This is a genomic window from Nonomuraea maheshkhaliensis (assembly GCF_039529435.1).
Lineage (GTDB): Bacteria > Actinomycetota > Actinomycetes > Streptosporangiales > Streptosporangiaceae > Nonomuraea > Nonomuraea maheshkhaliensis.
Genome location: NZ_BAAAMU010000040.1, coordinates 1 through 57443, shown reverse-complemented (window position 1 = coordinate 57443; position 57443 = coordinate 1). Strand labels below are relative to the sequence as shown.

The 57443-nt window shown below is 70.6% G+C and carries 55 protein-coding genes, 2 tRNA genes and 2 pseudogenes (1 of these 59 running past the window's edge); 38 read left to right on the top strand and 21 right to left on the bottom strand.

What is annotated here, in order from left to right; all coding sequences use genetic code 11:
* Positions 1-1130 carry the 3' portion of an ABC-F family ATP-binding cassette domain-containing protein gene (locus tag ABFX54_RS26030; protein WP_346108889.1) on the top strand. 739 nt of this gene lie to the left of the window's left edge, so only the last 1130 of its 1869 coding nucleotides appear in the window; its start codon lies beyond the left edge, outside the window; the stop codon is at positions 1128-1130.
* Between the two features lie 237 nt (positions 1131-1367).
* On the opposite strand, the gene ABFX54_RS26025 is transcribed toward ABFX54_RS26030, so the two are convergent.
* Positions 1368-1889 carry a MarR family winged helix-turn-helix transcriptional regulator gene (locus ABFX54_RS26025; protein ID WP_346108887.1) on the bottom strand — a complete coding sequence of 174 codons (522 nt, stop codon included), beginning with the start codon at positions 1887-1889 and terminating at the stop codon, positions 1368-1370.
* Positions 1890-1946: 57 nt separating this feature from the next.
* On the opposite strand from ABFX54_RS26025, the gene ABFX54_RS26020 reads away from it, so the two are divergent.
* Genes ABFX54_RS26020 through ABFX54_RS26010 form a run of 3 tightly spaced genes read left to right on the top strand, consistent with a single transcriptional unit; the run spans position 1947 to position 4622 of the window.
* A complete protein-coding gene (locus ABFX54_RS26020; protein ID WP_346108885.1) occupies positions 1947-2717 on the top strand; it encodes a trans-aconitate 2-methyltransferase in 771 nt (256 codons plus the stop codon).
* 25 nt (positions 2718-2742) lie between these two features.
* The gene (locus tag ABFX54_RS26015; RefSeq protein WP_346108884.1) at positions 2743-3090 is read left to right on the top strand and encodes a VOC family protein; all 348 of its coding nucleotides are present in this window, start codon (positions 2743-2745) and stop codon (positions 3088-3090) included.
* Between the two features lie 53 nt (positions 3091-3143).
* Positions 3144-4622, top strand: coding sequence for a CYTH and CHAD domain-containing protein (locus ABFX54_RS26010; RefSeq protein WP_346108882.1), 1479 nt, complete (start codon positions 3144-3146; stop codon positions 4620-4622).
* Positions 4623-4650: 28 nt separating this feature from the next.
* On the opposite strand, the gene ABFX54_RS26005 is transcribed toward ABFX54_RS26010, so the two are convergent.
* From ABFX54_RS26005 to ABFX54_RS25980, 6 genes are all read right to left on the bottom strand, one after another.
* The gene (locus ABFX54_RS26005; protein WP_346108880.1) at positions 4651-5058 is read right to left on the bottom strand and encodes an STAS domain-containing protein; all 408 of its coding nucleotides are present in this window, start codon (positions 5056-5058) and stop codon (positions 4651-4653) included.
* 141 nt (positions 5059-5199) lie between these two features.
* Positions 5200-5592 carry an ATP-binding protein gene (locus ABFX54_RS26000; RefSeq protein WP_346108878.1) on the bottom strand — a complete coding sequence of 131 codons (393 nt, stop codon included), beginning with the start codon at positions 5590-5592 and terminating at the stop codon, positions 5200-5202.
* A gap of 290 nt (positions 5593-5882) precedes the next feature.
* Positions 5883-6728 (bottom strand): NUDIX hydrolase, encoded by an 846-nt coding sequence (locus ABFX54_RS25995; protein ID WP_346108876.1) that lies wholly within the window; start codon positions 6726-6728, stop codon positions 5883-5885.
* A gap of 27 nt (positions 6729-6755) precedes the next feature.
* Entirely contained in the window at positions 6756-8816 is a 2061-nt protein-coding gene (locus tag ABFX54_RS25990; RefSeq protein ID WP_346108874.1) for an RNA degradosome polyphosphate kinase, read from the bottom strand.
* 118 nt (positions 8817-8934) lie between these two features.
* Positions 8935-9867 (bottom strand): TetR/AcrR family transcriptional regulator, encoded by a 933-nt coding sequence (locus tag ABFX54_RS25985; RefSeq protein WP_428834568.1) that lies wholly within the window; start codon positions 9865-9867, stop codon positions 8935-8937.
* 55 nt (positions 9868-9922) lie between these two features.
* Positions 9923-10861, bottom strand: coding sequence for an acyl-CoA desaturase (locus tag ABFX54_RS25980; RefSeq protein WP_346108870.1), 939 nt, complete (start codon positions 10859-10861; stop codon positions 9923-9925).
* 299 nt (positions 10862-11160) lie between these two features.
* Between ABFX54_RS25980 and ABFX54_RS25975 the strand changes: the two genes are divergently transcribed.
* The 12 genes and pseudogenes from ABFX54_RS25975 (at position 11161) to ABFX54_RS25920 (ending at position 22635) form a co-directional block, all read left to right on the top strand.
* A tRNA-Gln gene (locus ABFX54_RS25975) sits at positions 11161-11232 on the top strand.
* A 125-nt stretch (positions 11233-11357) separates the two neighbouring features.
* Positions 11358-12806 (top strand): bifunctional UDP-N-acetylglucosamine diphosphorylase/glucosamine-1-phosphate N-acetyltransferase GlmU, encoded by a 1449-nt coding sequence (gene glmU / locus ABFX54_RS25970; protein WP_346108868.1) that lies wholly within the window; start codon positions 11358-11360, stop codon positions 12804-12806.
* Positions 12803-13780 carry a ribose-phosphate diphosphokinase gene (locus ABFX54_RS25965; RefSeq protein ID WP_346108867.1) on the top strand — a complete coding sequence of 326 codons (978 nt, stop codon included), beginning with the start codon at positions 12803-12805 and terminating at the stop codon, positions 13778-13780. The genes glmU and ABFX54_RS25965 overlap by 4 nt, the downstream gene beginning before the upstream one ends.
* 97 nt (positions 13781-13877) lie before the next feature.
* A complete protein-coding gene (locus ABFX54_RS25960) occupies positions 13878-14492 on the top strand; it encodes a 50S ribosomal protein L25/general stress protein Ctc (protein ID WP_346108865.1) in 615 nt (204 codons plus the stop codon).
* Between the two features lie 67 nt (positions 14493-14559).
* Complete coding sequence (pth, locus tag ABFX54_RS25955; RefSeq protein ID WP_346108863.1) at positions 14560-15144, top strand: aminoacyl-tRNA hydrolase; 585 nt, start codon at positions 14560-14562, stop codon at positions 15142-15144.
* 112 nt (positions 15145-15256) lie between these two features.
* The gene (locus ABFX54_RS25950) at positions 15257-16696 is read left to right on the top strand and encodes a sugar transferase (RefSeq protein WP_428834571.1); all 1440 of its coding nucleotides are present in this window, start codon (positions 15257-15259) and stop codon (positions 16694-16696) included.
* Positions 16696-17481 carry a 3'(2'),5'-bisphosphate nucleotidase CysQ gene (locus tag ABFX54_RS25945; protein WP_346108861.1) on the top strand — a complete coding sequence of 262 codons (786 nt, stop codon included), beginning with the start codon at positions 16696-16698 and terminating at the stop codon, positions 17479-17481. Before ABFX54_RS25950 ends, ABFX54_RS25945 begins: the two co-directional genes overlap by 1 nt.
* 20 nt (positions 17482-17501) lie before the next feature.
* Positions 17502-18416, top strand: a complete 915-nt coding sequence (gene cysD / locus ABFX54_RS25940) for a sulfate adenylyltransferase subunit CysD (RefSeq protein WP_346108859.1) — start codon at positions 17502-17504, stop codon at positions 18414-18416.
* Positions 18364-19734, top strand: a pseudogene (gene cysN / locus ABFX54_RS25935) (sulfate adenylyltransferase subunit CysN); the annotation flags it as partial. The gene cysD and the pseudogene cysN, both read left to right, overlap by 53 nt.
* Positions 19735-19823: 89 nt before the next feature.
* Positions 19824-20717, top strand: coding sequence for a sulfotransferase (locus ABFX54_RS25930; protein ID WP_346108857.1), 894 nt, complete (start codon positions 19824-19826; stop codon positions 20715-20717).
* Entirely contained in the window at positions 20714-21742 is a 1029-nt protein-coding gene (locus ABFX54_RS25925; RefSeq protein WP_346108856.1) for a glycosyltransferase family 2 protein, read from the top strand. Before ABFX54_RS25930 ends, ABFX54_RS25925 begins: the two co-directional genes overlap by 4 nt.
* 89 nt (positions 21743-21831) lie before the next feature.
* Complete coding sequence (locus ABFX54_RS25920) at positions 21832-22635, top strand: WecB/TagA/CpsF family glycosyltransferase (RefSeq protein ID WP_346108854.1); 804 nt, start codon at positions 21832-21834, stop codon at positions 22633-22635.
* A 5-nt stretch (positions 22636-22640) separates the two neighbouring features.
* On the opposite strand, the gene ABFX54_RS25915 is transcribed toward ABFX54_RS25920, so the two are convergent.
* From ABFX54_RS25915 to ABFX54_RS25885, 7 genes and pseudogenes are all read right to left on the bottom strand, one after another.
* A complete protein-coding gene (locus ABFX54_RS25915; protein ID WP_346108852.1) occupies positions 22641-23534 on the bottom strand; it encodes a sulfotransferase in 894 nt (297 codons plus the stop codon).
* A pseudogene (locus ABFX54_RS25910) lies at positions 23531-24154 on the bottom strand (lipopolysaccharide biosynthesis protein); the annotation flags it as partial. The gene ABFX54_RS25915 and the pseudogene ABFX54_RS25910, both read right to left, overlap by 4 nt.
* 24 nt (positions 24155-24178) lie before the next feature.
* Positions 24179-24784, bottom strand: a complete 606-nt coding sequence (locus ABFX54_RS25905) for a hypothetical protein (protein WP_346108850.1) — start codon at positions 24782-24784, stop codon at positions 24179-24181.
* On the bottom strand, positions 24772-25617 hold the full coding sequence (locus ABFX54_RS25900; RefSeq protein WP_346108926.1) for a sulfotransferase domain-containing protein: 846 nt from the start codon (positions 25615-25617) through the stop codon (positions 24772-24774). The genes ABFX54_RS25905 and ABFX54_RS25900 overlap by 13 nt, the downstream gene beginning before the upstream one ends.
* Positions 25618-25622: 5 nt before the next feature.
* Positions 25623-26519, bottom strand: coding sequence for a hypothetical protein (locus ABFX54_RS25895; RefSeq protein WP_346108848.1), 897 nt, complete (start codon positions 26517-26519; stop codon positions 25623-25625).
* On the bottom strand, positions 26516-27781 hold the full coding sequence (locus tag ABFX54_RS25890; protein ID WP_346108846.1) for a hypothetical protein: 1266 nt from the start codon (positions 27779-27781) through the stop codon (positions 26516-26518). The genes ABFX54_RS25895 and ABFX54_RS25890 overlap by 4 nt, the downstream gene beginning before the upstream one ends.
* Positions 27778-29070: a Wzz/FepE/Etk N-terminal domain-containing protein gene (locus ABFX54_RS25885; RefSeq protein WP_346108844.1), complete on the bottom strand. Its 1293-nt coding sequence runs from the start codon at positions 29068-29070 to the stop codon at positions 27778-27780. Before ABFX54_RS25885 ends, ABFX54_RS25890 begins: the two co-directional genes overlap by 4 nt.
* 227 nt (positions 29071-29297) lie before the next feature.
* On the opposite strand from ABFX54_RS25885, the gene ABFX54_RS25880 reads away from it, so the two are divergent.
* Entirely contained in the window at positions 29298-30377 is a 1080-nt protein-coding gene (locus tag ABFX54_RS25880; protein WP_346108843.1) for a glycoside hydrolase family 26 protein, read from the top strand.
* On the opposite strand, the gene ABFX54_RS25875 is transcribed toward ABFX54_RS25880, so the two are convergent.
* The 3 genes from ABFX54_RS25875 to ABFX54_RS25865 form a co-directional block, all read right to left on the bottom strand.
* Positions 30322-31218: a sulfite exporter TauE/SafE family protein gene (locus ABFX54_RS25875; RefSeq protein WP_428834567.1), complete on the bottom strand. Its 897-nt coding sequence runs from the start codon at positions 31216-31218 to the stop codon at positions 30322-30324. The two genes, ABFX54_RS25880 and ABFX54_RS25875, sit on opposite strands and share 56 nt — an antisense overlap.
* Positions 31206-32420: an adenylyl-sulfate kinase gene (gene cysC / locus ABFX54_RS25870; protein WP_428834566.1), complete on the bottom strand. Its 1215-nt coding sequence runs from the start codon at positions 32418-32420 to the stop codon at positions 31206-31208. Before cysC ends, ABFX54_RS25875 begins: the two co-directional genes overlap by 13 nt.
* A gap of 70 nt (positions 32421-32490) precedes the next feature.
* Positions 32491-33210, bottom strand: coding sequence for a class I SAM-dependent methyltransferase (locus ABFX54_RS25865; protein WP_346108838.1), 720 nt, complete (start codon positions 33208-33210; stop codon positions 32491-32493).
* Positions 33211-33272: 62 nt separating this feature from the next.
* Between ABFX54_RS25865 and ABFX54_RS25860 the strand changes: the two genes are divergently transcribed.
* From ABFX54_RS25860 to ABFX54_RS25775, 19 genes are all read left to right on the top strand, one after another.
* Positions 33273-33659: a cupin domain-containing protein gene (locus ABFX54_RS25860; protein WP_346108836.1), complete on the top strand. Its 387-nt coding sequence runs from the start codon at positions 33273-33275 to the stop codon at positions 33657-33659.
* 94 nt (positions 33660-33753) lie between these two features.
* Positions 33754-37242 carry a transcription-repair coupling factor gene (gene mfd, locus ABFX54_RS25855; protein WP_346108834.1) on the top strand — a complete coding sequence of 1163 codons (3489 nt, stop codon included), beginning with the start codon at positions 33754-33756 and terminating at the stop codon, positions 37240-37242.
* Positions 37243-37272: 30 nt separating this feature from the next.
* A complete protein-coding gene (locus tag ABFX54_RS25850; RefSeq protein WP_346108832.1) occupies positions 37273-37878 on the top strand; it encodes a SurA N-terminal domain-containing protein in 606 nt (201 codons plus the stop codon).
* A 2-nt stretch (positions 37879-37880) separates the two neighbouring features.
* Positions 37881-38825: a nucleoside triphosphate pyrophosphohydrolase gene (locus ABFX54_RS25845; RefSeq protein WP_346108831.1), complete on the top strand. Its 945-nt coding sequence runs from the start codon at positions 37881-37883 to the stop codon at positions 38823-38825.
* Between the two features lie 126 nt (positions 38826-38951).
* Entirely contained in the window at positions 38952-40229 is a 1278-nt protein-coding gene (gene eno / locus ABFX54_RS25840) for a phosphopyruvate hydratase (protein WP_346108829.1), read from the top strand.
* Positions 40230-40295: 66 nt separating this feature from the next.
* On the top strand, positions 40296-40865 hold the full coding sequence (locus tag ABFX54_RS25835) for a septum formation initiator family protein (RefSeq protein WP_346108827.1): 570 nt from the start codon (positions 40296-40298) through the stop codon (positions 40863-40865).
* 88 nt (positions 40866-40953) lie between these two features.
* Positions 40954-41442, top strand: coding sequence for a DUF501 domain-containing protein (locus ABFX54_RS25830; protein WP_346108825.1), 489 nt, complete (start codon positions 40954-40956; stop codon positions 41440-41442).
* Complete coding sequence (locus ABFX54_RS25825) at positions 41433-42380, top strand: Ppx/GppA phosphatase family protein (protein WP_346108823.1); 948 nt, start codon at positions 41433-41435, stop codon at positions 42378-42380. Before ABFX54_RS25830 ends, ABFX54_RS25825 begins: the two co-directional genes overlap by 10 nt.
* Before the next feature lie 173 nt (positions 42381-42553).
* Complete coding sequence (locus ABFX54_RS25820) at positions 42554-43747, top strand: hypothetical protein (RefSeq protein ID WP_346108821.1); 1194 nt, start codon at positions 42554-42556, stop codon at positions 43745-43747.
* A gap of 176 nt (positions 43748-43923) precedes the next feature.
* Positions 43924-44250 carry a PadR family transcriptional regulator gene (locus tag ABFX54_RS25815; RefSeq protein WP_346108819.1) on the top strand — a complete coding sequence of 109 codons (327 nt, stop codon included), beginning with the start codon at positions 43924-43926 and terminating at the stop codon, positions 44248-44250.
* Positions 44247-45179: a hypothetical protein gene (locus ABFX54_RS25810; RefSeq protein ID WP_346108818.1), complete on the top strand. Its 933-nt coding sequence runs from the start codon at positions 44247-44249 to the stop codon at positions 45177-45179. The genes ABFX54_RS25815 and ABFX54_RS25810 overlap by 4 nt, the downstream gene beginning before the upstream one ends.
* An 18-nt stretch (positions 45180-45197) precedes the next feature.
* Complete coding sequence (locus ABFX54_RS25805; RefSeq protein WP_346108816.1) at positions 45198-45992, top strand: uracil-DNA glycosylase; 795 nt, start codon at positions 45198-45200, stop codon at positions 45990-45992.
* A 95-nt stretch (positions 45993-46087) separates the two neighbouring features.
* Positions 46088-47404, top strand: a complete 1317-nt coding sequence (locus ABFX54_RS25800; protein WP_346108814.1) for an NAD(P)/FAD-dependent oxidoreductase — start codon at positions 46088-46090, stop codon at positions 47402-47404.
* A 78-nt stretch (positions 47405-47482) separates the two neighbouring features.
* Positions 47483-47995, top strand: coding sequence for a glycine cleavage system transcriptional repressor (locus ABFX54_RS25795; protein WP_346108813.1), 513 nt, complete (start codon positions 47483-47485; stop codon positions 47993-47995).
* Positions 47992-48516, top strand: coding sequence for a peptide deformylase (locus ABFX54_RS57035; RefSeq protein ID WP_357855124.1), 525 nt, complete (start codon positions 47992-47994; stop codon positions 48514-48516). The genes ABFX54_RS25795 and ABFX54_RS57035 overlap by 4 nt, the downstream gene beginning before the upstream one ends.
* Before the next feature lie 49 nt (positions 48517-48565).
* Positions 48566-48638, top strand: a tRNA-Leu gene (locus tag ABFX54_RS25790).
* A 668-nt stretch (positions 48639-49306) separates the two neighbouring features.
* Positions 49307-50101 carry a Bax inhibitor-1/YccA family protein gene (locus tag ABFX54_RS25785; protein WP_346108811.1) on the top strand — a complete coding sequence of 265 codons (795 nt, stop codon included), beginning with the start codon at positions 49307-49309 and terminating at the stop codon, positions 50099-50101.
* Positions 50102-50268: 167 nt separating this feature from the next.
* Positions 50269-50502, top strand: a complete 234-nt coding sequence (locus ABFX54_RS25780; RefSeq protein ID WP_043628756.1) for a DUF4287 domain-containing protein — start codon at positions 50269-50271, stop codon at positions 50500-50502.
* Positions 50503-50555: 53 nt separating this feature from the next.
* On the top strand, positions 50556-50963 hold the full coding sequence (locus tag ABFX54_RS25775) for a PPOX class F420-dependent oxidoreductase (protein ID WP_346108809.1): 408 nt from the start codon (positions 50556-50558) through the stop codon (positions 50961-50963).
* A 146-nt stretch (positions 50964-51109) separates the two neighbouring features.
* Here ABFX54_RS25775 and ABFX54_RS25770 read toward each other — a convergent pair whose 3' ends face one another.
* The 3 genes from ABFX54_RS25770 to ABFX54_RS25760 all read right to left on the bottom strand — a co-directional run bounded on the left by ABFX54_RS25770 (position 51110) and on the right by ABFX54_RS25760 (position 54812).
* Positions 51110-52327, bottom strand: a complete 1218-nt coding sequence (locus ABFX54_RS25770) for an acetyl-CoA C-acetyltransferase (RefSeq protein WP_346108808.1) — start codon at positions 52325-52327, stop codon at positions 51110-51112.
* Between the two features lie 73 nt (positions 52328-52400).
* Positions 52401-53744, bottom strand: coding sequence for an outer membrane protein assembly factor BamB family protein (locus ABFX54_RS25765; protein WP_346108806.1), 1344 nt, complete (start codon positions 53742-53744; stop codon positions 52401-52403).
* A gap of 84 nt (positions 53745-53828) precedes the next feature.
* Positions 53829-54812 (bottom strand): SGNH/GDSL hydrolase family protein, encoded by a 984-nt coding sequence (locus ABFX54_RS25760; RefSeq protein ID WP_346108804.1) that lies wholly within the window; start codon positions 54810-54812, stop codon positions 53829-53831.
* A gap of 128 nt (positions 54813-54940) precedes the next feature.
* On the opposite strand from ABFX54_RS25760, the gene ABFX54_RS25755 reads away from it, so the two are divergent.
* Positions 54941-56311, top strand: a complete 1371-nt coding sequence (locus tag ABFX54_RS25755; RefSeq protein WP_346108802.1) for a cystathionine beta-synthase — start codon at positions 54941-54943, stop codon at positions 56309-56311.
* Here the strand turns inward: ABFX54_RS25755 and ABFX54_RS25750 are convergent.
* Positions 56308-57165, bottom strand: coding sequence for an NAD(P)-dependent oxidoreductase (locus ABFX54_RS25750; RefSeq protein WP_346108800.1), 858 nt, complete (start codon positions 57163-57165; stop codon positions 56308-56310). The two genes, ABFX54_RS25755 and ABFX54_RS25750, sit on opposite strands and share 4 nt — an antisense overlap.
* A 57-nt stretch (positions 57166-57222) precedes the next feature.
* Between ABFX54_RS25750 and ABFX54_RS25745 the strand changes: the two genes are divergently transcribed.
* A partial coding sequence (locus ABFX54_RS25745; RefSeq protein ID WP_428834565.1) for an AfsR/SARP family transcriptional regulator occupies positions 57223-57443 on the top strand: 221 nt, incomplete at its 3' end.

Here is a 57443-nt window from a genome sequence, read left to right as displayed (position 1 = left end):
AGTTCCGCATCGAGGCGGCACAGGCGCTGATCGCGAACGAGCCGCCGGCCCGCGAGACGGTGGAGCTGATGCGGTTCGCGGCGGCCAGGCTCGGCAAGACCGTCTACGACCTCGAAGACGTCACCCTGCACGCGGGCGGCCCCGGCAACGGGCCGCTGGTGCTCGACCACCTCACGTGGCAGTTCGGCCCGGGGGACCGGATCGGGCTGATCGGCGTCAACGGCTCCGGCAAGTCGTCCGTGCTGCGGCTGCTCGCCGACACGATCAAGCCCGACTCGGGCCGCGTGATCAGGGGCAGGACCGTGCGCCTGGCGCACCTGTCGCAGGAGCTGGCGGAGCTCGACCCGACGCGGCGCGTGCTGGAGTCGGTCGAGGAGGTTCGCAAGTACCTCCAGCTGGGCAAGCGCGAGTGGACCGCGTCGCAGCTGCTCGAACGGCTGGGTTTCAAGGGTGAGGCCCAGTGGAAGGTGGTCGGCGACCTCTCCGGCGGTGAGCGACGGCGGTTGCAACTGCTGCGGCTGCTCATGGACGACCCCAACGTGCTGCTGCTCGACGAGCCCACCAACGACCTCGACATCGAGACGCTCAACGAGCTCGAAGACCTGCTCGACGGCTGGCCCGGCACGCTGATCCTGGTGAGCCACGACCGCTACTTCCTGGAGCGGGTGACCGACCGCAGCGTGGCGCTGCTCGGTGATGGCAAGCTGTCGCTGCTGCCCGGCGGGGTGGACGAATACCTCGAACGACGCGCGGCGGGCACGGCCGTCACCGCGCGCCTGGGCGTCGCCGCCACGGCCGGCGCCTCGCCGTCCGGCCGCATCGGCGCCATCACCGAGGCTGCCTCGGCACCTTCCGGGCCGGCGGTCTCCGCTCCCGGTGCCGGGTCCGGACAGGCCAAGGACGGGCTCTCCGCCAAGGAGGAACGCGAGCTCCGCAAGGAACTCAACCGCCTGGAACGCCAGCTCGACAAGCTCGGCGACCAGGAGTCCCGCCTGCACGCCGCCATGGCGGACGCGGCCAGCGACTACGCCAAGCTCGGCTCGCTGGACGCGCAGCTGCGCGAGATCACGGCCCAGAAGGACACGGTCGAGGCCGAGTGGCTTGAGGTGGCCGACCGCCTGGGCGACTGACCGCCCAAGTTGCTGACCGCCTGGGCGACTGACCGCCTGGGTGACCGACTCGGAGCCGGCGCCTGTTGCGGGGGCGGGCCTGGCGCCGATCAGTGCTGGGGTTCGTCACGGCCGACGGCTCGTCCCAGTGGCGGTTGCCGGGCGAAGAGACCGTCGTCGATCGCCGTGCTCGTCGCCCCGCCCGGAAGGCGCGTCGTCGGTGGATGAGGGGTGAGCCCGTCCAGGACCCGGGGCGGGTCAGGGGCGGGGTGGGTCGGGTGGGGAGTCGAAGGGGGTGAGGAGGGTGCGGAGGAGTGCGGCGAGTGTGCGCTGGTCCTCGCCCCCCAACCCCGACAACAACTCCCGCTCCCTGCGCAGCAGATCGGCGAACGCGGCGTCCACCCGCCCCAGCCCGGTGTCCGTCAGCGACACCAGCACCCCACGCCGATCCTCGGGATCCGGCCGCCGCCGGACGAGGCCGGCCGCGGCGAGGCGGTCAATGCGGTTCGTCATCGTGCCGGAGGTCACCAAGGTGGCGCGCAGCAGGGCGCCGGGGCTGAGCTCGTAGGGTTTGCCGGCTCGGCGCAGCGCCGTCAGCACGTCGAACTCCCACGGCTCCAGATCGTGTTCGGCGAACGCCGCCCGCCGCGCCCGGTCGAGATGCCGGGCGAGTCGTGACACTCTGGAGAGCACCTGGAGCGGCTCGACGTCGAGGTCGGGGCGCTCGGCGCGCCAGGCCGCGACAAGGCGATCGACCTCGTCTCTAGCATCCTCCGTCATGACACAAGAGTGTACTGTCTTGACATCGAGATATCTCTCTCGATATCAATTATCTTCATGTCAAGAGATATCTGGGACCCGGTCACATACGCCGTCTTCGCGGACGAGCGGTCGCGACCGTTCATCGAGCTGATCTCCAGAGTGGGGGCCGTCGAGCCCGATTATGTCGTGGACGCGGGCTGCGGAAGCGGAGAACTCACCGTTGAGCTGGCCGGTCGCTGGCCGCGCGCGACGATCGAGGGGTTCGACTCGTCCCCTGCGATGATCACGAAGGCTCGCAGGCTGGAGTCGAACGTCAGGTTCGCGGTCGCGGACGTGACCACGTGGCGTCCCGACCGGCCCGTGGACGTGATCGTGTCCAACGCCGTGCTGCAGTGGGTGCCCGAGCACCGCTCCGTGCTGGAGCACTGGATGGAGGAGCTGGCCCCGGGCGGCTGGCTGGCGTTCCAGGTGCCGGGCAACTTCGACGCCCCCAGTCACGTCGCGATCCGCGAGCTGTGCGGCTCGCGTGCCTGGTCCGACAAGCTCGGCGACTACACCAGGGGCAAGCCCGTGGACGAGCCCATCGAATATCTCGACCTGCTCAACCAGGGCGGTTCGCAGGTGGACGCGTGGGAGACCACGTACGTGCACGTGCTGCAGGGCGAGGACCCGGTGCTCGGCTGGGTCTCCGGTACGGCCCTGCGCCCGATCCTGGACCGCCTCGACCCGGACGAGCAGCGCCGTTTCAAGCGCGATCTGGCCAAGCCGCTCGCCGAGGCGTATCCGGCCAGGAGCTACGGCACGCCGTTCCCGTTCCGGAGGATCTTCGTGGTGGTGCAGAAGTGAGTGGTGGCAGAGGAAGGAGCGGGTCGTGATCCGGGGGCTGCATCATGTTCAGCTCGCTGCCCCGCGCGGCAGTGAGCCGCTGCTGAGGGAGTTCTACGTAGGCGTGCTCGGCCTGCGCGAAGTGCCCAAGCCGCCCGAGCTGGCCGGACGCGGTGGCGCCTGGTTCAGGGGCGACGGGGTGGAGGTGCATCTCGGCGTCGAGGACGACTTCAGGCCGGCTCGCAAGGCTCATCCGGCCTTCGTGGTGGACAATCTCGACGTATATATCGCGAAATTTCCGGGCTCGGTCCCGGATGAGCTGGCCCCGGGCTGGCGCAGGATCTACGTCTCCGACCCGGTGGGCAACAGAATCGAACTCCTGCACCTGGTGTGATGTGCACCGCCCGGTGGCATCATTGTCCGAAATCGGACTTTTTGCGAGGTGTGGTGGGCATCGAGATCGAGGACAAGTTCGACGTCTCCCCGGAGTTCACGCTGCCGGACCTGAGCGGTCTGGGCGACGTCGTAGGCCCGAAGAGTCACCAGCTCGTGGCTCTCTACTTCGACACCGCCGACCTGCGGCTGGCCGCCCGGGGTATCACGCTCAGACGCAGGCGGGGCGGCGACGACGCGGGCTGGCACCTGAAGCTGCCCAAGGCCAAGGGTGTGCGCCAGGAGATCCACCACCCCCTCACCCGCAGCGCCAAGATCGTGCCCGCCGAGCTGGCCGAGCTCGTCCGCGCCTACACCCGTGGCGCCGAGCTCGAACTGGTCGCCGAGCTGGAAACGCGCAGGAACGTGACCGTCCTGCTCGACGGCGACACCAGGCTGGTGGAGGTCGCCGACGACCGGGTCAAGGGCACCGTGTACGGGGCCGAGACCACGATCGTCCGCTGGCGCGAGGTCGAGGCGGAGCTGCTCGAAGGCGGCACCGCGAAACTGCTGGCCAAGGTGGGCAAGCGCCTCAGGAAGGCCGGCGCCGTACCGTCACAGGCCACCAGCAAGCTCGCCAAACTCCTCGAACCCGCTCCGCCGCCCACCGCCCCCACCGAACCGGGCACGGCGGGCGAGGTCGTCGTCGCCTACCTGGCGTCGCAGGTGAACGCCCTGCTCTCACAGGACCCGCGGGTGCGCAGGGCCGAGGACGACGCGGTGCACCAGATGCGCGTGGCGGCCCGCAGGCTGCGCAGCGCGCTCAGGGCGTTCAAGAAGGTCGTGACCGGCACCGATCACGTCCAGGACGAGCTGCGCCGGCTCGGCACGGTGCTCGGCGAGGCGCGTGACCTGGAGGTGATCAGGGCCAGGTTCGCCAAGCTGCTCGACGGGCTGGCGCCGGAGCTGGTCGCGGGCCCGATCAGGACCCGGCTCGGCGCCGATCTGCACGAACGCGAGCAGGAGGCGTACGGCCGCATCAGGGAGGAGCTCAGCGGCGAGCGCTACTACCTGCTGCTCGACGCGCTCGATCAGCTCGTGTCGGCCCCGTCCTTGGGCAAGGCCGCGGCCAGGCCCGCGCGGGACGAGCTGCGCGCCATCGCCGTGGCCGGCTGGGAGCGGGTGACGAAGCGGTACGACGCCGCCCAGGCCATCGACGACCCCGAGCGCCGCGCCCTGGCCATGCACGACGTACGCAAGGCGGCCAAACGCGCTCGATACACCGCCGAAGCGCTCAAGCCGAGCATCGGCGGCGGCATGGGCAGGCTCGCCAAGCTGGCCGAGGGCGTCCAGGAGATCCTGGGCCTGCACCAGGACGGTGTGGTCGCGCAGGAGACCCTGCTCCAGGAGGCGGAGCGCGCGCGGCAGGCGGGCGAGGACACGTTCACGTACGGCCTGCTGATCGGCATCGAACGCGGCAAGGCGGAACGTGCTGACGCCGAGTTCCCCGAGGTGTGGGCCGAGACCGTGAAGGCGGTCGGCAAGCTGCTGTGACGGATCCCGCGCCGGGCGGGACGCTGCTTCAGTTCACGCCGGACTGCAGGTCCGGCTCAGGGCCGTCGTGGTCCGACGGCAGGTGGTCGCGAGAGCCCGCGACGGCGGCGATGGCCTGCTCCACCTGCTGGTGGATGGCCAGGGCCCAGTGCACGCAGGTGAGTTCCAGCAGCCGCATGGGCGTGCGCTGGACGGACGCCAGATGGAGCTGGGCGCCGTGCTGCTGGGTGTAGTCGTGCAGCCGCAGCAGCACCATCAGACCGGCGCAGTCCATGAAAGGCATGGCGCCGAGGTCGAGCAGCACATGGTCACCTGGATGACAGTTGTTCATGATGTACGTTTCGAGCTGGTGAGCGTTGGTCGCGTCCACCTCCCCGCGGACGATGATGAGCACGCCGCCCGGCAGGGGCCGGGCTTCCAGAATGAGCCCCACCATGCAGACCTCCACCATTCGGCGGGCCGACACGCTGGCCGGTGGCCGGAAAGTCTCGGCCCGAGCGCTCGGCTGCCTTGAATGGTGAGACTTTCCGTTGCCATTTGTCAGCAGTCGGAATGGTTACAGTACCGCCACGATACGTTACTCATGGTTGTCGATAAGTGACAGACGCAATTGCACCAGAGTGAGGCCGGGCCGCAGGTCGATATTCAGCTCGTCACACGCCTGCCGCATCACCCAGAGCCGAGCACTATGGGCGTCCGACCAGGAGGGCTGCTCGGGTATGGACTCCTCAGGCGGCAGTCCGTGCTCGTCGATGACCTGCACGGTGAGGGAATGGTGATCCTGCCAGGCGTGCACGCTGCCCCGCCCGGCGCCTTTGTCGAGCACATGGAGCACCGCCTCGTGGACCGCGATCACCAGGTCGTCCACACGGCGTGCCGCCAGTCCCGCCTGCCGGCCGACGGCCCGCAGACGGGCGCGCAACGTTTCCAGGTCACTGTCGATCGGCGCGTGGAGCAAGTGCTTACTCACGTACCCACCCGACCATCCATCGCCGTGAACGCACCCGGCACGTGTTCGCCGGAGCCAGGTACGGCTACCCACTTCTGACAGGCGTTCACAAAACCGGAAATGGACGTTTCCTGTCAATCGCAGGCGCTTGGTCCGGCGGGAATTTGTGCAGGGCTTCTCCAGGCCGGGAGGGTTCCTGCCGTCGTCATTACGGCTCGTCTCCATTGATGTCGCGTCTGAAACGGCGAAGACCGCAATAGAGGACGAATTCGCTGCAAAATGCATCAGATCGCGTAGCGCCGCACCATCGCTCAGGCCTCGTAGCGTTCCACGCTGACGACCTGGCCGCCGGCCCGGTGCAGGACGGCGAGGGCTCCCTTGCGCAGGTGCACGTCCTTGCCGCTCAACGCCTCGATCAGGGCGGGCAGCACCTTGCCGTGACTGCACACGGCCGCGGGCCCCGAGAGGCGCCCGACCAGTTCCGGCGTCTTGTCCGGGTCCTGGCTCTCCTCGCTGAGCAGCGGGTCGGTCTTGAGCGAGGCCCCGATCGCGGCCGCGTACGGCTCCAGCGTCTGTACGCAGCGCAGGCTGGGCGAGCTCAGCAGTGTCTCGGGGCGGTAGGCGGGCAGGGCCGTGGCCAGGGTCGCCGCTTGCGAACCGCCGTCGGCGTCGAGCGGACGCGCGGCGTCGTCGCCCTGCCACTCGCTCCTGGAGCCGGCCGAGCCGTGCCGGACCAGGACGAGGGGCACGGTCTCCAGCGGCGCGGCCCGCAACGCGCGCAGCAGCCCGGCGTCCCACTCGTACGTCAGCAGCCGCCTGGCCTCCTCCACCGGCAGCCAGCGCAACTCGTCCACCTCGTCGCCCGGCTCGAAGCCGTCGTCAGCGACCGTTCGCGCCACCCAGTAGTCGACCCGCTTGAGCCGCCCCATGGTCATGTAGTGGACCGGCGGCAGCGCGCGGCCGAGCAGGACGGTCAGGCCGGTCTCCTCGCGGACCTCGCGCAACGCGGCGGCGATCTCGTGCTCGCCCGGCTTCAGCTTGCCCTTGGGGAGGGTCCAGTCGTCGTAGGCGGGCCGGTGGATGACGGCCACCTCGGGGCGGTTCTGCTCGCCCCGCCAGACCACGGCTCCGGCGGCCCGGAGCGGGTCGGTCATCATCACTCTCTCCCTGTGACGCGAGGCAGGTCAGTCGTCAACGGTCCTCCAGCGGCGGGTGCCGATGAGGTGACTCTGCAGGTCCTCGCCAGGATGGCGGTTCCAGGTGCCGTCGGAGTTGAGCCACCACGCGTTGGTGGTCTCGGCCATGGCCAGGTCCATCAGCTCCATGAGGTACGCCTTGTGCTGCGGCGCCGTGACCTTGACCAGGGCCTCGACGCGGCGGTCGAGGTTGCGGCGCATCAGGTCGGCGCTGCCGATCCACACCTCGGGCCGGCGCCCGAGGCCGAACTCGTAGACGCGCGAGTGCTCCAGGAAGCGCCCCAGGATCGACCGTACGCGGATCGTCTCCGACAAATCGGGAATGCCCGGACGGAGTGTGCAGATGCCGCGTACCCACAGATCCACCGGAACGCCCGCCCTGGAGGCCCGGTAGAGAGCGTCGATGATCGGCTCGTCCACCAGCGAGTTCGTCTTGATCCTGATCCGCGCGGGACGCCCGGCCTGCTGGTGGGTGATCTCCCGCTCGATCCTGGCCAGCAGCCCGGCACGCATGGAGTGGGGCGCGACCAGCAGGCGGCGGTAGGCGGAGTGGTGGGAATAACCGGTCAGGTGGATGAACAGGTCGGTCACGTCCTCGCCGACCAGAGGATCGGCCGTGAGCAGGCCGAAGTCCTCGTACTGGCGGGCGGTCTTGGGGTTGTAGTTGCCGGTGCCGATGTGGCAGTAGCGGCGCAGCTCGCCCGAGGGCTCCTGACGTACGACGAGGGCGAGCTTGCAGTGGGTCTTGAGCCCGACCACCCCGTAGACGACGTGGCAGCCGGCCCGCTCCAGCTTGCGCGCCCAGGTGATGTTGGCCCGCTCGTCGAAGCGGGCCTTGATCTCGACGACGACCACGACCTGCTTGCCGGCCTCGGCCGCGTCGACCAGGGCGTCCACGATGGGGGAGTCGCCGCTGGTGCGGTAGAGGGTGTGCTTGATCGCCAGAACTCGCGGGTCGGCCGCGGCGGTCTCGATGAAGTGCTGGACGCTGGTGGCGAACGAGTCGTACGGGTGGTGCAGCAGCACGTCCCGCTCGCGCAGGATCGAGAAGACGTCGTCCTCGGCGTTGATGACCTCGGCCGGCACGAACGGCCGGTAGCTCAGCTCGCCCCGGTCGAGGTCGGCGATGGCGTGCAGGCCCGACAGGTCGAGCGGCCCAGGCAGCCGGTAGATCTCGTGCGAGGCCAGCTCCAGCTCCTCGACCAGCGGCGCGAGCACCTCGGGGGTGATCGTGTCCTCGACCTCCAGGCGCACGGGCGGGCCGAAGCGCCGCTTCAGCAGCTCCTTCTCCAGGGCCTGCATGAGGTTCTCGGTGACGTCCTCGTCGACGTCGAGGTCCTCGTTCCTGGTGACGCGGAAGACGTGGTGCTGGAGGATCTCCATGCCCTTGAAGAGCTGTCCGAGATGAGCGGCGATGACGTCTTCGAGTGGGACGAAGCGGTCTTTGGACGCCGGGACGAACCGGGGGAGCTGCGAGGGGACCTTGACCCGGGCGAACACCGTGTGGTCGGTCGCCGGGTTGCGCACGAGGACGGCCAGATTCAGGCTGAGCCCGGAGATGTAGGGAAACGGGTGGGCGGGATCGACGGCCAGCGGCGTCAGCACGGGCCTGATCCGCTCCCTGAAGAGTTTGCGCAGCTCGGTGCGCTCCTCGCGGCCGAGGTTGTCCCACCGGACGACCTCGATGCCCTCGGTGGCCAGCTGGGGGCAGATCTGCTGGTGGAAGGCGGCCGCGTGCCGCCTGGCCAGCCGGTCGGCGACGGCCGCGATCCTGACCAGTTCTTCGCGGGGCTTGAGCCCGCTCCTTGTCCGCAGCAGCAGGCCGGTCGCCATGCGCCGTTTCAGCCCGGCCACCCTGACCCGGAAGAACTCGTCCAGGTTGCTGGCGAAGATGGCGAGGAAGCGCACCCGTTCGAGGAGGGGGAGTGAGGGATCTTCGGCCAGGTCGAGGACGCGTTCGTTGAACTGGAGCCAGCTCTCCTCACGGTTGAGAAACCGCTCCTGTGGCAGGGGCAGGTCGTTGGCAGCTCCGACCGGTTCTGCGGACATATGGCGTATATTGCCCCGTTTGCTGGAACAGAACGTTAACGTCGCCTAAACGGCTCAACCTGGAAGGTCGGCCCAGCTCAACCCCATCGTCACCCGGTACGCCCCGAGTGTTCAAGACTCACTCAGGATGATCTACCTGTTCGAGACGCGCGGCCCGTTCGGCCAGCCTGGCCTCCCGCTGGCGGATCTTCTCCTCCCGCTCGCGGGCCTTCTCGGCCTCCTTGAGCAGCCGCTCGCGTTCCTTCTCCGCCTCCTTCAGCAGGCGCTCACGCTCCTTCAGCTCGCGCACCCTGGCCTTCTCGGCCTCCTTGAGCTCGCGCTGGCGCTGCTTCTCGGCCTCCTTGAACTCCTTCTCCCTGGCCTTCTCGAACTCGCGCAGCTCCTTCTCCCCGCTCGCCCGCGGCTTGGGCGGCTGGCCCTGGCCGCGGCTGCCCGTGACGGTGATCGACGGAGTGGGGTTGAGCCCGGTCAGGCCGTTCCAGGCCAGGTTGACCAGGTGGGCGGCGACCTCCTCGCGGCCCGGCTTGCGCACGTCGAGCCACCACTGGCCGGTCAGCGCCACCATGCCGACCAGCATCTGGGCGTACATCGGGGCCAGCTTGGGGTCGTAGCCGCGGCCCGCGAACTCGTCGGCCAGCACGTCCTCCACCTGGCTGGCGATCTCGCTGATCAGGCTCGCGAACGTGCCCGTGCCGGAGGCCGCGTGGGAGTCGCGGACCAGGATGCGGAAGCCCTCGCTGCTCTCCTCGATGTAGCGGAGCAGGGCCAGCGCGGCCCGTTCCAGCTTGATCAGGGCGTGGGAGGCGGAGAGGGCTTCGGTGATCATGCCGAGCAGCTTCTGCATCTCGCGGTCGACGACGACGGCGTAGACGCCTTCCTTACCGCCGAAATGTTCGTACACCACGGGTTTCGACACCTGTGCGGTAGCGGCGATCTCCTCGATAGAGGTCCCGTCGAACCCCTTCTCCGCGAAGAGCGTGCGGCTGATGCTGATCAGCTGCTCTCTTCGCTCTGCACCGGACATGCGCCTGCGGGATCGGGGTTCGGTCACGGTACCCATAATGACGGCCACGCTTCCGTGGCCGCCCATCGGATCTTGGGCAGGGTCAGGCAACGCGCTTCGCCGCCAGGCGCTCAGCCGTCGGCCAGCGCACGTCGTACACCCAGCCCAGCTTCTCGAAGATCCTGATCAGGCCGGCACTCAGGTCGATCTGGCCCTTGAGCACGCCGTGCCTGGCGCAGGTCGGGTCGGAGTGGTGCAGGTTGTGCCACGACTCGCCGAAGGAGGGGATGGCCAGCCACCACACGTTGCGCGACTTGTCGCGGACCTGGAAGTCCTCCTCGCCGAAGACGTGGCAGATCGAGTTGATCGACCAGGTCACGTGGTGCAGCAGGCCGATGCGGATGATCGAGCCCCAGAACAGCGCGGTCAGGCCGCCCTGCCAGGACCAGGTGAGCAGCAGGCCGAGCACGCCGGGCAGCAGGATCGAGGTGAGCGCCATGGCGCCGAACCACTTGTGCATCTTCAGCACGTCGTCGTCCCGGCACAGGTCGGGGGCGTACTTCTCCCTGTTGGTGCGCTCGCTCTCGAACAGCCAGCCCATGTGGGCGTAGAGCAGGCCCTTGGCCATGTTCTTGAAGCCAGGGCCGAAGCGCCACGGCGAGTGCGGGTCGCCCTCCTTGTCGGAGAACTTGTGGTGCTTGCGGTGCGTGGCCACCCAGTCGAGCACGGACATCTCCAGCGACAGGGTGCCGGCGATGCCCAGCGCGATCTTCAGCGGCCGCTTGGCCTTGAACGAGCCGTGCGTGAAGTAGCGGTGCAGCCCCACCGTGACGCCGAGTCCGGAGACCACGTAGAAGACGAACGCGATGGCGATGTCCGTCCAGCCGAGCCCCCATCCCCACGCGAACGGCACGGCCGCGGCGAGCGCGACGATGGGCAGCCCGACGACCAGTCCGAAGGTGACGAGCTCGGACTTGGACTTCGGTTCCGCTTCGAACTCCGGTTTCGGGGAAGGGGCTGAACGCTCGGCGATAACGGTCACTGGCGACCTCCAACGACGTGTATGTGGATGTATGTCCAGGCTACGCCACCGTAACCTACGCCAGCGTAAGTTAGGAAGACCTAAGTTGGGAATATCGGGAAGATGACGGCGCTTCCGGCAAGGTGCGTGGGGTTCGTGGCTTGCGCCGTTTCGGACGGTCTGTTATAAGGACGCCCACTCCGAAACCCCTGTCAGCAGGGCGGATGCGCCGCGTTGCGCGGGCGGAGGCTATTACGGGCGCGCGCCAGGCCGCGGGGTCGGTATCGTAGGGGGGTGTCGGACATCACGTGTTCGGCCCGTCCCGGATCGTCTAATCGGCAGGACAAGTGGTTTTGGTCCACTTTGTAGGGGTTCGAGTCCTCTTCCGGGAGCTTTGAGGTGTTCCCCCCGCGAAATCTCCGGAGTGGGGCCAGGTATCCTCACGGTGTCGGGAGGGTAGCGGTGCGGTAGACGTACCGCACAGCCCTGATCCTTCCAGCCACAGGAGCCTCAGTCCGTGAGTGTGCCGCGCCCGGCAGCCGTGATCGTCCTCGCCGCGGGCGAGGGCACCCGGATGAAGAGCCAGACCCCGAAAGTCCTCCACGAGGTGTGCGGCCGAGCACTGGTCGACCACATGCTCTCCGCCGCCCGCGACCTCGACCCCGAGCGGCTCATCGTGGTCATCGGCCACGCCCTTGAGCAGGTCGGCGGCCACCTCGCCGCCAGCAGCCCCGACGCCCGCGCGGTCGTCCAGCGCGAGCAGCGCGGCACCGGCCACGCCGTCCGCACCGTGCTCGAAGAGGTCGGCACGATCTCCGGCACCGTCCTGGTCACCTACGGCGACGTGCCGCTCCTGCGCACCCAGACCCTGGCCGGGCTGCTCGAACGGCACGCCGCCGAGGGCAACGCGGTCACCGTGCTGACGGCCGAGGTGCCCGACCCGACCGGCTACGGGCGGATCATCCGCGACGACGCCGGCGCCGTCCTGGAGATCGTCGAGGAGAAGGACGCCGATCCGGAGCAGCGCGCCATCAGGGAGATGAACTCCGGCATCTACGCCTTCGACGGCCTGCTGCTCGCCGACGCCGTCAAGCGCGTGTCCACCGACAACGCCCAGGGCGAGGAATACCTCACCGACGTCCTGTCCATCCTGCGCCGCGACGGCCACCGGGTCGGCGCCTGCGTGGCCGCCGACTTCGTCGAGGTCGAGGGCGTCAACGACCGCGTGCAGCTGGCCGCCGTCCGCAAGGTGCTCAACCGGCGCCTGCTGGAGGCCCACATGCGGGCCGGGGTCACGATCGTCGACCCCGACTCCACCTGGATCGACGTCGGGGTGAAGATCGGCCCCGACGCGGTCGTCCACCCCGCCACCCAGCTCCACGGCGCCACGGTCATCGAGTCCGGCGCCGAGGTCGGCCCCGCGACCACGCTGACCGACACGTTCGTCGGCGAGGGCGCCGTGGTCCGCAACGCGGTCTGCGACCACGCCGAGATCGGCCCGGAGGCCAACGTCGGTCCCTACGCCTACCTGCGCCCCGGCACCGTGCTGGGTCACAGGTCCAAGGCCGGGACCTTCGTCGAGATGAAGAACACCAAGGTCGGCCAGCGCTCCAAGGTGCCGCACCTGTCCTACGCGGGAGACGCCACCATCGGCGACGACGTCAACATCGGCGCCTCCACCGTCTTCGTCAACTACGACGGGGTCGACAAGCACCACACCACCGTGCGCGACGGCGCGTTCGTCGGCTGCGACACCATGCTCGTCGCCCCGGTGACCGTCGGCGACGGCGCCTACACGGCGGCGGGCTCGACCATCACCGACGACGTCCCCCCTGGCGCCATCGGCGTGGCCCGCGCACGGCAGCGCAACATCGAGAAATGGGTCTTGCGCAGGCGCGCGGGCACGAAGTCGGCCGCGGCCGCCGAGCGGGCGCTGGCCGGGCAAGATCAGGAGAAAGAGCAGTGACCAGCATCAAGCAGCCCGGTGAGAAGAACCTCATGCTCTTCTCAGGGCGGGCACACCCAAAGCTGGCCGACGAGGTCGCCGAGCACGTCGGCGTCTCCCTCACCCCCACCAAACTCATCGACTTCGCCAACGGCGAGATCTACGCCCGCTATCTGGAGTCCGTACGCGGCTGCGACGCGTTCGTCATCCAGAGCCACACCGGGCCGATCAACAAGTGGATCATGGAACAGCTCATCATGGTCGACGCGCTCAAGCGGGCCTCCGCCAAGCGCATCACCGTGGTCATGCCGTTCTTCGGCTACGCCCGCCAGGACAAGAAGGGCCGCGGCCGCGAGCCCATCACGGCCCGGCTGATGGCCGACCTGTTCAAGACCGCGGGCGCCGACCGGCTCATGTCGATCGACCTGCACACCTCCCAGATCCAGGGCTTCTTCGACGGCCCGGTCGACCACCTGTTCGCCATGCCGGTGCTGGAGAGCTACCTCAAGAACAAGCTCGACCTGGAGAACACCACCGTCGTCTCGCCCGACACCGGCCGGGTGCGCCTGTCGGAGCGCTGGGCCGACACGCTGGGCACGCCGCTGGCGTTCATCCACAAGCGCCGCGACCTCGACGTGGCCAACTCGGTCAAGGTCAGCGAGGTCGTCGGCAAGGTGCGCGGCCGCACCTGCGTCCTCATCGACGACATGATCGACACCGCCGGCACCATCTGCAAGGCCGCCGACGCCCTCTACGACCAGGGCGCCACCAACGTGATCGTGGCCGCCACCCACGCGGTCTTCTCCGACCCCGCCGTCGACCGGCTGAAGAACTCCCGGATCTCCGAGGTCATCGTCACCAACACGCTGCCGCTGGCCGAGAGCGCCAAGTTCGACAAGCTCACCGTGCTGTCCATCGCGCCGCTCATCGCCCGCGCGATCACCGAGGTGTTCCAGGACGGTTCGGTCACGAGCTTGTTCGAGGGCGACACGTGAGCCGGTAGACTGAACAGGTTGCGCTCGTAACGCCTCCCGCTAGGGCGGGTCAGGGAGAGCGCCGCACCAGCCGCCTACCGCATCCCTAGGAGATGTCGTGTCTGAAGTTCGCATCGCCGCCGAGCCGCGCACCGCGTTCGGCAAGGGCGCCGCCCGCAAGATCCGCCGCGCCGACAAGGTGCCCGCCGTTCTCTACGGGCACGGCATCGACCCCAAGCACCTGACCCTGCCGGGCCACGAGGTGCTGCTCGCGCTGCGCACGCCCAACGTGCTGATCCGCCTCAAGGGTGAGGGCGTCGACGAGCTCGCGCTGCCCAAGGGTGTCCAGCGCGACCCGATCAAGGGCTTCGTCGAGCACGTCGACCTGCTCCTGGTCCGGCGCGGCGAGAAGGTCACGGTCGAGATCCCGGTCACCACGACCGGCGACGTCAACTCCGAGGGCCTGCTCGACCAGCAGCTCGTCTCCATCGCCGTGGAGGCCGAGGCCACCCACATCCCGACCGGCGTCGAGGTCGACGTCGAGGGCCTCACGGTCGGCACCGTGGTCACCGCCGCTCAGCTCAAGCTGCCGCAGGGCAGCACGCTGACCGCCGACCCCGAGACCGTGATCCTCCAGGTCATCAACAGGCCGATCGAGGCTCCCGCCGAGGGTGAGGAAGGCGGCGAAGAGGCCGCCGAGGGCGAGTCCGCGCAGGCCGCCGACACCGAGTAAGCGCCGGGTTCGATCGTGGACGGGGCGGCCGCATTCGAGCCGTCCCGTTCCGCTGTGAGGGGAGCGCATGGATCGCTGGTTGATCGCCGGACTGGGTAACCCAGGGCCCGAATACGCGGGCAACCGGCACAACGCGGGCTTCATGGTGCTGGACGAGCTGGCCGCCAGAGCCGGCGGGCGGATGAAGGCCCACAAGAGCAGGGCCGAGGTGTGCGAGACGAGCGCCGCGATCCTGGCCAAGCCCCTGACGTACATGAACCTGTCCGGCGGGCCCGTCAAGGCGCTCTGCGACTTCTACAAGATCGGCCCCGAGCGGCTGGTCGTCGTCCACGACGAGCTCGACGTGCCCTACGGCGCGCTGCGGGCCAAGCTGGGCGGCGGCGACAACGGCCACAACGGCCTCAAGTCGATCACCAAGGTGCTCGGCACCCGCGACTACCTGCGCGTCCGCTTCGGCATCGGGCGCCCGCCCGGCCGCATGGACCCGGCCTCGTTCGTGCTCAGAGACTTCGCCACCATGGAGCGCAAGGACCTGCCCTTCCTGGTCGACCGGGCCGCCGACGTGGTGGAGTCGCTGATGACCCGCGGCCTGGAAGCCACACAGAACGACTTCCACCGGGCTGATCTGCACATATCCGGCCCTCCTCGCTGATCCCCGCATAGAGCCGTTCGCCGGATCGCGGCCTTACGCACGGCTACGATCGGTGACTGTCCGTTCAGGAGAGGTTGGTCACCTGGAGGCAGGCGTGCGCGGTGATGGGGTCATGGCCGTCGTCAGGACGGGTCATGAGCTCGGCTGGGGAGACCGGCCGCGCACGCTCTCCTGGGTCCGCTCCTACCGGCTGATGGCCGTGGCGGGAGACCTGTGCGGGGCGGCGATCGGGGCCGGGGCCGCCTTCTCGGTCAGATTCGGCGGGATCACGCCTTACGTGCTGCCGTACCTGCTGGTCAGCATGGTGCTGCCGGGGGTGTGGTGCTGCGCGGTGGCGCTCAACCGGGCGTACGAGCCGCGCATGCTCGGCGTCGGCTCCGAGGAGTTCCGCCGGATCGTGCAGACCGGCGTGGCGCTGGTGGCCGGCACGGCCATCGGCTCCTACGTGACCAAGACCGACGTCGCCCGCGGCTACGTCGTGCTGGCCCTGCCCCTGGTCACGCTGTTCACCCTCGTCTTCAGGTACGCCCTGCGCCGCTCGCTGCACCGCCGCAGGGCCGCGGGCGCGTGCATGCGCAAGGTGGTCGCGGCCGGGCACGAGTCCTCGATCGAGGAGCTGATCCGGCTCTTCCGCCGCGAACACCACCACGGCATGGACGTGGTCGCCGCCTGCCTGCCCGGCGGGCACGTGGGGCAGCGGGTGGCGGACGTCCCGGTCGCGGGCGACCTCACCGACGTGCCGATCGTGGTGGAGCAGTACGACGCCGACACCGTGGCCGTGCTGGCCTGCCCCGAGATGGACGGCCAGGCGCTGCGCCGGCTGGCCTGGAGGCTGGAGCGCACCCGCACCGAGCTGGTCGTCGCCCCGGCGCTGATGGACGTGGCCGGGCCGCGCACCATGATCAGGCCCATCGCCGGCATGCCGCTGCTGCACGTCGATCACCCCGAGCTGGCCGGGGTCAGGCAACTGGTGAAGAACGTCTTCGACCGGCTGGTGGCCGCCGCCCTGCTGGTGCTGCTGGCCCCGGCGCTGGCCGGGCTGGCCGCGGCCGTGCGCATGACCAGCCCTGGGCCCGCGCTGTTCCGGCAGACCCGGGTGGGCAGGGACGGCCGGCTGTTCACGATCGTGAAGTTCCGCACGATGCGCCGCGGGGCCGAGCAGCAGAAGGTGACCCTGGTCAGCGACCGCGACGGGCTGCTGTTCAAGCTGCGCAACGACCCCCGGGTCACGCCGCTCGGCTCGCTGATGCGCCGCCACTCGCTCGACGAGCTGCCCCAGCTGCTCAACGTCGTCCGCGGCCACATGTCGCTCGTGGGCCCCCGGCCGCCGCTGCCGGAGGAGGTGGCGCGCTACGGTGACGACGTGCGCAGACGACTCCTCGTACGCCCTGGGCTGACCGGGCTGTGGCAGGTCAGTGGCAGATCTGACCTATCGTGGGAGGAATCCGTACGTCTGGACCTGCGTTACGTCGAGAACTGGTCCCTCACCCTGGACCTACAGATCCTGTGGAAGACTTGGTCGGCCGTCGCCCGCGGGCAAGGAGCATATTGATGACGATTCGCGACGACCACGCCCTCGCCGCCGATCTGGCGAACGAGGCGGGCGAGCGGCTGCTGCGGATCCGCGAGCGCATGGGCTACGGTGACGCGGCCGCGCTGCGGGCGGAGGGCGACCGGGCCTCCCACGTCTACCTCATGGAGTCCCTCGCCCGGCTGCGGCCCAGCGACAGCGTGCTGTCGGAGGAGGCCACGCGCGAGGAGCGGCTCGATCCGCGCCGGCTGAGCGCCGAGCGGGTCTGGATCGTCGATCCCCTGGACGGCACGCGCGAGTTCTCCGAGCGGCTGACCGAGGACGACGAGGTGGGCCGGGCCGACTGGGCGGTCCACGTGGCGCTGTGGGAGCGGGGCAGGCTGGCCGCCGGCGCCGTGGCGCTGCCCGCCCAGGGCCGCACCCTGACCACCGCCGAGCCGCCGAAGCCGCCCGCCTTCGAGAAGGGCCGCTTCCGCATCGCCGTGAGCCGCACCAGGCCGCCCGAGTTCGTGCGCAAGCTGGCCTACCTCGTCGGGGCCGACCTCGTGCCCATCGGCTCGGCCGGCGCGAAGATCTCGGCCGTGCTCACCGGAGAGGTCGAGGCGTACGTACACGCCGGTGGCCAGTACGAGTGGGATTCGGCAGCTCCGGTCGCCGTCGCCCAGGCCGCCGGGGCTCACGCGAGCCGGATCGACGGCTCCGAGCTGACCTACAACCAAGCCGACCCATCACTACCGGATATCCTGGTTTCCCTACCGGAGCTGGCGACATCCCTGCTCGCCGGCATCCGGGACCTGCACCGCTGAACCGCCGGAGGAAAGCTCCCATGCTCCAGCGCGACTACACGACGTCGCAGCTCGACGTGCTCGAAGCAGAGGCCATCCACATCATGCGCGAAGTGGCGGCCGAGTTCGAGCGTCCGTGTCTGCTCTTCTCCGGAGGCAAGGACTCGATCGTGATGCTCCGCATCGCGGAGAAGGCCTTCTGGCCCGCGCCGATCCCGTTCCCGCTCATGCACGTCGACACCGGCCACAACTTCGACGAGGTCATCGAGTTCCGCGACCGCCGCTCGGCCGAGCTGGGCGCGCGGCTGATCGTGGCCAGCGTGCAGGACTCCATCGACCAGGGCCGGGTCGTGGAGGACACCGGGCGGCGCGCCTCGCGCAACCGCCTGCAGACCACCACGCTGCTCGACGCGATCGAGGAGCACGAGTTCGACGCGGTGTTCGGCGGCGCGCGGCGCGACGAGGAGAAGGCCAGGGCCAAGGAGCGGGTGTTCTCCTTCCGCGACGACTTCGGGCAGTGGGATCCGAAGAACCAGCGCCCCGAGCTGTGGAACCTCTACAACTCGCGCATCCGCAAGGGCGAGCACATCCGCGTCTTCCCGCTGTCCAACTGGACCGAGCTCGACGTCTGGGACTACATCAGGCGCGAGGGCATCGAGATCCCCTCCATCTACTTCGCCCACACCCGCAAGGTCTTCGAGCGCGACGGCATGCTGCTGCCCGACTCCGACGTCGTCCAGCGCGGCGACGACGAGCCGCTGTTCGAGTCGGTGGTGCGCTACCGCACGGTGGGCGACATGACCTGCACGGGCGCCGTGCAGTCCTCGGCCGCCACGGTGGAGGAGATCATCGAGGAGATCGCGGCCACCCGGATCACCGAGCGCGGCGCCACCAGGGCCGACGACCGCGCCTCCGAGGCCGCCATGGAGGACCGGAAACGCGAGGGCTACTTCTGATGGAACCGTCCGTACCAGTCACTCAGACGGCGTCTACTTTCGAAGGTCACAGCTAATGGACATCCTTCGCTTTGCCACGGCGGGAAGCGTCGACGACGGCAAGTCCACCCTCATCGGACGGTTGCTCTTCGACTCCAAGGCGATCTTCGAGGACCAGCTCGAAGCCGTCGAACGCACCTCGCGCGACCGCGGCACCGAATACACCGACCTGTCGCTGCTGACCGACGGCCTGCGGGCCGAGCGGGAGCAGGGCATCACGATCGACGTGGCGTACCGCTATTTCGCGACGCCGCGCCGCAAGTTCATCATCGCCGACACGCCCGGCCACATCCAGTACACGAGGAACATGGTCACCGGCGCCTCCACGGCCGACCTGGCGATCATCCTCATCGACGCGCGCAAGGGCGTGCTGGAGCAGTCGCGCAGGCACGCGTTCCTGACCTCGCTGCTGCGCGTCCCGCACCTGGTGCTGGCCGTCAACAAGATGGACCTGGTCGGCTACTCGCGTGAGCGCTTCGAGGAGATCAGGGAGGAGTTCACGGCGTTCGCGTCCAAGCTGAACGTCACCGACCTGACCTTCATCCCGATCTCCGCGCTCAACGGCGACAACGTGGTCTCCCGTTCGGAGAACATGCCCTGGTACCTCGGCACCTCGCTGCTGCACCACCTGGAGAACGTGCACATCGCCTCCGACCGCAACCTGGTCGACGTGCGCTTCCCCGTCCAGTACGTGATCCGCCCGCAGCGGGCCACCGACCACGCCTTCCACGACTACCGCGGCTACGCGGGCCAGGTGGCCGGCGGCGTGCTCAAGCCCGGTGACGAGGTCGTCCACCTGCCCTCGGGCCTGACCACGCGGATCGCCTCCATCGACACCTTCGACGGGCCGGTGGAGGAGGCGTTCCCGCCCATGTCGGTGACGCTGCGCTTCGAGGACGACCTCGACATCTCGCGCGGCGACATGATCGCCAGGCCCAACAACCAGCCGCAGGTCGCCCAGGAGTTGCAGGCGATGGTCTGCTGGATGGCCGACGGGGTCAAGCTGACGCCGCGCTCGAAGCTGACGATCAAGCACACGACCCGTACGGCCCGCGCCATGGTGCGTGACCTGCACTACCGGCTCGACGTCAACACCCTGCACAGGGACGAGGAGGCCACCTCGCTCGGCCTCAACGAGATCGGGCGCGTGTCGCTGCGGGTGACGCAGCCGATGTTCGTGGACGACTATGCCCGCAACCGGCTGACCGGCGGTTTCATCCTCGTGGACGAGGCCACGAACGGCACCGTCGGCGCCGGCATGATCATGGACGCCAGCTAGGTAGATCTTTTGGGGTTCCCTTACCCGCCGATTACTCTGCGCGCTAGGGTCGTCGCGTTCGGTAGTTGACGACGCGAAGGCCCTGCCCCGTGACAGACAGCACGCACGCCCAGGTGATCTACCTGGGCGGCCTCGGACGCAGCGGCACCACGCTGCTGGAGCGGCTCCTCGGTGAGCTTCCCGGCGTGGTGGCGCTCGGCGAGGTGGTGCATCTGTGGGAGCGCGGGGTTCTCGCGGAAGAGCTCTGCGGGTGCGGTGCGTCCTTCCCTTCGTGTCCATTTTGGCGCTTCGTGGGGGAGCGCGCCTTTGGTGGCTGGACGCGAGGGGCGGCAGAACGGATCCTGAGATTGAGAGCTAGGATCGACCGCACCCGCAGAATCCCCCGGATCGGCCATCCCGATCTGGCCGAATACGTGCGGGCGTACCGGCAGCTCTACGACGCGACCGGCGCGCCGGTCGTCGTCGACTCCAGCAAGCACGCCTCGCTGGCCCGCTGCCTGATCGCCGGCGGGGTCGACCTGAAGATCGTGCACGTGGTGCGCGACCCGCGCGCGGTGGCCCACTCCTGGAGCAGGACCGTGCGGCGGCCCGAGGACGGGCGGCCGATGACCCGCTGGAGCCCGGCCCGCACCGCCGTCCACTGGACGGCGCAGAACGCCGCGCTCTCGCTCCTGCCCATGCGCAGGGCCCGCGTGACCAGGATCCGGTACGAGGACCTGGTCGCCGCGCCCGGCGACACCCTGCGGGCGCTGGCGTTCCAGCTCGGGCTGCCCGAGCCCGAGCTGCCCTTCCTGCACGGACGCACCGCCTGGCTCGGCCACTCCCACACGGTGTCGGGCAATCCGATGCGCTTCCACGTGGGGCAGATCGTGCTGTGCCACGACGACATGTGGCGGGCGCGGCTGCCCGAGGCGGACCGGCGCGTGGTCAGCGCCCTCACGTGGCCGCTGCGGGCGCGTTACGGGTATCGGGGGGCGGCGTGACGCCCTCGGTGGGGGTGATCGTCCCGACCCGGGGCGACCGCCCGGGGCCGTTGCGCGAGGCCGTGGCGGGGGTGCTCGGCCAGGAGCACGCCGGGCGGCTCGACGTGGTCGTGGTGGCGGACGGCGTCAGTGCCCTTGAGGTGACGAGGCAACTGGCCGGGCTGCCGGGCGTGCACGTGGCCGGGCAATCGGACGAGTTGTCGGCCGGGCAATCGGACGAGCCGTCGGCCGGGCTGCTGGACGAGCGGTTGGCTGAGCGATCGGGCGGGCGACCCGCTGGGCAGCGGGGCGGGGCGGAGCGGACGGTGCGTGTTCTGCGCAACACGCGCACCCCTGGCCTTCCCGGCGCGCGTAACAGCGGGATCGACGCCTGCGACACCGGGCTGATCGCCTTCTGCGACGACGATGACGTGTGGCTGCCCGGCAAGCTCACCGCCCAGATCCGCGCCCTGCGTGACGGCGACGGCGAGTTCGCCAGCTGCGGCATCGAGGTGGAGCACCGCGGCCATCGCGTGGCCCGCCTCGCCGGTGTCTCCTCCGTGACCGCGGCCGACCTGATCCGGTCGCGGATGGTGATGGTGCACTCGTCGACCTTTCTGTTCCGGCGCGGCGAGCTCCGGCCCGACGAGAGCGCCCCCGAAGGACAGAACGAAGACTGGGACCTGGCGCTACGCGCCGCCAAGCGGCGGCCGCTCGTCCACATCGACCGGCCGCTTGTGCTCGTGCGCTGGGCCGGGTCCCACTACGCCGCCCGGTGGGCGGACCGCATCGCCGGGCTGGAGTGGATGCTCGCCCGGCATCCGGAACTGGCCGTGGACCCGTGCGGCGCGGCACGGGTCTACGGTCAGCTGGCGTTCGGCCACGCCGCCCTCGGGCGACGGCGCGCGGCCGTCCGCTGGGCCGCCCGCGCCTTCACGACCCGGCCCCGCGAGCCACGCGCCCCGATCGAGCTCGCGGTGGCGGCCGGGCTCGTCTCCGCGCCCACGGTGCTGTCGGCCCTGCACACCCGCGGACACGGCATTTGATCCCGTCGCAGGACGACGCGCCGCGGGGGAGCGGTGAGGCGTCGCGGCGGAGGACTGGTGACGGGCGGGTGGTCGTGGGTGGCGTGGGGGTGGATGCGTTGACGGAGGCGGAGGTCGTTGCGCGGGTGGCCGCGGCTCTGGAGGTCGGCCGGGGCGGGCGGATTGTCACCCCGAATGTGGACATCTGCCGGGCCGTCGCCGCCGACCCCAAGCTGCAGCGGCTGGTGTGCTCGGCCGAGCTCGTCGTCCCCGACGGGATGCCGTTGGTGTGGGCCGCCAGGCTGCTCGGCACGCCGGTGCCGGAACGGGTCACGGGGGCCGATCTCATCTGGTCGCTGAGCGGGCTCGCCGCCCGCCGTGGCTGGCCCGTCTACCTGCTCGGCGGCCCGCCCGGCGTGGCCAGGAAGGCGGCCGGCGCACTCAGGCGGCGCCACTCCGGGTTACGGGTGTGCGGGGTCGACGCGCCGCCCTACCGCTTCGACGCCACCCCCGAAGGGATCGACCGCGCCCGCCGCAAGGTGGTCGCCGCCCGGCCCAGGATCGTCTTCGTCGGCCTCGGCTTCCCTCGCCAGGACCGGCTCATCGCCTCCCTGCGGGACGAGCTGCCGCAGGCGTGGTTCGTGGGCTGCGGGGCGGCCATCGCCTTCGCCGCGGGCACTGTGGCCAGGGCCCCTGAGTGGTTGCGGCGGGCCGGGCTGGAGTGGGCGTTCCGGCTCCTCACCGAGCCGGGGCGGCTGGCGCGTCGCTACCTGATCGACGACCTGCCGTTCGCGGCGGGCCTGCTCGCCGGCTGCCTGACCGTCCGCCTCAGAAGCGGCCTCCGCGCACTTAGGCACCCTCGTCATCGCCTCACGCTGGGCCGCCGCCGCCCGGAGCGACTCAGCTCGCCGTAGCGGAGTCAGGTCCCCGTCAGGGTGCGGACGCGGGTGGCCTGGTCCGGGGTGAGGCCGCGGGGGCCCTCCGACAGGGCGCGGCGGGAGTTCATCGGGCGGTAGGCCGTACGCGACAAACCCGACCAGGCGAAGCCGGACTTCGCGCCCTCGCCCGCCTCGTGGCAGCAGGCTCTCGTGATGCGGCGTTCGGCGGCGGGGGTCCAGGGCAGCCCGGCGTACGCGTACAGGTGCCGGAAGGCGGGCACCGGGTCGGCGGCCAGCGACTCGTACGACGTGACCAGGATGCCCGGCGTGCGCTCCAGGATCGCCCGGGTCACCCGCCACAGCGCCGCCGCCTTGGCCAGCCGGTCCTGGGAGCCGACGAGCGCCCGCAGCTCCAGCAACTCGGGATGGTCGCGGACGAGCAGCGGCTGTTCGAGCAGCTCGTGGAAGTACACCGTCCAGCCCAGCCGCTCCCAGCTGGCCACGAACGACACCGGATCCCGCACGAGGGCGATGACCCGGCAGCCGAGCCGGCGCGCGAACCAGCCCGCGCTCAGCACCGCGAACGGGTCGTCGAGCAGCGCCCGCCGCCCGGCCAGGCGGCCGAGGGCGAAGGCGGTGCCGTAGCGGAGCAGGCGCGCCAGATCGTACGGGGACCGGTTCGCGCGCAGCTCGGCCAGCCACCGGTACCGCAGGGCCGCCGTGTCGCGGAAGGCGGGCAGCCAGAGGTCGGAGTTGTCGTCGCAGATGTACTGGAACCGGTGAGTGACCTGGGCGGACAGCACCCCGGGGCAGCGGCCGGGAGGGTGCTGGGGGTTGAGCGGCTCGTTGACGTAGACCAGGTCGCCGCCGGCGGCGAGCATCTTGCCCGTCCAGCTCGTCCCGCTCCGCGGCAGCCCCGTCACCAGCACTGTCATGCCGCCGCCCAGCCGCGTACGCGCAGGGCCGCGCGGGTGTGGCGGCCGAAGGGGTGCAGCCCGTAGCGGCGGTGCAGTTGCCACAGGGGGAGCAGGTTCTTCACCAGCACGCCTGCCGACCAGCCGGCCACCGCTCCGAGCGCCCCGTGGGCGGGGACCAGCGCCAGGTCGAGCAGCACGGTGCAGCCGACGGCGGCCAGCAGGTTGAGCAGGCTCGTGCCGGTATGCCCGGCGGCGGTCAGGACGACGTCCACCATCCCGCAGGCGGTGGCCACCATCATCGTCCCGGCCAGCACCAGCGCCACGGGCACGGCGGAGCCGTACGACGGCCCGAACAGCCGCAGCATCCACGGAGCCAGCCCGGCGTAGGCCAGCCACACCGGCCAGGTGAGCAGCACCAGCCAGACGGTGGCCGCCTGGTACAGCTCCCCGGCCCGCTCCCGCTCGCCCGCGGCCAGCGCCCTGACCAGCCCCGTCTGCACCGCCTGCGCCAGCCCCTGGTTGGCCAGCTGCCCGACCACCTTGAACCGGGTCGCGGCCGTGTAGACGGCGGCCGGCGCGGGCCCGGCGAGCACGGCCACGACGACGATGTCCATCCGCTGGAACACCGCCTGGATGGCGCTGGCGGCCGAGCGCGGCGGGCCCTAGCGCCACAGGTCCCGCCCGGTCCCCGGCAGGTACGCCGTGCGCGGCGCCCGCCCCCGCAGCCCGGCCGCGGCCAGCACCAGCGCGGGCAGGTACGGAGCCCCCCACGCCACCGGCAGCCACGAGGCCGGCGTCCCGGCCAGCGCCGAAGCGGCCACCAGCACGAGCTGGCAGGCCGGCACCAGCATCCCGTCCAGCAGCACGGTGGGCCGCAGCGACCCGAACCCCCGGGTGGCGGCCAGCAGCACGTCCACCACCACCATGACGGGCAGCAGCGCGGCCAGCGGCCCGATGCGCGGGTACAGCACGACCGCCGCCCCCGCCGCCACCAGCACGCAGGGCACGAGCGCCGCCCGCAGGTAGCCGGAGATGCCGCGATAGCCGTACGTCCTGGCTCGCGCGATGAAGTAGATGAGCCCGTTGCCCGCGTCCAGCTTGGCGACGCCCGCCACCATGAGCGCGAGCGCGGTCGCGGTGAAGAAGCCGCCGGCCTCGGCCGCCGGATACGCCCTGGTCACCACCACCACGAGGACGAACTGGGCGAGCGCGCTGATGGCGGCCCCGCTGACCCCGGCCAGCCCCCTGCGGAAGGTCACCGCCGCCACGAGGGCTCACCGCCCAGCCATCGCGTCAGCCGCGCGTCGTAAGGTTCGAAGCGCTCCCGCAAGGTCCGGGCGAGCTCCTTCGGCACCCGGCGCGGCAGCGAGCGCCCGTTGTGCCGCTCGAACACCGGATAGCCCACGTGCGGCACCCGCAGGAACTCCAGCACCCGATCGTAGGCCGCCTCGGGATCGGTGAAGAAGCGGTGGCTGTCGAGCACGAGGATGCGCTGGTGGCCGATCAGCGGCTCCAGCCGGTCGAGCTGGTCGGCGTAGCGGCCCCTGGCCAGGTAGGCGTGGTGGCGGTGGGAGTGGTGCAGCGCGTACGGGGACTGCCTGAGCAGGTCGTCGGCCCCGGCCAGGCGCTCGGCCTCCAGCTCCAGGGCGCGCTCGAAGTGCGACTCCGTCTCGAAGCCCCTGGCCAGCTCGTGGGCGTGGGCGGAGCAGGCCCGTTCGACCGGGTCGCGGACCAGCACGATCAGCTTGACGCCGGGCAGGTCGGCGGCGATACGCTCGCCGGCCAGCGGGTGGAACAGGTAGTAGGGGGAGGACTCGTAGGCGTGGGCTCGGCTGCCGTACCGGTGGCCGAGCAGAGCCGCGCTCATCCGCAGCGGGAAGTGCGACTGGTACCAGTTCAGGCCGTGCTCGTAGCCGACGTCGAAGTAGTGCACCCCCTTGCGCAGCACCGGCTTGAGCAGCAGCGGATGCTGGGCCAGGGCCCGGTAGAGCGACGTGGTGCCGCACCGCTGCGCGCCCGTGATCAGGAACGACGGCAGCAGGCGGGCGCCGGAGGTGATCCGGCCGGTGGCCAGCGACAGTGACAGCACCGATCGCTTCATGGTCTTCACGTGAGCAGCTCCTCGTGGTCGACGGCCGGGTTGAGCCAGGACTCCGGCGGCCCGAGCGGGGTGTGGCCGTCGGCGGCGTGCCGATCGGCCAGGGCGATGAGGTAGCGCATGGCGGTCTGCTTGGCCGCCGCGGCGGCCAGTCCGAGGGGCGCGAGCGTCCGTACGGAGCGGGCCACGCACGCGCGGGCCGCGACAGGCGGCGCCATCCTGCGCAGCGCCCGCTGGAAGAGGTGGTGCACGGCGTCGAACCCGTAGGGGACGCCGATCTCGTACCGCTCCCAGTCCCACACCAGCAGCCGCCCGTCGGGGGCGTTGCCGAGGTTCCACGGGGAGAAGTCGCCGTGCCAGGCCGGGCGCGGGCCGCCGGTGCCGGCGATCTCCTTGATCGCGTCCAGCAGCAGCCGCTCGGGGACCCGGCCGCGCCGCACCGGCAGCGGTGACAGGGCCAGCACCGACAGGCCGCGCCAGTCGCCGTGGTGCAGCACCGTGGGGACGGTGACGGTGTCGAGGGCCAGCCCGGCCAGCCGGCGCAGCGCCGCCGCCTCGGCCGTGACCAGCGCGCGGGCCCGCGCGGTGTCGCCGATCTTCACGAACGCCAGCCGCCGCCCGCCGCAGCGGGCCTCCAGGACGGGCTTGCGGTTGGCCCGCAGCGCGGGACGTACGTGAAGAACGGTCTCCACCGGCCGCTCGAACACCTCGCTCAGGTACGTGGCGATGGAGTCCTCGACCGGCACGGCGATCCGCGCCCCCATGTGCCACCAGCGGCGCGGCGCCAGCCGGCGCGGCACGCGGGCGTGCGGCAGCAGCGTGTACGCCCGCGCGGGCCCGCCCCCCGGATACAGCAGCCGCACGGTCTCCTCCAGGTAGCCGAGACGGACGGCGGAGTCGTTCATGAGTTCCTCCACAGGAGGGCGAACGAGACGAGATACAGGCTGAGCGGCGTGACCAGGCCGTCGTAGACGAACATGTAGAGCAGCACCAGCCCCATCACGAGCACCCCGGCCAGCCCGACGGGGCTGCGGTCGCGCCAGTGGCGGCGGATCGCCCCCAGGAAGAACGCCACGTAGAGGGCCGCCCCCGTGAACCCCTGCGTGATGATCAGCAGCCAGAGTTGCCCGTCGCTGCCCAGCGGCGGATGCCCGCAGGTGTCGCACCAGCCGGTCTTGCCCGTGGTGATCGAGCGGTGGTTGCCCAGGGCGTTGCGGGTGTTGCCGTAGCCGATGACGGGTGAGTGACCGGCGGCGGCGAGGGTCGCGGAGATCGTGAAGGCACGGATGTCGTTGGAGTGGGGCCGGTCCAGCCGCTGCGTGACCAGGCCGGCCAGCGGGCTGAGCGTGAACGCCAGCGCCGCCGCCACCACCGCCCCGCAGAGCGCGACCCTGGTGCGCCCTCCGACGCGGACGATCACGTACAGCACGGCCAGGCCGAGCCCGATCCACAGGCCGCGGTTGAGCGAGTACACGATCGGGATGGCGGCCAGGGCCAGCACCACCGCGACGAACACCCGGTGCCGCGTCCCGCCGTGCACCCACCAGCCGACCACGAACCAGACCAGCAGCACCGAGGCGTTGCTGCCCCAGGCGTTGGCCCACTCGTACGGCGCCTCCGGCCTCGGCATGGCGAAGCCGAGCACCTTCTGCGTCTGGGCGGCGGTGGGATGGATGAGGTTGCGCACGAACGAGTTGCCGCTGATCCACTCGGGCAGCACCAGCTCCAGCGGCGAGGTGAAGGAGAAGGCGGGGAGGAACACGCCGAGCAGCCCGCCCGCGACCGTGGTGACGAACAGCACGCCCAGCATGCGCACCAGGCGCAGCTGCGGCAGCTCCCGCTCGGTGAGATTGCCCAGGTAGAGCACCATGATCAGGGCCGAGCAGTAGAGCGCCAGGCGCATGCCGTAGCCGATGATCCGGCCGGCGCCGAGCTCGCCGTACGTGCCCGGCGGCGTCTCGGCCAGCATCAGCGCGCTGATCAGGTAGCCGGCCAGCAGCAGCGCCCACAGCCCGAACCCCCGGGGCACCCTGATCGGGCGGCGCCGCCACAGCAGCACCGCCATGGGCGCGGCCAGCACGATCACCGACAGCCCGCCGAACCCGAGCGCCCACCAGATCGGGTAGCCCACCAGCAGCGCCGCGATGGGCCACGCGGCCGTCGTCACGTCGGATGACCCGGCCGCCGCGGGTGGTGGAGGGCCTGCATGGGGGTGGTCTCGGCCGCGGTGCCCGGCTCCAGCTCGCCGGTCGCGACGAGCTTGCCGAGCGGGGTGTGCGGGAGCGGCTCCAGCAGGGGTACGAACGACGGCACCGCGTCGGTCGCCGTCACCACGCCGATGACGGGAACGTCGTGCCGGGCGAGCCGGGTCACGGTGGCGGTGACCTCCCCGGCCCGCACCAGGCCGAGCCCCACCAGCAACACGGCGGCGTCGGCCCTGGACAGGTCGCGTACGTCGGAGCCGTCGAGCACGACCAGCGGCGCGCTGATCGACAGCGGCTCGGCCAGGGCGGAGGCGTACAGGTCGGCGGGCAGGGCCTTGACCAGCAGCCGCTTGCCCGGGCAGGCGGAGACCACGGCGCCGGCCAGCTCGTGCAGCGTGCCGTGCTCGCGCGGGCCCGACAGGTCGCTGAGCACGGGCAGGCCGGTGAGGCGTTCGACGTCGGCGGCGGTCCGCAGCCGCGTGTCGAGGCGGTCGCGGGCGTAGGCGGCGGCCGAGCCGACCAGCAGCCCGGCCATCAGCCCGGTGCCGAGGTGCAGCGGCAGGCTGGGGGAGCTGGGCTCGGCGGGCGGGACGGCCTGGCTGATGACGGAGCCCGGGGTCACGGCGACGGTCCTGAGCGCGTCGTACTTGAGCGCCAGGTTGGCCGCCTGCCGGTTGAGCACGCCCTGGCGCTGCGCGGCGATGGCGTGCTCCGAACCGCCCTTGGGCAGCGTGCCGAGCTGCTTGATCACCGCGTCGATGCCGGCGTTGACCTGCTTGAGCTTGCTCAGCACGGCTTCCTGCTGCTCGGCCATGGAGGTCAGCGCGCTCTCGCGCCGGTTGGCGAGGTAGGCCCGCGCGTAGGCCCTGGACCGCGCGGCCGCGGCGGTGGGGTCGGCGGCGGTCACCGAGATCCACAGCACCGCCGAGTTGGGCGGCACGGAGACCTCGGCCGGTTCGAGCACGTCGGCGCCCAGCTCTCTGGCCGCCCTGGCCGCGACCACGGCCGACTGCGCGACCTGGGCCTCGGTGTCGAGGTTGAGCGCCTCGCGCTGGCGGCTGGTCACCTGGTTGGCCTGCTCCTGCGGGCCGACCGGCATGACCAGCACCTGCGTGGTGGCGGTGTAGGCGGGCGGGACGAGCCGCATGAGCGCGAGGCCCGCGGTGCCGCCGACGACCACGCAGCCCACCAGGAGCAGCCACCGCCGGCGCAGCAGCGACAGATGCTCGTCCAGGTCGGTGCCGGAGCTCATGAGCGCCCACTATAGGCGGGCCGGTAATTGGCCCGGCTGAATACTCAAGATTTTCTCCGGAAAGGCCATATAGAAGCATCCCGATAAATGGAAATTTCGGGAAATTTGGAACGTCACCTCGCGGCTACGAACTGGAGAGACTTCCACACTGGCTGAAGTTCCAGGAATGACATGGCAAGGTTCAGGTGTGACAGGCGGGGGTCGTTCGACGAAGGGGTTGGAAGGCTTTGCAGCTACGGGGAATTTCGCGAAACGCAACATTCCGCGGCGTCATCCTGGCCGCGGTCGCGGCACTGACCGCCTGCTCCAGCGCCGAGGGCTCACGCGCGGTGCCGCCGGCCGGGGCGCCCGCGGTGAAGGAGGCGGGCTCGCCCGCCTGCACCGCCACCTCCAGGCTCATCCCGTCGTGCGGCGCGTGGTGGGGGATGGCGCCCGAGGTGTTCACCGGCGCGCCGGTGGAGCAGGCGCTGCACGGGGCCGAGTCGCGCATGGGCGTGGCGGCCGACGTGGTGCACGTCTATCACCGGGGCAGCGAGTTGTTCCCCACCGGGGCCGAGGTACGGCTGGCCCGCGATCCCGCCAGGCCGCGGCTGCTCATGATCAACTGGAAGCCGTCACTCGACCGCACCTGGGCCGAGATCGCCGGCGGCGCGCTCGACGCCAGGATCGACCGGCTGGCCGCCCACCTGCGGCGCACCTTCCCCGAGCGGTTCTTCCTCACCCTGCACCACGAGCCGGAGAACGACGTCGACCCGTCGTCCGGCTCGGGCATGCAGGCCACCGACTACGCCGCCATGTTCCGCCACGTCGTGCTGCGGCTGCGGGCCGGGGGCGTGCGGAACGCCGTCGTCGTCATGACGTACATGGGGGCGCCCAACTGGGCGGCCGAGACCTGGTTCGAGGACCTCTACCCCGGTGACGACGTGGTCGACTGGGTGGCGATGGACCCCTACGCCGACGATCGCGTCCAGGACTTCGACGGGCTCGTCAACAAGACGCGCAAGGAATATCCGCAGTGGCCCGGCTTCTACCGGTGGATGCAGGCGCGCTTCCCCGGCAAACCAGTCATGGTGGCGGAGTGGGGGGTGTTCGAGCGGCCGCGCGACCGGGCGTTCAAGCGAAGATTCTTCGAGTCCGTACGCACCCAGATCCAGCGGTATCCGCAGATCAAGGCGCTGCTCTACTTCGACTCCCCGCAGGCCCCGCGCGGCGACACCAGCTTCGACTCCGACTCGGGGGCCGACAAGGCGTTCAGCGAGCTGGCTCGAGATCCGTACTTCCGCTCGACGCCCGTGCCGCGGCCCTGATCCGCAGCCTCCAGCCGGTGACGGTCACGAGCGTCGCCGCCGCCAGCGCGCCGACGGTGAGCGCGTCGCCCGCACCGAGCAGCTTGAGCGCGGAGGCGAGCAGGACGATCGCCAGCAGGGCCCTGATCAGGCTGCCCGGCGCCCGCGAGGAGATCCTGGCGCCCAGGTAGACGCCCGGGATCGAGCCGATGAGCAGCGACACCGTGAGGTCCATCCGGAAGTCGCCGAACAGCAGGTGGCCGAGCGCGGCGGAGACGACCAGCGGCACGGCCTGCACCAGATCGGTGCCGACGAGCTGGTTGGCCTTGAGCGCCGGGTAGAGGACGAGCAGGGCCACGATGATCAGGGATCCCGAGCCCACGGAGGAGACGCCCACGACCACGCCGCCCACCGTACCGACCAGTAGGGTCGGAATTGGGCGCACGACGATCTCCCGCGGGCTCGCCGCGCCGCCCTCCTGGCGGGACGCGAGCCAGGACTTGATCGCCATCCCCGCCACGGCCAGCAGCAGGGCGACGCCGAGGGCGTACTTGACCCCGTCGGTCACCGCGAACGCCCTGGCCAGGAACACCCCGCAGAACGCGGCCGGCACCGAGCCCGCGCACAGCCAGCCGACCAGTCGCAGGTTGACCGTGCCCCGGCGCAGGTGCACGACGCCGCCGACCGGCTTCATCACGGCCGAGGCCACCAGGTCGCTGGAGACCGCGGCCAGCGGCGGGACGTTGAAGAACAGCATCATCATCGGGGTCATCAGGGCCCCCCCGCCCATCCCGGTCAGCCCGACCACGATCGCGACCAGGAACGAGCCCGCGATCAGGGCCCAGTCGATCAACGAACCCACCCTCCGCCCTTCAGGGTGTCGAGCACCCGGGACACGGCCGCCTCGATCGAGATGTGGGTGGTGTCGATCACCAGGTCGGCGTCGTCGGGCTCCTCGTAGGGGTCGGAGACGCCGGTGAACTCGGGGATGAGGCCGGCGCGGGCCTTGGCGTACAGGCCCTTGCGGTCGCGCCGCTCGCACTCCTCCAGCGGCGTGGCGACGTGCACGAGCAGGAAGTCGGCCCCGACCGACTCGACCATCTCGCGCACCTCCTCGCGGGTGGCCGCGTAGGGGGCGATCGGGGCGCAGATGGCCAGGCCGCCGTGGCGGGCGGTCTCGGCGGCGACGAAGCCGATGCGGCGGATGTTGAGGTCGCGGTCGGCCTTGGAGAAGGTCAGGCCCTTGGACAGCAGGTGGCGCACCACGTCGCCGTCGAGGTAGGTCACCGTGCGGGTGCCCAGTTCGAGCAGCGCGTCGCGCAGGCCGCGGGCGATCGTGGACTTGCCCGAGCCGGACAGGCCGGTGAAGAAGACCACCAGGCCGCGGCGGTGCGGCGGGCCGGGGATGTGCACGGGGTCGGGTCCTGCCAGGTGTTCGGTGGCGCCGTAGGCGGTGGCGACGTGTTCGCGCAGTTCCAGGTCGATCTCGGGCTCGTCGCGCGGCGCGAGGGGGACGGGGACCACGAGGGTGCCGGCGGGCAGGCGTTCCTGGGCGCGCAGCGCGGCGCGGACGAGGGCGGGGCCCGGCTCGCCGTACGCGAGGGGGAGCAGCAGGATCACCGCGTCGAGCTCTTTCGCGGTGTCGGCGATCTCGGAGAGGTCGTCGAGCGGGCCGCGCATGGTGACGGCGAGCGCGGTCCGCCCGCCGAGCTCCTCCCTGACCTGGTCAGGGGTGCGTCGCAGGCGGGCGAACGGGCCGTGCTCAGGAGTGCCGAGCCCCTTGATCGGCCCGGAGGTGAGCCCGTCGGGCTCGTGGGCGGTCACGGTCAGCACGGCCAGCGGCAGGCCTTCGGGGTCGAGCAGGGTGACCTCGTCGCCGGGTGAGACGTCGGCGGGCAGGTGGAGGGTGACCGGCGCGGGCCAGCGGGTGCCGTCGGCGAGGGTGCCGCGCTCGTGGACGGTGTGCAGGTCGTCGTGGCCGAGGAACCCGGTCAGCGGCTCGAACGCGCCCGACAGCAGCAGTTCGAGGTCGGCCAGCTCGCGCGGGTCGGGGGTCCACTCCACGGTTCCTACATCCCAACTATTCCGATTGAATTGGTAGGAAAGGAGCATACCGACTGATGACAGTGTGCCGCTAGATGAGTCTGGCGAAGTGGTGCTGGGGTTTCCTGATCACCATCGTGATCTCGTCGTGGGAGGCGGGGAAACGGTTGTGGGTCAGGCGCGACATCAGCGCGACCGCGGCGGCGCCGAGCCGGCGCGAGCGGGCCGGGCCGCTGGTGGTGCGCTCGTCATCGGTGATCATGAGGCCGCGGCTGAGGCAGAACGCGTGCAGCCCGTCGCTCGACGCCAGCGGCCCGTAGACCCTGGGCAACGGGCCCGGCGTGCCCGGTGGCACCAGGACCCGCCACAGCAGGCGGCGCAGCCACGAGGGCGTGATCCGGTCGAGCAGCCCGTAGGCCGACCCGCGGTCGCGTACGCGCACCAGCACCAGCCCGCCAGGCCGCAGCGCCAGCAGCAGCCGGTCGAACACCAGCTCCGCGTGCTTGACCCGCTCCAGCAGGAACGACAGCTGGATGACGTCGAAACCGCGCGGCGGCAGCGGCGCCGAGCGCAGGTCGCCGAGCGAATAGGCCACCAGGTCGGCACGCTCTGCCACCACCTTCCTGATCGCCGGATGGTTCTCGTCGACCCCGGTCGCCCGCGTCTCGACGTGGTCGAGCACCAGGGGCTCACCGTGCGCGCAACCGGCGACCAGCACGTCGAGCCGCCTGTCCGGCCGCACCGCGCAGTGTTCGCGGACCCGCTCACCGAAGAGGTCGCCTCGCTGGGCGACCGATCGCACCTCAGACATGTGACCTACAGTAATCAATCGAGCCGGATCGGTAAGGCATTTCCCTGCTAGCGTCCTGCTCCGTGAACGATGACCTCGACGAGCGGGTGTACGAGCAGGTCTATGTCGGCAACGCCGGTGTGGACGGCGCGCTCGACCACGGCTGGTTGCTCGGTCACTTCAAGCCCCCCGGCGACCCCCGCCACAGTGACGACGTCGAGATCAAGTGGGGCGTGCACCCGCAAGGCGACGAGCGGGCGCAATGGGTCCAGGGCGAGGCGCGCACGGCCCTGCTCGTCCTGATCAGCGGCCGGTTCCGGGTGGAGCTGCCGGGCCGCAGCGTGCTGCTGGCCGAGCCGGGCGACTACGTGGTCTGGGGCAAGGGCGTGGACCACTCCTGGCGCGCCGAGGAGCCGTCCACCGTACTGACCGTGCGCTGGCCGTCCGTGCCTGGTTATCGGGTCGAGTGAGGTCGGGAGCGGCGAGTAGTCTGGAACGAGACCCCCGCGACCTGACACGTCCGGGGGTAGTCGTGTTGCCGTCGTGGGGCTGTGGGCGTATCTGATGAGTCTTTCCGGACTACTTGACCTTGTTCGCGCCGACCCGAAGCTGACCGCCGCTCTCGAAGAGGGCGGCGATGTCGCGCTGATCGCGCCGTCCGCGCTGCGCCCGTTCGGCGTGGCCGCGCTGGCCGGGCACGACCAGCGGACCGTGCTGGCCGTCACCGCGACCGGGCGCGAGGCCGAAGACCTCGCCGCCGCGCTGACCAGCCTCATCGAGCCCGGCTCCGTGGCGGTCTTCCCGGCCTGGGAGACGCTGCCGCACGAGCGGCTCTCGCCGCGCAGCGACACCGTCGGCCAGCGGCTGGCGGTGCTGCGCAGGCTGGCCCACCCGGTCAAGGGCGACACCGCCGCCGGGCCGCTCAGCGTGATCGTGGCGCCGGTCAGGGCGCTGCTGCAGCCGATCGTGAAGGGCCTCGGCGACCTGGAGCCGATCAGGCTGCGCGCCGGTGACGACGCCGACCTCGACGACGTCGTCGGCAACCTGGTCACCAACGGCTACCACCGCGTGGACATGGTGGAGAAGCGCGGCGAGGTGGCCGTGCGCGGCGGGCTGCTCGACGTGTTCCCGCCGACCGAGGAGCATCCGCTGCGGCTGGAGTTCTGGGGCGACACGGTCGAGGAGATCCGCTGGTTCAAGGTGGCCGACCAGCGCTCCCTGGAGGCGGCGGAAGACGGCCTGTTCGCGCCGCCCTGCCGCGAGCTGCTGCTGAACGACGAGGTCAGGCGGCGGGCGCGCGAGCTGGCCGAGGAGCATCCGGCGCTGGCCGAGGTGCTCGACCAGCTCGCCGACGGCACGCCGGTCGAGGGCATGGAGGCGTTCGCGCCCGTGCTGGCCGGCGAGATGGACCTGCTGCTCGACCACCTGCCGGTCAGGTCGGCCGTGTTCGTCTGCGACCCCGAGCGGATCAGGGGCCGGGCGGAGGAGCTCGTACGCACCTCGCAGGAGTTCCTCGAAGCCTCATGGATCAACGCGGCGGCCGGCGGCGAGGCGCCCATCGACCTGGGCGCGGCCGCGTTCCGCTCGCTGGAGGAGATCCGCGACCACGCCGACGCGCTCGGGCAACCGTGGTGGACGATCGCGCCCTTCGGCAACGGCGTCGAGCTCGACGCCCACGACTCCGAGGCATATCGGGGCGACACCGCCAAGGCGCTGGCCGACATCAAGGGCTGGCTGGCCGAGGACAAGGCCGTCGTGCTGCTCAGCGAGGGCCACGGCCCGGCCGAGCGCATGGTCGAGCTGCTCAAGGGCGTCGACGTGCCCGCCAGGCTGCACCAGTTCCTGGACAAGGCGCCCGAGGCCAAGGTCGTGCACGTCTCGACCGGCCTGATCGAGCACGGCTTCATCACCCCCGGCCTGGCCGTGCTCACCCACCTCGACCTGGTCGGGCAGAAGGCGTCCACGAAGGACATGCGCCGGCTGCCCTCGCGCCGCCGCAACATGGTGGACCCGCTGCAGCTCAAGGTCGGCGACCACGTGGTGCACGAGCAGCACGGCGTCGGCCGCTACGTCGAGATGGTGCAGCGCACGGTGCAGGGCGCCACCCGCGAATACCTCGTCATCGAATACGCCAAGGGCGACCGGCTCTACGTGCCGACCGACCAGCTCGACGAGGTCACCCGCTACGTCGGCGGCGAGGCGCCCACGCTCAACCGCATGGGCGGCGCCGACTGGGCCAAGGCCAAGTCCCGCGCCAAGAAGGCGGTCAAGGAGATCGCCGGCGAGCTGATCAGGCTCTACTCCGCGCGCATGGCCTCGCCGGGACACGCGTTCGGCACGGACACGCCCTGGCAGCGCGAGATGGAGGACGCCTTCCCCTACGCCGAGACCGGCGACCAGCTGGAGGCCATCGACGAGGTCAAGCGCGACATGGAGCGCGGCGTCCCGATGGACCGGCTGATCTGCGGCGACGTCGGCTACGGCAAGACCGAGATCGCGGTGCGGGCGGCGTTCAAGGCGGTCCAGGACGGCAAGCAGGTCGCGGTGCTGGTGCCCACGACGCTGCTGGTGCAGCAGCACATGTCCACCTTCGCCGAGCGCTTCTCCAGCTTTCCCGTCGCGATCAGGGCGGTCTCCAGGTTCCAGACCGACGGCGAGGTCAAGGGCACCCTCGACGGGCTCAGGTCGGGCGCGGTCGACGTGGTGATCGGCACCCACCGGCTGCTCAGCCCCGAGGTCAGGTTCAAGGACCTCGGCCTGATCATCATCGACGAGGAGCAGCGGTTCGGCGTCGAGCACAAGGAGGCCATGAAGCACCTGCGCACGCAGGTCGACGTCCTGGCCATGTCCGCCACGCCGATCCCGCGCACGCTGGAGATGGGCCTGACCGGCATCCGCGAGATGTCCACCATCCTCACGCCGCCCGAGGAACGGCATCCGATCCTCACGTTCGTGGGGCCGTACGAGGAGAAGCAGATCGGCGCCGCGATCCGGCGCGAGCTGATGCGCGACGGGCAGATCTTCTTCGTGCACAACCGGGTCGCCTCGATCAACCGGGTGGCCGCGCGGCTGCGCGAGCTGGTGCCAGAGGCGCGCATCGCGGTGGCGCACGGGCAGATGAACGAGCACCAGCTCGAAAAGATCATGGTCGGCTTCTGGGAACGCGAGTACGACCTGCTCGTCTCCACCACGATCGTGGAGTCCGGGCTCGACGTGCCCAACGCCAACACGCTGATCGTGGACCGGGCCGACAACTACGGCCTGTCGCAGCTCCACCAGCTGCGCGGGCGCGTCGGGCGGGGCAGGGAGCGCGGCTACGCCTACTTCCTCTACCCGCCGGAGAAGCCGCTGACCGAGACCGCCCACGAGCGGCTGGCCACGATCTCGCAGCACACCGAGATGGGCGCCGGCATGTACGTCGCCATGAAGGACCTGGAGATCCGCGGCGCGGGCAACGTGCTGGGCGCCGAGCAGTCGGGGTTCATCGCCGGCGTGGGCTTCGACCTGTACGTCCGGCTCATGGCCGAGGCCGTGCAGGAACAGAAGGCCAAGCTGAGCGGCGCCGAGGTCCAGGAGGAGCAGCACGACGTCAAGGTCGAGCTGCCGATCAACGCCCACATCCCGCACGACTACGTGACCTCCGAGCGGCTGCGGCTGGAGGCGTACAAGCGGATTGCCGCCATCGTCTCCACCGACAACATCGGCGAGGTGCGCGACGAGCTGACCGACCGCTACGGCAGGCCGCCGGTGGAGGTGGAGAACCTGCTGGAGGTGGCCAGGTTCCGGATCATGGCGCGCGCGGCCGGGCTGACCGACGTCACGCTGCAGGGCCAGAACATCAAGTTCGGCCCCGCCAGGCTGCGCGAGTCGCAGCAGGTCCGGCTCGACCGGCTGTACAAGAAGGCGATATACAAGCAGGCGGCGGAGACGCTGCTGGTGCCCGTGCCGAAGACCAAGCCGCTGGGCGGGCAGCCGCTACGCGACCTCGACCTGCTCAAATGGTGCGGCGATCTGGTCGAGGCGATGTTCCTCGAGCCCGCCCGGGTAAGCTAGCGGCGGTTTTCGGGTCGGAAAGGGACGTACGTGAAGTCGATACGAGTGGCTGTGACCGCCGCGGCGGTGGTCGTAGGACTGACCGCCTGCTCCTCGCCCATGCACGCGGGCGCCGCGGCCGTGGTGGGAAACGAGCGCATCTCGACGAGCAAGCTGAGCGCTGACACGCGGGCCTACCTGGCCGCGCTGAAGCAGAACCAGCTCGACGAGCAGGCGCTGGGCGTGCCGGCCACCCAGGTCGTGCTGCAGCGCCTGGTCAACGTGAGCATCTCCAAGCAGCTCATGGCCCGCTACAACATACGGGTGAGCGAGACCGAGATCGACGCCGCGCTCAAGGACCCGGGCCAGTTCGAGTCGCCGCAGATCAACCTGCTGGCCAACGGCGTCTCGCCCAACGACGCCCGCGACTACGGTCGCATCATGGTCGGCCTGTCGAAGCTGCAGCAGCAGTTCGGCGGCGAGGCGGGCCGGCAGAAGCTGGGCCAGGAGTTCGCCTCCATCAAGGCGGTTTTCAACCCCCGTTACGGCGTGCTCAACCCGCAGCGCTCGCAGGAGAACCCCGCGCTGTTCCTCGACGCCGGCAGATTCGGCAAGCAGATCGAGCAGGCACAGCCGCAGCAGCAGCCGCAGGGCTGACCGTGCCGCTGATCGTCGTCACCACCTCGCCCAGGGTCGCGCCGGGCCTGCTGAGCCACCAGGCCTGGCAGGCATTGCGCTCGGGCCCTGTGCTCACCGGCTCGGCCGCCCATCCGCAGCTGCCCTACCTGGCAGAGGCCGGGATCGAGGCCGAGGTCGTCGAGCCGGACCCGCCCGCGCTGGCGCGGCGCGCGGTCACCGAGACCGTGGTGTGGCTGGCGCCGGTGTCCGAGCCCGAGGCCGAGGACTTCATGCGGGGCGTGGGACACGCGGCCGTCGCGCTCGACGAGCCGCCGGTGATCGAGGTCGTGCCGGGGTCGTACGACCTGCCGGGGGCGCGGGTGCTCGACCTGGTGGGCGTGATGGACCGGCTGCGCACCGAGTGCCCGTGGGATCGTAAGCAGACGCACGAGACGCTGGTCCCGTACCTGCTCGAAGAGGCCTACGAGGTGCTGGAGACCATCGAGCAGGGCGACCACGCGGCGCTGCGCGAAGAGCTGGGCGACCTGCTGCTGCAGGTGGTCTTCCACGCGCGGGTGGCCGAGGGCTTCGACGTGGACGACGTGGCCGCCGGGATCGTCGAGAAGCTCGTCCGCCGCCATCCCCACGTCTTCGGCTCCGTGCGCGCCGAGAGCGCCGACGAGGTCAACGCCAACTGGGAGGCCATCAAGGCGGCCGAGCGGGCCGCCAAGGGGCGCGAGTCGGTGCTCGAAGGGGTGCCGATGGGCCAGCCGGCGCTGTCGCTGGCCGCCCAGCTGCTGCGCAGGGCCGAGCGGGCGGGGGCGCCCGAGTCGCTTTCCTCCGCCGTCGGGCAGGGGGTCGCGCGCGAGCTGTTCGACCTGGTCCGGCGGGCCGCCGAGGCCGGGCTCGACGCGGAGGCCGAGCTGCGGGCCGCGGCGCGGGCCTACCGCGAACGGGTCCGCACGTGGGAGTCGGCGAGCGACTGAGTCCGCCTGAGCTCGCCGCGACGGGCCGTCTGGAGACCGCGCGGGTGCACGCCCGAGCAGCCCTGGCGGGCGGACGTACCGATAGGCTCTGACGGCATATCACCTTTCGATTTAGGAGCGCATCCCGTGGCTACCATCGAGGTCGTATACGCCCGCGAGATCCTCGACTCCCGGGGCAACCCCACGGTCGAGGTCGAGGTCGTGCTCGACGACGGCAGCAGCGGCCGCGCGGCCGTCCCGAGCGGGGCGTCGACCGGCCAGTTCGAGGCGGTCGAGCTGCGTGACGGCGGCAAGCGTTACGGCGGCAAGGGCGTGGAGAAGGCCGTCCTCGCCGTGACCGACGAGATCTTCGAGGAGATCAACGGGGTCGAGGCCGAGGACCAGCGCATCATCGACCAGATCATGATCGACCTGGACCGCACGCCCAACAAGGCCAAGCTCGGCGCCAACGCCATCCTGGGCGTCTCGCTGGCCGTGGCCAAGGCCGCCGCCGACAGCGCCGACCTGCCGCTCTTCCGCTACGTCGGCGGGCCCAACGCGCACGTGCTGCCCGTGCCGATGATGAACATCCTCAACGGCGGCGCCCACGCCGACACCAACGTGGACATCCAGGAGTTCATGATCGCGCCGATCGGCGCGGAGTCGTTCCGCGAGGCCGTGCGCGTCGGCACCGAGGTCTACCACGCGCTCAAGGGCGTGCTGAAGGAGAAGGGCTACGCCACCGGCCTGGGCGACGAGGGCGGCTTCGCGCCCAACCTGCCCTCCAACCGCGACGCGCTCGACCTGATCCTCGTCGCGATCGAGCGGGCCGGCTACGTGCCGGGCGAGGACGTCGCGCTGGCGCTCGACGTGGCCGCCTCCGAGTTCCACAAGGACGGCGTCTACACGATCGACGGCAAGGGCCTGTCGGCGCAGGAGCTCATCGAGTTCTACGCCGACCTGGTCGCCAACTACCCGCTGGTGTCGATCGAGGACCCGCTCGACGAGGAGGACTGGGCCGGCTGGAAGGCCATCACCGAGGCCCTCGGCGACAAGGTGCAGCTCGTCGGCGACGATCTGTTCGTGACCAACCCCGAGCGGCTGGAGCGCGGCATCAAGGAGGGCACCGCCAACGCCCTGCTGGTCAAGGTCAACCAGATCGGCACGCTGTCCGAGACCCTCGACGCCGTGGACCTGGCCCACCGCAGCGGCTACCGCTGCATGATGAGCCACCGCTCCGGCGAGACCGAGGACACGACGATCGCCGACCTCGCCGTCGCGGTCAACTGCGGCCAGATCAAGACCGGCGCCCCCGCCCGCTCCGACCGGGTGGCGAAGTACAACCAGCTGCTGCGCATCGAGGAGCTGCTCGATGACGCCGCCCGTTACGCGGGTCGCGCGGCGTTCCCGCGTTTTCGGCGCTAGTTTCGAGTACGGCTCGCGGCGCCCCTGACCCGGCCGCGAGCCGCACTTGAGGGGGTGTGCAGCAACTTGGCGAAGAGACCGCAGCTGACCGGGCGGGCCGCGATCCTGGCCGTCGTGGTGTGCGCGATCGCGATGAGCCTGGCCTACCCGGTGCGCGAGTACATCAGCCTGCGCCGCAGCATCTCCGAGCTGCGGGCGGAGAAGGCCAGGGTCGAGGCGGAGAAGCAGGCCCTGCTGGCCCGAGACCGGCAGAGCGACGACCCCAACTGGATCAAGAAGACGGCCAAGGAACGGCTCCACTACTGCGGGCCCGGCGAGAAGTGCTACGTGGTGATGGAGCCCGACCAGAGCAGGCAGCAGGCGGCGGTGAAGCAGCCCGCGGTCGTGCCGCCGTGGTACGAGACCCTGTGGGAGTCGGTGGAGGCCGCCGACAAGGGCACGGGACGCAGGGCCGTGACGGCCGCTGAGCCGTCCCAGGGGCCGTCCCAGGGGCCGGGTCGGGGGTCCGACGAGACTCCCGCCAAGCAGCCCTCGAAGCAGCCCGCCAAGCAGCCCACGAAGCAGCCCACGGAACAACCGACCGGGCAGCCCACCGGCCCGGCCATCGGACAGCCCACCAAGCAGCCGGCCGGGTGAGCCCGCCGGAGCGACCCGGCGGGCGCGCCCGGTGGGGCGGCCCGCTTGACGAGCCCGCCGGTGGAGCCCGCGACACGGAAGGAACGCGTTGGACAGCAAGGACGTCGAGGTCGTCGAGAAGCAGCTCGGGCGCCCGCCGAGAGGGCTGCGCGCGGTCGCGCACCGCTGCCCGTGCGGCAACCCCGACGTGGTGGAGACCGCGCCGCGGCTGCCCGACGGCTCGCCCTTCCCGACCCTCTACTACCTGACCTGCCCCAAGGCCGCCTCGGCCATCGGCACGCTTGAGGGCTCCGGCCTGATGCGTGAGATGCAGGCCAGGCTGGCCACCGAGCCCGAGCTGGCCGAGGCCTACCGGGCGGCGCACGACGACTACGTGGCCAGGCGCGACCAGGCGGCCGAGACGGCGGGCCTGGCCCCGCTTCCCCGCGACATGCAGAGCACGGGCGGGATGCCGGAGCGGGTCAAGTGCCTGCACGCGCTGGTGGCGCACGAGCTGGCGGTGCCCGGGGCCAACCCGTTCGGCAGGGAGGCGCTGGACGCGCTCCCCGACTGGTGGAGTGACGGACCATGCGTGTAGCCGCCGTCGACTGCGGCACCAACTCCGTACGCCTGCTCATCGCCGACGTCGGCGACGGCGAGCTGGGCGACGTCGAGCGGCTGATGGAGATCGTCCGCCTGGGCCAGGGCGTGGACAGGACCGGACGGCTGGCGCCCGAGGCGCTGGAGCGCACGTTCGCGGCCATGCGCGGCTACCAGGAGCTGATCCGGCGCCACGGCGCCACCGCCACCCGCGTGGTGGCCACGAGCGCGACGCGCGACGCGGCCAACCGGCAGGAGTTCGTCGACGGAGTACGGAAGATCTTCGGGGTGGAGCCCGAGGTGGTGACGGGGTCGGAGGAGGCCGAGCTGTCGTTCACGGGAGCGACGAGAGGGCTGCTGCGCCTGTCTCCCGAGACCGAGGTGCCGCAGGGCCCGCTGCCGCCCTACCTCGTGGTGGACATCGGCGGCGGCTCCACGGAGTTCGTGGTCGGCTCGGGCCACGCCGAGTCGGCGCTGTCGGTGGACATCGGCTGCGTCCGCCTGACCGAGCGTCACCTGCGCGACGCCGGCGACCCGCCCGCCGCGCCGGCCCTGGAGGCCGTGGTGGCCGACATCGAGGCCGCGCTCGACCGGGTGGAGGCGCAGGTGCCGGTCAGGCAGGCGCACACGCTCGTGGGCCTGGCGGGCTCGGTGACGACGGTGGCGGGCATCGCGCTCGGGCTGCCGGCGTACGACTCCGAGCGCATCCACCACTCGCGCATTTCCGCGGAGCAGGTGCACGAGGTGACGCGGCGGCTGCTCGCGATGACCCATGGTGAGCGCGCGGAGATCCCGGTGATGCATCCGGGAAGGGTGGACGTGATTGGCGCCGGAGCGCTCATTCTTGATCGGATCGTCCGTCGTTTCGCGTTTTCGCAGGTCGTCGTCAGCGAACACGACATCTTGGATGGAATCGCCTGGTCTCTAGCGACATAGCTGAAGAAATCCGGACATTTCTGATTCACAGTCACTGTTGAGAGTGTGATCAGTATTGTGCTTCAGTAAAGGGGCATTACGGGGGCTTTGTCATATCGCTGTGCGCGGAAGGCGCCGGCGTGACGACCGTTCCCGAGCGCGTCTCTTCCCCCAAAGGAATGGAGCACTCTCACATGATGTCTGTCGGGTTAGCACGTAAGGCCGCCGCGTTCGGCGCTTCGGCCGCGATGCTGGCCGGCTTGGCCGCGGGGCTCGTCGCGAGTCCGGCCCAGGCCGCCACCGCCGCCACGGCCTCGGCCGCCGGCAAGGCGGCGGCCAAGCCCGCGTCCAAGTCAAGGGCCTCGGTCTCCACGCCGAAGGCCTCGCCCCGTGCTCACGACGGCTCCTGCCCGGTCAAGGTCGACTTCTCGGCCAAGATCAGGGTGCCGGTCAAGGGCAAGACCGTGCTGGCCTACCGCTGGCTGCACGGTGACGGGTCCAAGAGCAAGGTCAAGGTGGTCCGGCTCAAGGGCAAGGGCACCAAGACGGTGACGGTCAGGCAGTCCATCACCTTCAAGGAGGACGTGAAGGGCTGGGAGGCCGTACAGGTCCTCGGTCCGAGGAAGTTCACCTCGAAGAAGGGCCGCTTCTCCGTCTCGTGCGAGCAGCCGCGGGACGACGACAAGGTGCGCACGCACCTCGACCGTACGGTCTCGGCCACCGCGTGGGCGAGCCCGAGCAGGTACGTCGGCCCCTGCACCCCCGGCGACAAGATCGACTTCGTCGGCCGCATCGAGACCAACCGCCCGACCTGGGTGCGTTACCGCTGGGTGCTCAACGGTGACGTGGTCGACTACGGCAAGATCAGGGTCCGCGACTCGCGCCGGGTCGGCTTCGGCATCTCCCCGCGCCACAGCGGCGAGGGCTACGCCCAGCTGCAGGTCCTGGGTCACGACGGCGCCTACTCCAACCGGGCCTACTACAAGGTCTGGTGCAAGGACTCGGCTCCCGAGATCCCCAGGCCGGTGACCAAGGTCTCCGCCAGCGCCACCGTGGTCAGCCTCAACTGCGCGGTCAACGCCTCCGCGGTCGTCACCTCGACCGGCGCCGGCCGGGTCGGCTACGTGTGGAAGCTGAACGGCAGCGTGGTGACCAGCGGCGACACCTACTTCGGTCGTAACGGCGGGTCGAAGTCGATCTCCGGCTTCTCCTCCCCGCTGAGCGGCGACGCCCGCAAGGGCGGCACGGTGACGCTGTCGATCAGCGGCCCGAACAACAGCGACCACGTCGTCAAGTCCTACAGCGCGTGCGAGGCCTCGGCCCCGGCGCCGACGGTGACCCCGACGCCGACGAAGACCCCGGAGCCGACGGCTCCCGCGGCGTCGTAGGGATCCGACACGGGATCCGACACCGGATCTGACACCGGATCTGACACTGGATCTGACACTGGGGCGCCGTAGGCGAGTGGGACGGCGCCTCCAGCACGACGAACCGGGTGGCACCCTCGGGCGCCACCCGGTTTTCTGGTTGCCACTACCGCGCTTTGCACAGTAGTGTGCTTCGCGTGGACAGCAGCCAACTGCTCAAAGGCGTGCTCGACCTGGCCGTGCTGGCCGTGCTCAAAGAACGTGACGGCTACGGCTACGACGTCGTGCGCCGGCTCAGGGAGGCCGGGCTCGACGAGGTGGGTGACGCCTCGGTCTACGGCACGCTGCGCCGCCTGTTCAAGGCGGGCGCCCTGACCTCATACGTGGTGGCCTCCGACGAGGGGCCGCACCGCAAGTACTACGGGCTCAACGACGTCGGCAGGCAGATGTACGCCACCTCGGCCAAGACCTGGGCCTCGTTCTCGGCCACGATGGCGACCCTGCTCAAGGAGGAACGAGAATGACCCCCGAACAGTACGCGCAGGCCGTACGTGAGGCCCTGGCGGATCATCCCGAGCGGCACGAACTGCTCGAAGACCTCGACGACCACCTGGGCGAGATCGCGGCGGAGTCGGACCTGCCGCTGGAGGAGCGGCTGGGCCCGCCCGGGGTCTACGCCGACGAGCTGGCGGCCGCCTACGGGGAGCGCCCTGAGAGCGGCGGAAGGCGCCGTACGGCCGCGCGCGAGTGGGGACGCAGGGTCGGAGCCCGTCTCCGGGTCTCCGCGGCCTACGGCGGCTTCACGGCCTTCCTGCCGGAGCTGCGGCCCGGCTGGTGGGTGCTGCGCGGCTACCTGCTGGCCATGGTCGTCGTGTCCCTGGCGGCGCAGGTGCGCCTGGTCCCGATGACCCCGAGCGACTGGGCCGTCGTGCTGGCGGGAGTCTTCGCCTCGGTCTGGTTCGGGCGGCGGGCCAGGAGCCGGCTGGTGGTGCTGGTCGCCGTGGCCGCGAACGCGGTGGCCGCGCTGGCGTTGTTCACGGGCATGGTGGAGGCGGGGGGTCTCACGACGCCCGAGCCCAGCCCGGCGGTCGCCACCGCCATCCCGATCGGGCGCGTCTACGTGCGGCAGGCCTCCTCCGACGGGGTCTACAACCTGCGGCCGTACGCCAAGGACGGCACGCCGCTGACCGACGTCTACCTCTACGACCAGGACGGCAGGCCGTTCACGACCACGCCTGAGGACTACGGCTACCAGGTGGACAGGGCGTGCGGCGCCCCGGTGCTCAACCGCTACCCGCTGCCGCTGATCAAGGGTGAGGCGGCCATGGAGGCGGAGGTGGGCGCGGAGATGGAGACGCCCAAGCCCTCGGCGTGCCCGTCGGCCGCCCCGTCGGCGCGTCCGTCGGAGGGGCCCACGGTCACCGCGACCCCCGCGCCCGAGAAGGGCGACTGATCGGGCACCATCGGTGCCATGAGCTTCGTACCTCCCGGCACCGGCTGGCCCGACGACCCCGCGACCGCCGACACCCCCGTGGCGCTCGGCCCGGCGGACGTGCGCCGCATCGCCGCGGAGTGCGGCACCCTCGCCGAGCTCACGGCCGCGCAGTCGGTCTGCCGGGCGTGTCCCCGTCTGGTGGAGTGGCGCGAGGAGGTCGCGCGGGTCAAGCGGCGCGCGTTCGCGGACGAGACGTACTGGGGCCGTCCCGTTCCCGGATGGGGTGACGAGCGGCCGCGGATCCTGCTGGTCGGCCTGGCGCCGGCCGCCCACGGGGGCAACAGGACGGGGCGCATCTTCACCGGCGACAGGAGCGGCGACTGGCTGTTCGCCTCACTCCACCGCACCGGCCTGGCCGCGCGGGAGACCAGCACGTACGCGGGCGACGGGCAGCGCCTCATCGGCACGCGCGTGCTGGCCTCCGTGCGCTGCGCGCCGCCCGCGAACAAGCCGGCGCCGGAGGAGAAGGCCGCCTGCCTCCCGTGGATGGCCAGGGAGGTCGAGCTGGTCGCGCCGCACGTACGGGTGATCGTGGCGCTCGGCGGCTACGCCTGGCAGGCCATGTGGCCGGCGCTCAAGGCCGCGGGTTACGAGCTGCCCCGCGCCCGCCCGCCGTTCGGCCACGGGGCGGAGTACGAGATCCGGCACGCCGGGAGCCCCGTCACCCTGCTCGGCTGCTACCACCCGAGCCAGCAGAACACCTTCACCGGCCGCGTCACCGCCCAAATGCTGGACGACGTCTTCGAAAGGGCCAGGTCACTGGCTGTGTGACGCGTCCCACCACGCCCGGATTGGATTCGCCGAGAGGCCCTGACATATGCTTGTGAATGCTTTCACAAGCACTCCACGAGGGATGGGGCCTCAGGATGAACAAGCACATTTTGATCGTCGGCGGCGGATACGTCGGCCTCTACACGGCGCTGCGGCTGCAGCGCAAACTCCACCGTGAGCTGCGCGGCGGAGAAGTCCGCATCACCGTCATCGACCCCCAGTCCTACATGACCTACCAGCCGTTCCTCCCCGAGGCCGCCGCGGGCAACCTGTCGCCGCGCCACATGGTGGCGCCCCTGCGGCGGATCCTGCCGAAGGTGCACATCCTCAACGGAACGGTCACCAAGGTCGACCATGCGGAGCGCACGGTCACCTTCCAGCCGGCCGAGGGCGAGCCGCGCCAGGTGGCCTACGACGTGATCGTGATGGCCGCCGGCTCGATCTCCCGCACGCTGCCCATCCCCGGGCTCACCGACATCGGCATCGGCTTCAAGACCGTGGGCGAGGCCATCGCGCTGCGCAACCGCGTGCTGCACCTGCTCGACGTGGCCGAGTCGACCACCGACCCCGAGGTCAGGCGCAGGGCGCTGACGTTCGTGGTGGTCGGGGCCGGGTTCGCCGGCGTGGAGGCGCTGGCCGAGCTTGAGGACATGGCCAAGGACTCGACCCGCTACTACCGCAACATCACGCCCGCCGACATCCGCTGGGTGCTCGTCGAGGCCACCGACCGGGTGCTGCCCGAGGTCGGCCCCGAGATGGGCAAGTGGACCCTGGAGCAGCTGCGCGAGCGCGGCATCGACGTCAAGCTGCGCACCCGCCTGGAGTCCTGCGAGGGCGGTCGCGTGGTGCTGTCGGACGGCTCGGAGTTCGAGGCCGAGACGCTGGTGTGGACCGCCGGAGTCAAGCCCAGCCCCGTGGTCAACGACAGCGACCTGCCGCTCGACGAGCGCGGCCGGATCAAGGCCACCGCCATGCTCACCGTCGCGGGCACGCCGGGCGCCTTCACCGCGGGCGACGCCGCCGGGGTGCCGGACGTGACGAACCCCGGCCAGTATTGTGCCCCCAACGCCCAGCACGCGGTCCGCCAGGCCAAGGTGCTGGCCGACAACGTCGTCCGTCACCTTCGCGGGCAGGAACTGGTCGAATACCGCCACAAGTACGTCGGATCGGTGGCCGGTCTGGGCCTGCATCAGGGCGTGGCCAATGTCTATGGCGTCAAGCTTCGCGGATTCCCTGCGTGGTTCATGCACCGGACCTACCATCTGTCGCGGGTGCCGACGCTGAACCGCAAGGTCCGGGTCGTCGTCGATTGGACCCTGGCCCTGTTCTTCAAGCGAGAGACGATCTCACTGGGTGAGATGGAGCACCCGCGCGAGGGCTTCAGGGCCGCGGTGGCGACGACTCGCCGCTAACCCAGGTACGGCAGCGCCCCGGCGATCACCGCCGGGGCGTTTTCGGCACCCCTGGCGCAAGCGGAAGGGGTACCACGGGTGAGTCTTTCAGCGGTCACCGTGCTCGGTGTCGACCGGCCGGGCGTGATCGCCGCCGTAACAGGTTCTCTCGCGGACTGCGGGGCGAACATCCGGGACTCGACCATGACGCTGCTCGGCGGCCACATCGCGATGATGCTGCTGGTGTCGGGCGAGCTCGACTCCGCCGAGTTGCTGAAACGGCTGAAGGTGCCCGACCTGGTGATCAGCGCCTCGGCGGTGGAGGCCCGCCGTCACTTCTGCGACGAGGGCGGCGGGCTGGCCTACGTGCTGACCGTGCACGGCCCCGACCGGCCGGGCATCGTCTCCGCCATCAGCGCGGTGCTCGCCGAGGACAGGGGCAACATCACGGGCATGAGCACCAGGCTCAGCGGACGCCTGTACGTGCTCATCGCCGACGTCGAGCTGCCCAAGGACGTCGACGTGGCGGCGCTCATGCGCCGGCTGGCGGCCACGGGGGCGAGTCTCGACTCCGACATCACCTTCAGACCCGTAGAACCGGATCTCCTGTGACAGGGACAGGAGGAACGGTGCGTGAGGTGCTCGGCGCCCCGCACCCCCTCCTGTCCGCCGTGGCGGAACCGGTGGACCCGACCGACCCCGCGGTCGTGTCCGCCGCGGAGGACCTCCTGGCCACCCTGCGCGCTGAGCGGGGGACGACGGGGCTGGCCGCCCCCCAGATCGGCCTGAGCCTGCGCCTGATCGCCTTTGACGCCGGTCGCCACCCCAGAAGCCGGTCCTGGGCCGGGGAGCTCGTGGTGGCCAATCCACGGCTCTCGCGCGCGGCCCACTGGGACGAGGGCAGGGAGGGGTGCGCGTCCGTCGAGGGGCTCACGGCCGACGTGCGCCGTGCGACGCGTATCACCGTACATGGGCATTTGCCAGGCAGCGGCGAGGCGGTCACCATCGAAGCGGACGCGTTCGAAGCTCGTTGCATTCAGCACCAACTGGACCATCTAGACGGTCTACTCTTCTTGGACAGAGTCCCTGGAGCCCTATCACTTCACCGCAGACTTCACACTTGTGGCGCCTGATGCGAAGTTGTGCTCCTCGGAAGCATGGTCCGTTTCGTATGATTGCGGCGCCCCCGTAGCCCAATGGCAGAGGCAAACCCCTTAAAAGGGTTGACGTGCGGGTTCGAATCCCGCCGGGGGCACTTGCCATCTTCATTGTCCTCGGGTCTCTGACCTGGAGGTTTACCGCGATCGACGGACGGGTCCCGGCCGGCCCTTCTCGGTCGATATCGAGTTGTTATGGAGTTGTCCTGTCACCGGGCGGTCACTGCTGGTGGAGGGCCGGTGCCGTCGGGGCTGTGGGGCCTGTCGGACGGGTGGGTAAGGTCTCGCTCACTGGCTGTTGATGTAGGCGCGCGTTTACCCGGCCGAGCGGTTTTCGTACGCACCGCGATATTGACAACGTGTCCGGTTTCTGCTTTCTCCCGGCCTGCCGGAGTTTCTTTCCGTGAATGGTTGACTACGCTTTACAACCGGCCCTTTTCGGTTCGGGATAACGGCGTTAGTGGACACCGGCCGGCTCCCGGCCCCATCGCAGCCCCATCGCCGTCCCGCCGCCGCCCGATCTCCCGCCCGATCTCCCGCCCGATCTCCCGCACGTCGCCGCCAGGTCCGGCCCCGCCCGCCCGGCGCCCGCCCTCCGCCCGACCGGCACCCTCCCGGCGGGTTTCCCCGCGGACGGGGGCGGGGAACTTCGCGGCGAGGCGGTTCGTTGTGAACCCAGCCGAAGTCCCGAATGAACATCGATCTGAGCGTCTAGTTGACCAAGGTGCCGCCGCGCATCGTAGGCTCGGCGTCACAGGAGGCAGCGATGGAGAGCAAGAACCCCGTATTCAGCAGGTCGCGGCAGCAGGCCGCGACGGGCTGGGGCGGCCCCAGTCCGTCCCCCGAGCAGTTGCAGAACATGTACGACTCCCCGTCGTACGCACCCCCGGCGCGGCCGGCGTTCCGAACCATGACGCTCGACGACGTCGTGGTCCGTGGGTTCATGACCCTCGGCACCCTCGTCGTGGCCGCCGCCGCGGCCTGGATTCTCAACGTGCCCCCGATGGTGGCCATCGGCGCTGCGGTCGTCGCGCTGATCCTGGGGCTGATCGCCTCGTTCACGCAGAGCACCAACCCGGCGCTCATCCTGGGCTACGCCGCGTTCGAGGGCGTCTTCCTCGGCAAGATCAGCGCCGTCTTCGAGGGGATGATCAGCGGCATCGTGATGCAGGCGGTCCTCGGCACGGCGTTCGCCTTCGGCGCGGTGCTGACCGTCTACTCGCTGCGCATCGTCAGGGTCACCCCCAAACTGGTGAAGTTCACGGTCGCCGCCGCCATCGCCGCGCTCGGGCTGATCCTGGTCAACCTGCTCGTCGGCTTCTTCGTCGAGGGCGGTCTCGGCCTGCGTACCGACAGCCCGATCGGCTGGATCTTCAGCGTCGTGATGATCCTGATCGGCTGCTTCTTCCTCCTGCTCGACTTCGACTCGATCGAGCAGGGCGTCAAGCAGGGCGCTCCCGAGAAGTTCGCCTGGCAGTGCGCGTTCGGGCTGACGCTGAGCCTGGTGTGGATCTACCTGGAGGTGCTGCGGTTCATCAGCTACTTCAGCAGTAGCGACTGACCGTCACCACTTACGGTCGTCAGGGGCCTCGCCGTCAAGGCGGGGCCCCTTTCGCTGTGCGATCGAAGATCTACCCGCCGTCACGAAATGATGCCTGGCTCAGGGCTTGCCATTCGCACGTCCATGTTGCAGTGTCAAGCAAAGGACCTTAATCCGCGGAGGTGCCCATGTCCTTGAACCACTCACCGGAGACGCAGACGAAGCTGATAGCAAGGGTCCCAACGATCACGGGACGCGAACTCCCCGAGTGGTTCCAAGCCATCGACAACGGCCCGGCTTTCCTCAGGTGTGACGAGCGGGCCAACTGGCTCGCCGACGAGCACGGGCTGACTCACGGCTACGCCGCCGCCATCGTCCACGAGCACGAGCGGCACCGCCGTAACCGCATGGGCTTCATCTAAGCCCAACCGCCCCCGCGCCCGTGCCGCAAGCGCGGGCGCGTCATCATGAGGGCATGGACATCGACAAGGCCCTCGGCTTTCTCCGCGACAACCACCGAGCGGTCCTGCTGACCCGGCATCGCGATGGGCGCCCGCAGATGTCGCCGGTCACGGCAGGGGTGCAGGACGGTCACATCGTCATCAGCACCAGGGAGACCGCGGCCAAGGTGCGCAACGCCCGCCGCGACTCCCAGGTGTCGCTGTGCGTCTTCACCGACCGCTTCTTCGGCGACTGGATCCAGGTCGACGGCACCGCCGAGATCGTCTCGCTGCCCGAGGCGATGGAGCCGCTGGTCACGTACTACCGCGACATCTCCGGTGAGCATCCCGACTGGGACGACTACCGCGCCGCCATGGTCAGGGACCGCCGCGTCATCATGCGCGTCACGCCGGTCCACGCCGGCCCCGACCGCCACGGCTGACCCGCAACGGCTGACCGGCACGGCTGATCGGGATCGCCGATCGGCGCGGCCGGCCGACGTGGCTGACCGGCCGACGGCCGGGTCGCGTTTCCGCGCCCCGGCCGCTCGTCGCGTGGCCGCTCAGACGCCCGATCGTGCGCCTGGCGTCAGCTCAGGCGCTCGATCACCATCGCCATGCCCTGGCCGCCGCCCACGCACATCGTCTCAAGGCCGATGCTCTTGTCGTGGTGCTGCAGGCTGTTGATCAGCGTCGAGGTGATCCGGGCGCCGGTCATCCCGAACGGGTGCCCGACCGCGATGGCCCCGCCGTTGACGTTGAGCCGGTCGAGGTCGATCCCGAGCTCCCGGTAGGAGGGGATCACCTGGGCTGCGAACGCCTCGTTGATCTCCACCAGGTCGACGTCGTCGATCGCCATGCCGGCCCTGGACAGCGCCATCTTCGACGCCTCGACCGGCCCCAGCCCCATGATCTCGGGCGACAGCCCGGTGACGCCGGTGGAGACGATCCTGGCCAGCGGCGTGATGCCCAGCTCGGCGGCCTTGACGTCGCTCATGATGACGACGGCCGCGGCCCCGTCGTTGAGCGCGCAGCAGTTGCCCGCCGTGACGGTGCCGTCGGGGCGGAAGACGGGCGCGAGGGAGGCGACCTTCTCGTACGTCGTGCCCGCCCTGGGCCCGTCGTCCTTGCTCACCACGGTGCCGTCGGGCAGGGTCGCCGGCGTGATGTCCTTCTGCCAGAACCCGTCGGCCAGCGCCTTCTCGGCCAGGTTCTGCGACCGTACGCCGAACTCGTCCTGCTCCTGGCGGGAGACGCCCTTGAGCTGGGCGACGTTCTCGGCCGTCTGCCCCATGGCGATGTAGACGTCCGGAACGGCGTCGTCCTCGCGCGGGTCGTGCCAGGTGCGGCCGCCCTCGGCGAACGCCTTCGTCCGGCCGCCCGCGTCGAGGAAGACGGGGTTGTGCGTGTCGGGCAGCGAGTCGGAGTTGCCCTTGGCGAACCTGGACACGGTCTCGACCCCGGCCGAGACGAACACGTCGCCCTCGCCCGCCTTGATCGCGTGGAAGGCCATCCTGGTGGTCTGCAGCGAGGAGGAGCAGTAGCGGGTCACGGTGGTGCCGGGCACGTTGTCGAGCCCCAGCATCACCGCCACCACCCGGGCCATGTTGAAGCCCTGCTCGCCTCCCGGCAGGCCGCATCCCAGCATGATGTCCTCGATCTGGGACGGATCGAGCTGGGGCACCTTGGCCAGCGCCGCCTGGATCATCTGCACGGTCAGGTCGTCGGGCCTGATCTCCTTCAGCGAACCCTTGAAGGCTCGTCCGATCGGGGAACGCGCGGTTGCGACGATGACTGCCTCGGGCATGGCCCCTCCTCTGTCGGCGCTAATTGTAGAACTATATTCCAGTTCACCACGCGCGGCCCGCCCGGCCCATCGCTTATCCGTACATACCCGGCGCCGTCGCTGTGTGGTCATTGACCGCGTGCACGGCGCCCTTCTCGTCGCGCCACAGCCGCCAGCCGTCCTGACTGCCCGTGAACCAGGGCGGCGGGGCCGTGGCGGGGGAGATCCGCTGCCCGGTGGCGAGGTCGTACTCGCAGACGGCGGCGGTGGCGTAGAAGCCGGGCGCCTGCCCGCGCAGCGGCAGCGGCTTGGGGTCGGTGACGCAGAAGGACCAGCCGCGCTCCTCCTCCACCGGCACGGGCCGGCCGGAGGCGATGTCGAACGCCGTGCCCTTGGCGCCGTGCTTGAGGAAGCCGAGCCGGTCCATCCCGTCGGGGAAGGCCAGCCACCAGCCGGAGCCGGGCACGTCGGCGGCGGTGATCTGGCCGAGCACCCGGCCGGAGGCCGAGTCGAGCCGGGCGAAGCCGCCGTAGCCGCCCTCGCGGTCCACCGGGCGTACGACGGGGGCGGCGCCGGGGTTGCCGCTGGGATAGACGCGGACGACGGAGGGCCGCATCCAGTTGATCGTCCCGTCGGCGATCTTCACGGAGAAGAGCCCGAAGGCGGACAGCTTCTTGCTCCGCGGGTTCGTGTACGGGGCCACGTAGCCGACCAGGTCGTCGCCGGTCGAGCCGAAGGCCCAGCCGCCCGACAGATCGATGCCGGGGCCGAGCGCCTGCTCGATCGGCTGCTGCCACTGCAGCTTGCCGGTCTTGAGCTCGTACGACTCCACCATGGGGTTGGTGGCCAGCCGCAGCAGCAGCACCCGGCTCTCGTCGGACCACTCGACCTCGGAGATCCCCGGCAGCTTCCATAGTTGCTTGCCGGTCGCCGGGTCGAGCACCACCATGCGGGCCTTGGCCAGGGCGGTGTGCTCCGACAGGCACACGTACGGTCCGCACCGTTGCGGCCCGAACGTCGAGTGCACGGGCCTGGACCACTTCTGCGCGCCCGACAGGGCGTCACGGGCGACGAGGGTGGCGTTCCAGCGGCCCTTTTTGCCCGGGTCGAGCGCGACGATCACGCTGTCGCCGCCGCTCGTCTCCACGATCGCGGGGGTGGAGACCCCCATGCCGGGCAGCCGGCCGGCCATGGTGGCGGGGTGGGCCCACAGGCGCCTGCCGTCGCGCAGGCCGATGGCGACGGTTTCGAGGGCTCCGCCGGGCTTCATCGAGGTCGTGGCGACCACCCCGCCGCCCACGGCCATCCGGCTGACGGCGTTGACCTGGCCGTTCTCCCAGGTCGTGAACTTCGTGGTGGCCGCGTCGCTGCCGGAGCAGGCCGTCACGGCGAGGGTTCCGGCGAGGGCGAGGGAAGGTTTCCAGTGGGGCCGGAGCACGGGCAATCCACTCCAAAGTGGGACGAGGAGTGACGGCTCCGACGCGAAGGGTGACCGGCTGGGGGCGTGGTCCCGCCGAGCCGTTCAGGCGTCGTTGACTGGCTCGCCGAGCCGACGGCGGAACAACGTGGCCCACTTCCCGTGCAGGCCCGTCGCCCGCCCGTCGACCCTGGTCGCGGTGACCTCGGTGCCGGGCTCCTCCGCGGCCGTAGCCGCCGCGAGATAGATCGGTTGCAGTGCTTCGCCGCGTGCGGGGCGCGGCTCAGGCCACAGCCCCAACGCAGCGCACACTGACGGTAGCACCGCGTAAGCGGCCTGCGCGTAACCTCGGTCACTTGGATGGAAACGATCGGGTCCGAACATTTCTGTCGGGTTTGTCGCGAACTCCGGGCCAAGGACGTCGGCGAACGCCACCGTACGGCCGCCGGCGTCCACCACCGCCACCGTCTGCGCCGCCGCGAGCTGCCGGCTCCAGCGCCGCGTCACCCAGCGCAGCGGTTGCGCGATGGGCCGCACGGTGCCGAGGTCGGGGCACGTGCCCACGACCACCTCGACCCCCGCGTCCCTGAGCCGCCGCACGGCCTTGGACAGATGTCGTACGGCGGTCGCGGGCGGCGTCTGCGTGATGATGTCGTTCGCGCCCACGAAGATCACCGCCAGGTCGGGCTCCATCGCCAGCGCCACGTCCACCTGCTCGGCCAGCTCGGCCGAGGGCGCGCCGGACTTGCCCGCGACCACCAGGCGCACCGGGCGCTCGGCGACCGCGGCCAGGCCGTTGGCGAGCAGGACTCCGGGGGTCTTGGCGGGGTCGGTCATGCCCAGGCCCACGGAGGTGGAGTCGCCGAGCATGGCCATTTTGAGTGGTTCGCCGGGAAACGCCCCGTACAGGCCGTCGGCGACGGGCCCGTCGAGCCCGTGAGGCCGGCCGATGGCCTTGCGCGCGAGCAGCCCTTCAGCGATCAGCAGCCCGTACGCCGTGGCTCCGAGAGCCGTGAGGCCGCCTCCACCGAGTGCCGCCGCCGTTGCGATCTTCCGCGCCGCGCGCGCCATGCCAGCTGGCCAGACCACGTACGTGCCCTCCCCGGTCGAACTCGGCGGTAGCGTTTGCTTGAAAAGTAGCCGAGGGCCTGCCACCCCCACCGGACCTCGGCCGTCGGCAAGCTGATCAAGCTTCGGCAAAGAAGGTGAACACCTCGGTGCGCGTTTACGATTCCCTGGTCGACCTCATGGGGAACACCCCGCTGGTCCGGCTGCACAAAGTCACCGCGGGAGTTCCCGCCCAGGTGCTCGCCAAGGTCGAGTACTTCAACCCGGGGGGCTCGGTCAAGGACCGCATCGCGGTCCGCATGATCGAGGCGGCGGAGAAGTCGGGCGAGCTGCGCCCTGGCGGCGTGATCGTGGAGCCCACCTCCGGCAACACGGGGGTGGGGCTGGCCATCGTGGCCCAGCGCAAGGGCTACCGGTGCCTGTTCGTGGTGCCCGACAAGGTGGCCCAGGACAAGATCTCGGTGCTGCGCGCGTACGGGGCCGAGGTCGTGGTCTGCCCGACCGCCGTCTCGCCCGACCACCCCGACTCCTATTACTCGGTCTCCGACCGGCTGGCCCGCGAGGTGCCCAACGCCTGGAAGCCCGACCAGTACTCCAACGTCAACAACCCCGACTCCCACTACCACTCGACAGGTCCAGAGGTGTGGGAGCAGACCGAGGGCCGGGTCACGCACTTCGTGGCCGGCATCGGCACCGGCGGCACGATCAGTGGCACCGGGCGCTACCTGAAGGAGGTGTCCGACGGGCGGGTGAAGATCATCGGGGCCGATCCCGAGGGCTCCGTCTACTCCGGCGGCTCCGGGCGCCCCTACCTGGTCGAGGGGGTCGGCGAGGACATCTGGCCGGCCACGTACGACACCGAGGTCTGCGACGAGATCATCGCGGTGTCCGACAAGGAGTCGTTCAACATGACCCGCAGGCTCGCCCGCGAGGAGGGGCTGCTGGTCGGCGGCTCCTGCGGCATGGCCGTGGTGGCGGCGCTGCGGGTGGCGGCCAAGGCGGCGCCCGACGACGTGGTGGTCGTGCTCCTGCCGGACGGCGGCCGCGGCTACCTGTCGAAGATCTTCAACGACGACTGGATGGCCGACTACGGCTTCCTGACCACCTCGTCCGAGGAGGGCCTGGTCGGCGACGTGCTCGCGCGCAAGCGGCCGGGGCTGCCGGAGTTCGTCCACGCCCACCCCCACGAGTCGGTCGGCACGGCCATCGCGATCATGCGCGAATACTCGGTCTCCCAGCTCCCGGTCATGAAGGAGGAGCCGCCGGTCATGGCGGCCGAGGTGGTCGGCTCCATCGTCGAGCGCGACCTCCTCGAAGCGCTCTATCACGGCAGGCTCTCCTCCGACGACCCGATCGCCGATCACATGTCCGCGCCGCTACCCACGATCGGCAGTGGTGAACCTGTGGCGCGTGCGGTGGAAGCGCTGGAGAAGGCCGATGCGGCCGTTGTGCTGGAAGACGGCAAGCCCTCCGGCCTGCTCACCCGGCAGGACCTGCTCGCCTTCCTGGCCAACCACTAGGGCTTCAAGATCGACTGGATCACGGTGCCGAGGCCCTCGCCGCCGCGGCCCTCGGCGTCGGCGCGCTCGAACAGCCGCCGCAGCGCCGTCGGCACCGTGATCTCCACCCCGGCCTCCGCCAGCGCCTCCACGGCGTGGCCGAGGCCGACGGCCTGCATGTGCAGGGAGTTCAGCTCGCCTGGATAAGAACCGGCCGCGAATTCCTCGGTCAGCTGCCTGACGAACCCCATGGGCCCGTCACCACCCAGCTGGGTGAACGTCTCCCGCGCGAACGGCAGGAACACCTCCGGCGCCACCCCGGCCGTGCGCAGCAGCGCCATCGCGTGCATGTAGCTGGTCAGGCTGGACCAGAAGATCAGCAGCTGCGCCTGGTAGAACATCATCGCCAGGCCCTCGTCGGCCCCCACGTAGGAGACCTCGCCGAGCGCCTCCAGCACGGGCGCGTGCCGGTCGAGCACGTCCTTCTGGCCGCTGTAGAACGTGTACGCCCCCGGCTGCCCGATCCCCGGCGGCGGCACCATGATGCCTCCCGTGATCAGCGTGCCCCCGCGCTCCGCCACCCGGCGGGCCGCCGCGCGCAGCTCGCCGGGACTGCCCGAGCTGAGGTTGACCACCACCTTCCCGTCCAGCCGGGCGTCGCCGAAGCTGTCGTCCATCGCCTGGTAGCCGATCTGGCTCACCACCAGCAGCTCGCCGTCCACCGCGCTCGCCGACCGCCTGGCGCCCTTCGCCACCAGCGGGTCCGCCTTGCTCGCCGTACGGTTCCACACCGCCACCTCATGGCCCGCGGCCAGGAACGTCTCGGCCATCTTCGACCCCATCGGGCCCAGTCCCACAACCGTCACTTGACTCATGCCGCCCACCATCGAGCAGGCCGCTACGGAATTCCTTCGGCTCCGCCACGGGTTGGCATGGACGTGCTGCGTTTCGAGGTTCTGGGGCCGTTGCGAGTGGTGGCCGGCGACGGCTCGCCGGTGCGCGTGCCCGAGCCGAAGGTGCGCGCGCTGCTGGCCGACCTGCTCGCGCACGGCGGCGGTCCCGTGCCGGCGGACCGGCTGATCGACGACCTGTGGGGCGCCCGGCCCACCCGCAACCCGGCCGGCACCCTCCAGGCGCGCGTCTCCGAGCTGCG

Coding starts and splice junctions, on each gene's coding strand:
- ABFX54_RS25865 (WP_346108838.1), bottom strand. CDS start 33,210: ATGTCTGAGGTGCGATCGGTCGCCCAGCGAGGCGACCTCTTCGGTGAG.
- pth (WP_346108863.1), top strand. CDS start 14,560: ATGGATCGCTGGTTGATCGCCGGACTGGGTAACCCAGGGCCCGAATAC.
- ABFX54_RS25945 (WP_346108861.1), top strand. CDS start 16,696: ATGACGATTCGCGACGACCACGCCCTCGCCGCCGATCTGGCGAACGAG.
- mfd (WP_346108834.1), top strand. CDS start 33,754: ATGAGTCTTTCCGGACTACTTGACCTTGTTCGCGCCGACCCGAAGCTG.
- ABFX54_RS26005 (WP_346108880.1), bottom strand. CDS start 5,058: ATGGTGGGGCTCATTCTGGAAGCCCGGCCCCTGCCGGGCGGCGTGCTC.
- ABFX54_RS25800 (WP_346108814.1), top strand. CDS start 46,088: ATGAACAAGCACATTTTGATCGTCGGCGGCGGATACGTCGGCCTCTAC.
- ABFX54_RS25990 (WP_346108874.1), bottom strand. CDS start 8,816: ATGTCCGCAGAACCGGTCGGAGCTGCCAACGACCTGCCCCTGCCACAG.
- ABFX54_RS25775 (WP_346108809.1), top strand. CDS start 50,556: ATGGACATCGACAAGGCCCTCGGCTTTCTCCGCGACAACCACCGAGCG.
- ABFX54_RS26025 (WP_346108887.1), bottom strand. CDS start 1,889: ATGACGGAGGATGCTAGAGACGAGGTCGATCGCCTTGTCGCGGCCTGG.
- ABFX54_RS25750 (WP_346108800.1), bottom strand. CDS start 57,165: ATGAGTCAAGTGACGGTTGTGGGACTGGGCCCGATGGGGTCGAAGATG.
- cysD (WP_346108859.1), top strand. CDS start 17,502: ATGCTCCAGCGCGACTACACGACGTCGCAGCTCGACGTGCTCGAAGCA.
- ABFX54_RS25915 (WP_346108852.1), bottom strand. CDS start 23,534: ATGACAGTGCTGGTGACGGGGCTGCCGCGGAGCGGGACGAGCTGGACG.
- ABFX54_RS25805 (WP_346108816.1), top strand. CDS start 45,198: ATGAGCTTCGTACCTCCCGGCACCGGCTGGCCCGACGACCCCGCGACC.
- ABFX54_RS25950 (WP_428834571.1), top strand. CDS start 15,257: ATGGCCGTCGTCAGGACGGGTCATGAGCTCGGCTGGGGAGACCGGCCG.
- ABFX54_RS25820 (WP_346108821.1), top strand. CDS start 42,554: ATGATGTCTGTCGGGTTAGCACGTAAGGCCGCCGCGTTCGGCGCTTCG.
- ABFX54_RS25825 (WP_346108823.1), top strand. CDS start 41,433: ATGCGTGTAGCCGCCGTCGACTGCGGCACCAACTCCGTACGCCTGCTC.
- ABFX54_RS25810 (WP_346108818.1), top strand. CDS start 44,247: ATGACCCCCGAACAGTACGCGCAGGCCGTACGTGAGGCCCTGGCGGAT.
- ABFX54_RS26020 (WP_346108885.1), top strand. CDS start 1,947: ATGTCAAGAGATATCTGGGACCCGGTCACATACGCCGTCTTCGCGGAC.
- ABFX54_RS25780 (WP_043628756.1), top strand. CDS start 50,269: ATGTCCTTGAACCACTCACCGGAGACGCAGACGAAGCTGATAGCAAGG.
- ABFX54_RS25885 (WP_346108844.1), bottom strand. CDS start 29,070: ATGAGCTCCGGCACCGACCTGGACGAGCATCTGTCGCTGCTGCGCCGG.
- ABFX54_RS25900 (WP_346108926.1), bottom strand. CDS start 25,617: ATGAAGCGATCGGTGCTGTCACTGTCGCTGGCCACCGGCCGGATCACC.
- ABFX54_RS25995 (WP_346108876.1), bottom strand. CDS start 6,728: ATGATGACCGACCCGCTCCGGGCCGCCGGAGCCGTGGTCTGGCGGGGC.
- ABFX54_RS25895 (WP_346108848.1), bottom strand. CDS start 26,519: ATGAACGACTCCGCCGTCCGTCTCGGCTACCTGGAGGAGACCGTGCGG.
- ABFX54_RS25770 (WP_346108808.1), bottom strand. CDS start 52,327: ATGCCCGAGGCAGTCATCGTCGCAACCGCGCGTTCCCCGATCGGACGA.
- ABFX54_RS25785 (WP_346108811.1), top strand. CDS start 49,307: ATGGAGAGCAAGAACCCCGTATTCAGCAGGTCGCGGCAGCAGGCCGCG.